This is a genomic window from Caballeronia sp. LZ035, from assembly GCF_031451175.1.
Lineage (GTDB): Bacteria > Pseudomonadota > Gammaproteobacteria > Burkholderiales > Burkholderiaceae > Caballeronia.
The window spans coordinates 1-56164 of record NZ_JARUXS010000003.1; the positions used below are offsets into that span (position 1 = coordinate 1).

General features: G+C 64.1%; 51 protein-coding genes and 1 pseudogene (1 of these 52 cut by a window edge). 24 read left to right on the forward strand and 28 right to left on the reverse strand.

The features are described 5' to 3' along the window. Positions 1-1026: 1026 nt before the first annotated feature. From QCE88_RS23020 to QCE88_RS23035, 4 genes are all read right to left on the reverse strand, one after another. The gene (locus tag QCE88_RS23020) at positions 1027-3360 is read right to left on the reverse strand and encodes a cytochrome P450/oxidoreductase (protein ID WP_309906604.1); all 2334 of its coding nucleotides are present in this window, start codon (positions 3358-3360) and stop codon (positions 1027-1029) included. Between the two features lie 45 nt (positions 3361-3405). Continuing rightward, positions 3406-6174, reverse strand: a complete 2769-nt coding sequence (locus QCE88_RS23025) for an autotransporter outer membrane beta-barrel domain-containing protein (RefSeq protein WP_309906606.1) — start codon at positions 6172-6174, stop codon at positions 3406-3408. A gap of 144 nt (positions 6175-6318) precedes the next feature. After that, positions 6319-7482 carry a dienelactone hydrolase family protein gene (locus tag QCE88_RS23030; protein WP_309906608.1) on the reverse strand — a complete coding sequence of 388 codons (1164 nt, stop codon included), beginning with the start codon at positions 7480-7482 and terminating at the stop codon, positions 6319-6321. Between the two features lie 31 nt (positions 7483-7513). Beyond that, positions 7514-8857, reverse strand: coding sequence for an Nramp family divalent metal transporter (locus QCE88_RS23035; protein ID WP_309906610.1), 1344 nt, complete (start codon positions 8855-8857; stop codon positions 7514-7516). Positions 8858-9055: 198 nt separating this feature from the next. Between QCE88_RS23035 and QCE88_RS23040 the strand changes: the two genes are divergently transcribed. From QCE88_RS23040 to rpoD, 5 genes are all read left to right on the forward strand, one after another. Beyond that, positions 9056-10993: a phage integrase family protein gene (locus tag QCE88_RS23040; protein ID WP_309906612.1), complete on the forward strand. Its 1938-nt coding sequence runs from the start codon at positions 9056-9058 to the stop codon at positions 10991-10993. A gap of 191 nt (positions 10994-11184) precedes the next feature. Further along, complete coding sequence (locus QCE88_RS23045; RefSeq protein ID WP_309908743.1) at positions 11185-12363, forward strand: AAA family ATPase; 1179 nt, start codon at positions 11185-11187, stop codon at positions 12361-12363. Further along, positions 12364-13338 (forward strand): ParB/RepB/Spo0J family partition protein, encoded by a 975-nt coding sequence (locus QCE88_RS23050; protein ID WP_309906614.1) that lies wholly within the window; start codon positions 12364-12366, stop codon positions 13336-13338. A gap of 299 nt (positions 13339-13637) precedes the next feature. Beyond that, positions 13638-14999, forward strand: coding sequence for a replication protein O (locus tag QCE88_RS23055; protein WP_309906616.1), 1362 nt, complete (start codon positions 13638-13640; stop codon positions 14997-14999). Positions 15000-15276: 277 nt separating this feature from the next. Further along, complete coding sequence (rpoD, locus tag QCE88_RS23060; protein ID WP_309906618.1) at positions 15277-17280, forward strand: RNA polymerase sigma factor RpoD; 2004 nt, start codon at positions 15277-15279, stop codon at positions 17278-17280. A 109-nt stretch (positions 17281-17389) separates the two neighbouring features. Here rpoD and QCE88_RS23065 read toward each other — a convergent pair whose 3' ends face one another. Both QCE88_RS23065 and QCE88_RS23070 read right to left on the reverse strand, forming a co-directional pair. After that, positions 17390-17749, reverse strand: a complete 360-nt coding sequence (locus tag QCE88_RS23065; protein WP_309906620.1) for a hypothetical protein — start codon at positions 17747-17749, stop codon at positions 17390-17392. A gap of 226 nt (positions 17750-17975) precedes the next feature. After that, complete coding sequence (locus QCE88_RS23070; RefSeq protein ID WP_309906622.1) at positions 17976-18680, reverse strand: glutathione S-transferase N-terminal domain-containing protein; 705 nt, start codon at positions 18678-18680, stop codon at positions 17976-17978. 380 nt (positions 18681-19060) lie between these two features. Here QCE88_RS23070 and QCE88_RS23075 point away from each other — a divergent pair, with 380 nt between their 5' ends. Together QCE88_RS23075 and QCE88_RS23080 are read left to right on the forward strand one after the other, a co-directional pair. Beyond that, the gene (locus QCE88_RS23075; protein ID WP_409018246.1) at positions 19061-19564 is read left to right on the forward strand and encodes a hypothetical protein; all 504 of its coding nucleotides are present in this window, start codon (positions 19061-19063) and stop codon (positions 19562-19564) included. A gap of 97 nt (positions 19565-19661) precedes the next feature. Further along, positions 19662-20429, forward strand: coding sequence for an SDR family oxidoreductase (locus tag QCE88_RS23080; protein WP_309906627.1), 768 nt, complete (start codon positions 19662-19664; stop codon positions 20427-20429). A gap of 8 nt (positions 20430-20437) precedes the next feature. On the opposite strand, the gene QCE88_RS23085 is transcribed toward QCE88_RS23080, so the two are convergent. Beyond that, positions 20438-20668 carry a hypothetical protein gene (locus QCE88_RS23085; protein WP_309906630.1) on the reverse strand — a complete coding sequence of 77 codons (231 nt, stop codon included), beginning with the start codon at positions 20666-20668 and terminating at the stop codon, positions 20438-20440. Between the two features lie 223 nt (positions 20669-20891). On the opposite strand from QCE88_RS23085, the gene QCE88_RS23090 reads away from it, so the two are divergent. From QCE88_RS23090 to QCE88_RS23120, 7 genes are all read left to right on the forward strand, one after another. Further along, complete coding sequence (locus QCE88_RS23090; protein ID WP_309906631.1) at positions 20892-22877, forward strand: sigma-54-dependent Fis family transcriptional regulator; 1986 nt, start codon at positions 20892-20894, stop codon at positions 22875-22877. 183 nt (positions 22878-23060) lie between these two features. Then, positions 23061-24116: an NAD(+)/NADH kinase gene (locus tag QCE88_RS23095; RefSeq protein ID WP_309906634.1), complete on the forward strand. Its 1056-nt coding sequence runs from the start codon at positions 23061-23063 to the stop codon at positions 24114-24116. Positions 24117-24137: 21 nt separating this feature from the next. Continuing rightward, positions 24138-25133: a thiamine pyrophosphate-dependent dehydrogenase E1 component subunit alpha gene (locus QCE88_RS23100; protein WP_309835537.1), complete on the forward strand. Its 996-nt coding sequence runs from the start codon at positions 24138-24140 to the stop codon at positions 25131-25133. 18 nt (positions 25134-25151) lie between these two features. Beyond that, positions 25152-26168 (forward strand): alpha-ketoacid dehydrogenase subunit beta, encoded by a 1017-nt coding sequence (locus tag QCE88_RS23105; RefSeq protein ID WP_309818131.1) that lies wholly within the window; start codon positions 25152-25154, stop codon positions 26166-26168. Beyond that, the gene (locus QCE88_RS23110) at positions 26168-27292 is read left to right on the forward strand and encodes an acetoin dehydrogenase dihydrolipoyllysine-residue acetyltransferase subunit (RefSeq protein WP_309906636.1); all 1125 of its coding nucleotides are present in this window, start codon (positions 26168-26170) and stop codon (positions 27290-27292) included. Before QCE88_RS23105 ends, QCE88_RS23110 begins: the two co-directional genes overlap by 1 nt. Before the next feature lie 109 nt (positions 27293-27401). Next, positions 27402-28151, forward strand: a complete 750-nt coding sequence (locus QCE88_RS23115; RefSeq protein ID WP_309906639.1) for a lipoyl protein ligase domain-containing protein — start codon at positions 27402-27404, stop codon at positions 28149-28151. Between the two features lie 17 nt (positions 28152-28168). Then, positions 28169-28999 carry a hypothetical protein gene (locus tag QCE88_RS23120; protein WP_309906641.1) on the forward strand — a complete coding sequence of 277 codons (831 nt, stop codon included), beginning with the start codon at positions 28169-28171 and terminating at the stop codon, positions 28997-28999. An 18-nt stretch (positions 29000-29017) separates the two neighbouring features. Here the strand turns inward: QCE88_RS23120 and QCE88_RS23125 are convergent, their stop codons facing one another. The 3 genes from QCE88_RS23125 to QCE88_RS23135 all read right to left on the reverse strand — a co-directional run bounded on the left by QCE88_RS23125 (position 29018) and on the right by QCE88_RS23135 (position 30890). Beyond that, the gene (locus QCE88_RS23125; protein WP_309906643.1) at positions 29018-29542 is read right to left on the reverse strand and encodes a YMGG-like glycine zipper-containing protein; all 525 of its coding nucleotides are present in this window, start codon (positions 29540-29542) and stop codon (positions 29018-29020) included. Between the two features lie 46 nt (positions 29543-29588). Continuing rightward, the gene (locus QCE88_RS23130; protein WP_309906645.1) at positions 29589-29948 is read right to left on the reverse strand and encodes a hypothetical protein; all 360 of its coding nucleotides are present in this window, start codon (positions 29946-29948) and stop codon (positions 29589-29591) included. A 186-nt stretch (positions 29949-30134) separates the two neighbouring features. Continuing rightward, the gene (locus QCE88_RS23135) at positions 30135-30890 is read right to left on the reverse strand and encodes a DeoR/GlpR family DNA-binding transcription regulator (RefSeq protein WP_309906647.1); all 756 of its coding nucleotides are present in this window, start codon (positions 30888-30890) and stop codon (positions 30135-30137) included. 89 nt (positions 30891-30979) lie between these two features. On the opposite strand from QCE88_RS23135, the gene QCE88_RS23140 reads away from it, so the two are divergent. Then, on the forward strand, positions 30980-31567 hold the full coding sequence (locus QCE88_RS23140; protein ID WP_309906650.1) for an NUDIX domain-containing protein: 588 nt from the start codon (positions 30980-30982) through the stop codon (positions 31565-31567). Here QCE88_RS23140 and modC read toward each other — a convergent pair. The 3 genes from modC to modA are packed head-to-tail and all read right to left on the reverse strand — an operon-like array spanning position 31556 to position 34126. Further along, positions 31556-32677: a molybdenum ABC transporter ATP-binding protein gene (gene modC / locus QCE88_RS23145; protein ID WP_309906652.1), complete on the reverse strand. Its 1122-nt coding sequence runs from the start codon at positions 32675-32677 to the stop codon at positions 31556-31558. The genes QCE88_RS23140 and modC overlap by 12 nt on opposite strands. Further along, positions 32670-33350, reverse strand: a complete 681-nt coding sequence (gene modB / locus QCE88_RS23150; protein WP_309906654.1) for a molybdate ABC transporter permease subunit — start codon at positions 33348-33350, stop codon at positions 32670-32672. Before modB ends, modC begins: the two co-directional genes overlap by 8 nt. Before the next feature lie 8 nt (positions 33351-33358). Then, positions 33359-34126 (reverse strand): molybdate ABC transporter substrate-binding protein, encoded by a 768-nt coding sequence (gene modA, locus QCE88_RS23155; protein WP_404990157.1) that lies wholly within the window; start codon positions 34124-34126, stop codon positions 33359-33361. Between the two features lie 319 nt (positions 34127-34445). On the opposite strand from modA, the gene QCE88_RS23160 reads away from it, so the two are divergent. The 3 genes from QCE88_RS23160 (at position 34446) to QCE88_RS23170 (ending at position 36235) form a co-directional block, all read left to right on the forward strand. Further along, positions 34446-35243: an enoyl-CoA hydratase/isomerase family protein gene (locus tag QCE88_RS23160; protein WP_309906657.1), complete on the forward strand. Its 798-nt coding sequence runs from the start codon at positions 34446-34448 to the stop codon at positions 35241-35243. A gap of 21 nt (positions 35244-35264) precedes the next feature. After that, entirely contained in the window at positions 35265-35933 is a 669-nt protein-coding gene (locus QCE88_RS23165) for a glutathione S-transferase family protein (protein ID WP_309906659.1), read from the forward strand. A gap of 119 nt (positions 35934-36052) precedes the next feature. Next, positions 36053-36235 (forward strand): hypothetical protein, encoded by a 183-nt coding sequence (locus QCE88_RS23170; RefSeq protein WP_309906661.1) that lies wholly within the window; start codon positions 36053-36055, stop codon positions 36233-36235. Positions 36236-36537: 302 nt separating this feature from the next. Here QCE88_RS23170 and QCE88_RS23175 read toward each other — a convergent pair whose 3' ends face one another. The 5 genes from QCE88_RS23175 to QCE88_RS23195 form a co-directional block, all read right to left on the reverse strand. Further along, positions 36538-36810: a hypothetical protein gene (locus QCE88_RS23175; RefSeq protein WP_309906663.1), complete on the reverse strand. Its 273-nt coding sequence runs from the start codon at positions 36808-36810 to the stop codon at positions 36538-36540. A 67-nt stretch (positions 36811-36877) separates the two neighbouring features. Then, positions 36878-38794, reverse strand: coding sequence for a hypothetical protein (locus tag QCE88_RS23180; protein WP_309906664.1), 1917 nt, complete (start codon positions 38792-38794; stop codon positions 36878-36880). 515 nt (positions 38795-39309) lie between these two features. After that, positions 39310-39627 (reverse strand): cytochrome c, encoded by a 318-nt coding sequence (locus QCE88_RS23185; RefSeq protein ID WP_309906666.1) that lies wholly within the window; start codon positions 39625-39627, stop codon positions 39310-39312. Beyond that, the gene (locus QCE88_RS23190; protein ID WP_309906668.1) at positions 39624-40892 is read right to left on the reverse strand and encodes a PQQ-dependent sugar dehydrogenase; all 1269 of its coding nucleotides are present in this window, start codon (positions 40890-40892) and stop codon (positions 39624-39626) included. Before QCE88_RS23190 ends, QCE88_RS23185 begins: the two co-directional genes overlap by 4 nt. A gap of 222 nt (positions 40893-41114) precedes the next feature. Next, positions 41115-41885: a hypothetical protein gene (locus tag QCE88_RS23195; protein WP_309906670.1), complete on the reverse strand. Its 771-nt coding sequence runs from the start codon at positions 41883-41885 to the stop codon at positions 41115-41117. Positions 41886-42064: 179 nt separating this feature from the next. Here QCE88_RS23195 and QCE88_RS23200 point away from each other — a divergent pair, with 179 nt between their 5' ends. Together QCE88_RS23200 and QCE88_RS23205 are read left to right on the forward strand one after the other, a co-directional pair. Further along, positions 42065-42541 carry a glycine zipper 2TM domain-containing protein gene (locus QCE88_RS23200; protein ID WP_309906672.1) on the forward strand — a complete coding sequence of 159 codons (477 nt, stop codon included), beginning with the start codon at positions 42065-42067 and terminating at the stop codon, positions 42539-42541. Beyond that, positions 42538-42759 (forward strand): annotated as a pseudogene (locus tag QCE88_RS23205) (alpha/beta hydrolase-fold protein); the annotation flags it as partial. The gene QCE88_RS23200 and the pseudogene QCE88_RS23205, both read left to right, overlap by 4 nt. Before the next feature lie 263 nt (positions 42760-43022). Here the strand turns inward: QCE88_RS23205 and QCE88_RS23210 are convergent. Then, positions 43023-43190, reverse strand: a complete 168-nt coding sequence (locus QCE88_RS23210) for a hypothetical protein (RefSeq protein ID WP_309906674.1) — start codon at positions 43188-43190, stop codon at positions 43023-43025. A gap of 97 nt (positions 43191-43287) precedes the next feature. On the opposite strand from QCE88_RS23210, the gene QCE88_RS23215 reads away from it, so the two are divergent. Next, the gene (locus tag QCE88_RS23215) at positions 43288-44478 is read left to right on the forward strand and encodes a polysaccharide pyruvyl transferase family protein (RefSeq protein ID WP_309906676.1); all 1191 of its coding nucleotides are present in this window, start codon (positions 43288-43290) and stop codon (positions 44476-44478) included. A 9-nt stretch (positions 44479-44487) separates the two neighbouring features. Here the strand turns inward: QCE88_RS23215 and QCE88_RS23220 are convergent, their stop codons facing one another. Beyond that, entirely contained in the window at positions 44488-45360 is an 873-nt protein-coding gene (locus QCE88_RS23220) for a LysR family transcriptional regulator (RefSeq protein WP_409018199.1), read from the reverse strand. A gap of 103 nt (positions 45361-45463) precedes the next feature. On the opposite strand from QCE88_RS23220, the gene QCE88_RS23225 reads away from it, so the two are divergent. From QCE88_RS23225 to QCE88_RS23235, 3 genes are all read left to right on the forward strand, one after another. Next, entirely contained in the window at positions 45464-47026 is a 1563-nt protein-coding gene (locus QCE88_RS23225) for an MFS transporter (protein WP_309906679.1), read from the forward strand. 78 nt (positions 47027-47104) lie between these two features. Further along, the gene (locus tag QCE88_RS23230) at positions 47105-47482 is read left to right on the forward strand and encodes a potassium channel family protein (protein ID WP_309906681.1); all 378 of its coding nucleotides are present in this window, start codon (positions 47105-47107) and stop codon (positions 47480-47482) included. 33 nt (positions 47483-47515) lie between these two features. Continuing rightward, on the forward strand, positions 47516-48217 hold the full coding sequence (locus tag QCE88_RS23235; protein WP_309906683.1) for an SDR family NAD(P)-dependent oxidoreductase: 702 nt from the start codon (positions 47516-47518) through the stop codon (positions 48215-48217). A 12-nt stretch (positions 48218-48229) separates the two neighbouring features. Here QCE88_RS23235 and QCE88_RS23240 read toward each other — a convergent pair whose 3' ends face one another. The 8 genes from QCE88_RS23240 to QCE88_RS23275 all read right to left on the reverse strand — a co-directional run. Then, on the reverse strand, positions 48230-49273 hold the full coding sequence (locus tag QCE88_RS23240) for a sensor domain-containing diguanylate cyclase (protein ID WP_309908747.1): 1044 nt from the start codon (positions 49271-49273) through the stop codon (positions 48230-48232). Between the two features lie 233 nt (positions 49274-49506). Beyond that, positions 49507-50718, reverse strand: a complete 1212-nt coding sequence (locus QCE88_RS23245) for a cyclopropane-fatty-acyl-phospholipid synthase family protein (RefSeq protein WP_309906685.1) — start codon at positions 50716-50718, stop codon at positions 49507-49509. After that, positions 50715-51503 (reverse strand): DUF1365 domain-containing protein, encoded by a 789-nt coding sequence (locus QCE88_RS23250; RefSeq protein WP_309906687.1) that lies wholly within the window; start codon positions 51501-51503, stop codon positions 50715-50717. The genes QCE88_RS23245 and QCE88_RS23250 overlap by 4 nt, the downstream gene beginning before the upstream one ends. Continuing rightward, positions 51500-52801, reverse strand: coding sequence for an FAD-dependent oxidoreductase (locus QCE88_RS23255; protein ID WP_309906689.1), 1302 nt, complete (start codon positions 52799-52801; stop codon positions 51500-51502). Before QCE88_RS23255 ends, QCE88_RS23250 begins: the two co-directional genes overlap by 4 nt. A 72-nt stretch (positions 52802-52873) precedes the next feature. Beyond that, positions 52874-53470 carry a lipocalin family protein gene (locus tag QCE88_RS23260; protein ID WP_309906691.1) on the reverse strand — a complete coding sequence of 199 codons (597 nt, stop codon included), beginning with the start codon at positions 53468-53470 and terminating at the stop codon, positions 52874-52876. Next, the gene (locus tag QCE88_RS23265; protein ID WP_309906692.1) at positions 53467-54588 is read right to left on the reverse strand and encodes a cyclopropane-fatty-acyl-phospholipid synthase family protein; all 1122 of its coding nucleotides are present in this window, start codon (positions 54586-54588) and stop codon (positions 53467-53469) included. The genes QCE88_RS23260 and QCE88_RS23265 overlap by 4 nt, the downstream gene beginning before the upstream one ends. A gap of 39 nt (positions 54589-54627) precedes the next feature. Next, a complete protein-coding gene (locus QCE88_RS23270) occupies positions 54628-55407 on the reverse strand; it encodes a DUF1295 domain-containing protein (RefSeq protein ID WP_309906694.1) in 780 nt (259 codons plus the stop codon). Positions 55408-55581: 174 nt separating this feature from the next. After that, positions 55582-56164, reverse strand: partial view of an anti-sigma factor domain-containing protein gene (locus QCE88_RS23275; protein WP_309906696.1) — the 3' portion only. 158 nt of this gene lie beyond the right edge of the window; the window shows 583 of its 741 coding nt (coding positions 159-741); its start codon lies beyond the right edge, outside the window; the stop codon is at positions 55582-55584.

Genomic DNA, 56164 nt, shown 5'->3' on the forward strand with positions numbered 1-56164 from the left:
CCGTTGCGCCCAGTTCCGGCGCCGCGATCTTCGCGAGCGAGCCGCCGAATTTGCCTACCGCCGTACGCGCGGCCGATACGATCACTACGTCAGTCATTTTTTATCCTCGTCAAACAGTAAAAGCGTGGGTGCGTTCCTGGCCCGTGATGAAACGGGCGGATTACAGCGCTACGTGTCCGAGCCGGATAAACGAAGCGGGTTCGGTCCGGACTCGTCGGGGTGATGTGCCGTGTTCAGTGCGAAACAATCATCCGACGCTTCGTCGAATGACTACGCGCCTGACATGCACTGCGCCGATCAGACGAAACGATTCGGCTTATGACTCGATGCCGGCAAGGGAACTGTTGCAACCGTTGCCAGTTTCGAAAGACAGACAGGTGGCGAGATGCGTCGATCTCGAAGTGTGCAGCATGGTCCATTTATATGGGCCTATTGGATAATCTCTCAGGTTCAGCAACGACCTTCTCTACAGCCCACATCGTGAAAACACGCATGCGTGTTTTCATCCGCGCGGGACTCGCGCGGCGGACATCAGGGCTTGTGGAAGTTATTCGATCAGGCACGCCTTGTGCGTCGCACCAATTAGGACTGATTCTAAACGCAAAACATGCGTAAAAAATCTCATATTAGTAGGTAATAACCCTGATTTTGGTAAAAATAGTGCTATTGAAGATGCAAGAAAGCGCAGCTTTGCTCGAACGGACGTTCAATAATCATCCCATATGACGACGAAAATTGCGCGTTCAGCCTGATGAAAGGCGCATCGGAAACACTTGCATGCCGCCTGGAAGCTGTAATTCGTCCGATTGACATAAGCAGGCTCACGAAAATCTGGCCATGCAGCTTGTGATCACAGATGACAAAAAAAGCTTTCTCAATATATTAAAAGTAACCACCGGGTATAACCAATCAATATTTGAGAAATAATCTTTTTGATATTCTCAAAAGATGACGCCGTGATGAACGGATGGTGATATAAAACGACGCCGGTAATCCGCGGCAAAATGCCACCGGCGTCTGAAGCGTTCAAAGCGCCAATACCAGTTTCCCGCGTCGGGCGCGCGAACAGCACGCCATCATTCGCTGATTCGACTGGCGCTCGCCTTTCGTCAGCACCACGTCGCGATGGTCGATCTCGCCTTCCAGCACGCGCACTTCGCACGAACCGCACAGACCTTCCTCGCAGTCGCTCTGCACGTCGATGTTCGCGCGCCGCAGGGTCGTGAGCAGTGTCTGGTCGGCGGGCACGTCGAGCACCAGTCCCGAATCCTTCAGTTCCACCTGGAACGCGCGTTCCTTCGAGGGATCGAGCGTGCCGAGTTTGGACGTGAAGTGCTCGATCCGCAGCGCATCCTCGGGCCATGACGCGCTCGCCTCTCCCAGCGCATCGAGCAGGCGCGCGGGACCGCAGGCATACACCTGAGTGCCTTCGTCGACCACGAGCTTTGCCGGATCGACGCGCGTGTTCTCTTGCGACACATACACCCGCAATCGTCCGCCGTGCAGCGCCTGCATCTCGTCGAGCAGCGCCATGGAAGCACGCGAACGGCCGCTGTAATGGACCTCGTAGTCGAGACCGAGCGCGTGTGCGCGCCGCGCCATCGCGCTGATCGGCGTCACGCCGATGCCGCCCGCGATCAACACGAGCCGTCGCGCGGTTTCGTCGAGACGGAAGTGATTGCGCGGACCGCGAATGCGCCACTGCGCGCCGCGCCTGACGTTCTCGTGGACCCACGCCGAGCCGCCGCGGCCCGCGCTTTCACGCAGCACCGCAATCTCGAACGTGCGCGCATCGGCGGGGTCGCCGCACAGGGAATACTGGCGCGAAAGGCCGGTGTCGCCGCAGAGCACGTCGATATGCGAACCCGCCGTCCAGCGCGGCAGATCGCGTCCGTCCGCCGATGCCAGCCGCACGCGCACGATGCCGTCGGCGCAAGCATCAGCCGATTGGACGATCACCGTACGGCTGACCGCATGCGACGAGGGCTCGCCGATGCGCACCGTCGCGCGCGCCTCGCGCACGGCAGGATTCGTGCGTTCGGGGTTGAGCGCCGGCTCCCATTCGACATGCAGATGCTCCGGCCCGCGAAACGACGTGTTCGGCACGTAGGTAAAGCGCTGCTCGGTCAGACGCATGTGCGGCAGGCGGCGCGTGAGTTCGTCGAGGAAAATCTGCATCTCCATGCGCGCGAGATTCTTGCCCATGCATTGATGCGCGCCGTAGCCAAACGTGAGTTGATCGCTGGCGTTTTCGCGACGGATGTCGAAGAGATCGGCGTCGGCGAATTGATGCTGATCGTGATTCGCCGACGACGTGACGATCAACAGCTTCGATCCCGCCGCAATCGCGACGCCGCCGATCGTCACGCCTTTCGTCGCGAGACGCCGCCATGCCGCGACCGAACCGTTGTGACGCAAGCACTCTTCGACGGCATTCGGGATCAGCGTAGGATCCTCGCAGATGTCGCGCCATGCATCCGGATGTTGCAGCAGCAGCTTGAGCGCGTTCGCGGCGGCGTTGGCGGTGGTCTCGTGCGCGGCGACGATGCCGGCCATCATCATCGAATGGAGGTACGAGTCGGTGACGACATCCGGCAGCTCCTTCTGCTTGCGGATGCCGTACTGCATCCAGCCGGGACCCGACGGATCCTCGCGCATCTTGTCCAGCACCTTGCCGGCGAACTGCCAGAACTTGCCGACTGCATGCGCCACTTCGACCTGCTCTTCGGGCTTCGGCCGTCCCCATGTATTCACGGTGTGCGCAATCGAATAGCGGCGCAGCGTGTCCATGTCTTCCTCGGGCACGCCGAGGAAATGGAGCGCCACCGTGAGCGGCACTTCCCAGAGCATCCGGTCGACGAGATCGGCCCGGCCAGCGTCGATGAAACGGTCCACGTACTCGCGCACGAGCGCGCGCACCATCGGTTCGTGATGCGCGAGCGCCTCGGGCGTGAACGGGTCCATCAACGCGCGACGGCGCGGCATGTGCGCCGGCTCGTCCTCGTTCACGAGCGTGCGGTTCAGCGCGAAGCCATACGAAGCGAGCACCGCGTTGGCTTCGGGACCGGTCGGCGTGATCTTCTCCAGCGCAATGGACGGACTGAAGGTCCGGTTGTCGCGGAAGATGGCCTTGATGTCGTCATAGCGCGTGACGATCCAGTAGCCGAGGCGCGGACTCCAGAACACCGGTTCCTGCTCGCGAGCCCAGCGCACGTATTCCGGCGGGTCCTGGTTGTAGCCGTCGCCGAAGGGATCGAACTCGGCGGCTTGCGGGCTCACCGGACAGCCATTCGGCGCGCGGGCATCGTCGTGCGCTTTGTCGTGATAGGGGCAGCGGTCCGCGCCGGCCACGTCGGTCATGCCTGTCTCCTGGATTTCTTATGTGTGTCCGTAGTATGCAACGGCTCACCACTTCCAGCGCATCCCCGCTCCGCCCTCGATGGCACTGCGATGCCCGCCTCCCACGTTCATCGAATAGGCGACGTTCGCGAACAGGCTGCCGCGTGCGCTGACCTTGGCCGTGATGCCCGCGCCGAACTGCGCGAGGGTCGCGGAGACTTCGGTCGGGATCACGGTCGTGCCGGCGAAGGTCGCGGTGTCGGTTGCGCCGAAATAGCGCCAGAGATTGGCGCGCAGATACGGTTCGAACGCGGTGCCGGCGGCATCGAAGCTGCCGTAGAAGCGCACGCCGAGACGGCCGGTCAGCCCGCCGGCCTCGCTGAAGGAGACGGTCGAGATGCCGTCGTCGAGGTCGTTCAGGTTGACGTGCTGCCAGATGAGCTGCGCCTGCGGCTCGATGCCCAGTCCGGCGGGCAGCGGAATCGGCAAGCCCGCTTCGAACGAGGCAGCGAACGCGTTGCCGTGCGTCGTCGCGCCGACACCGCGGTTCGACTGTGGATCGACGGTGAGCGCGCTGCCGAGCAGAACAGTGTCCGTGTACCAGCCGCCCGGACCGATGTGCGTCCAGTAAAGGCCCGCGCTGTAGGCGTCCATCGACAGGTGCCCGGCATCCGCGTTGGGAAAGCCGAGCGCGAGCCCGCTGATGTCGCCGCTCGCGCGCGCGAAGCCCAGGAAAAAACCGTAGTGGTTGCGATGGCCGCTGGGGGTCGTGTCGGCGTAAAGATCATGGCCGATCTGCACGCCGCCGATGCCGCCGCTGAATTCGGGATCGGCGGCGCCGCTGTTGTGCAGCGTCGCATGGCCGCCCCACACACGCGCCCACGCCGCAGGCAGCGCGCCGTTCTCCGTCAGTAAGGCCTGATCGCCCTGGCGCTCGTGGAACGTGCCAACCTGCTGAATGGCGAGTTCGCGCGCGAGCGGCGGAACTTCCGCATAGACCGGCACTTCCATCCGGTACAGCGGCGTCGGCGCTGCGCCCGGCGGCGGCGCCGGCGGCAGCGCAGGCGTACCGGGCGCTGCTTGCGGGGCGGGAATGAGTGTGGCGGGTGGCGTTGGAGTGCCGGGACTTTCCGGCGTGGTAGGTGTCGTGGGCGTGCCCGGCGTCCCCGGCGTGGCGGGAATCGACGGCACCGCCGCGACACTCGAGCGCAGATACCAGTTTTCCGACGTTCCCGCGCTCGCTCCGCCCTTGAACAGATAGTAAGTGAACGCCCCCGCCTCCAGCGGACGCGCCAGGCTGAACGCACCCGCCGACGTCGTTCCGCCGCTGGTCGCCTGCACGACGAGAATGCCGTCGTTGACCGTCGAGCCGCCCTTCCCGCCGACATTTGTCACGCCGATCGACGTCGCGCCGCTTCCCGCACCCTGCGCGATCACGAGTTTGTCGCTGGGCGCGCCGTCCGCGCCGAGTACGGTCTGCACGAGCAAGCGCCCATTCGCGCCGAGGTAGTTGCCGTTCACGGTGAACGTGTCGCCGGTGCTTACGCCGCCGTTGGTCAGGTCGATCACGCCCGCGTTGTTCAACGTAACGAGTTGCCCGGCGACCGCCGGCTTCAGCGCCGTGCCGCCGATGCCGCCCGCGAACAACGTGCTCGTTGCGTCGAGATCGAGGGTCCCCGTACCCGTCACGCCGTCGCCGAGCGTGAGGCCGTTCGCATCGAAGGTCAGTTGTGTGCCGTTGCGCGCGTCGATGGTCTCCCAGCCGGTGAAGCGTGAAAGTCCGCTTGCCTGGACGTTGTCAAATGTGAGTGCATCGGTTCCCGGACCGCCGTCGAAACGCGTGAGCGCGCCGAGCGTGGTGTCGTTCAGGTTGCGGATGATCGCGGCATCCGCGCCGTCGCCGAGCGATACCGGTCCCGAAATCGTTCCGCCGCTCCATGTGAGCGTATCCGGGCCGAAGGTCGTCGTGACGCCCATGCCGATGCTTCCGCCTGTGATGTTCAGCACATTCGTGCCGCTGCCGAGATCGACCCGGCCGCCGATCGTTCCGCCTGACAGCGTGAAGGTGTCGTTGTTCTGCGCAGCGGTGACGTTGCCATCGACTTGTCCGCCCGACATGTCGAAGACGTTGTTGCCGACATTCAGGTCCACGGTGCCGATGCGCCCGCCTGTCATCCGCGCGATGTCGCCGTTCACGAAGACGCCGACAATCCGTCCGCCGGTCATCGTGAAATCGTCGCGCGTGTCGCCCTGGTCGAGCGAGTCGACCTGGCCCGCCGTCATCGTGAAGGTGTCGAAGCCGTTGCCCTGACGGATCTGTCCCGACACGACGCCGCCGTTCATGACGAAGGTATCGTTGCCGGTGTCGGTGCTCACCGCGACGCCAGCGCCGCCCGCAATCGCGCCTGTGTTAATGATCGATACGTTGATCCGGCCGTTCGCGACGATGCCCGCGCCGCTCGTTCCGCGAATCGTTCCGCTGTTGTCGATCGTGGCCGCGCCGCCTGCGATGGAGACGCCGGTCGCACCCTGGATCGTGCCGGCGTTGTTGATGGTGCTCGTGTTGCGCACGGTGACGGCGCTGCCTGAAGCGTTGAGCGCCGCGCCGGGCAGCACGTTGATCGTCACATTGGCGCTGGCGGGCGCTGTGGCAATGGGCTGTGTCGACGGATTCGGAGCGCGCGTGTCGCACGTCGCGGTCTGACCCGCGAGCGGAGCGGTGTTGTCACACGCCCCGTACGCCGACGCGGCCCGCAGCACGCACGACGCACCGAACGCAAGACACAGCGCACGCTCGATCGATGTCGAGCGCACTGATGGCGACGCACGAGGCATACGTCCTCCGGTCGTGCGGATCGCGCCATTGTTTCATTTGGCACCACGATGCATGGACTTCGGTGCGCGGACCGCAACATTCCACTCAGAGTAGGTCACGTCGCGCGCATGTGCAACGCCTGCTGAAGACTTTGCGTCGAGCGTTCAGACCGGCTTGCCTTCGCTCGTTGCCCAGTTGGGCATGAGCGCATTGCTCGTCAAGGTTTCGTCGATGAGCTTCCTCGCCGTCTGCCGCCCCGCCACCGGCAAGCCCTCCGGATCCAGCACGCCGATCTGCACCAGCACCGACGCCTGATCCCAGTAGATGTGTTCGTTATAGAGCTTGTCGCCGCGAAAGCGGATCACGGCGAGCATCGGGACTTCGAAATATTTTCCGGTGGGCGCGAGGCCCGGCAGCAGCCAGTCGATCTCGCGATCGTGCGTCGCGCAGAACACGAATTCATCGACGACACGATCCGAGCCAATCGTGCGCGACACCGGAATCAGCTTGGTGTCAGCGGGATTCGAGTGCACGAAGTGATGCGTGTAGAAGCGCTTCAGCTCGTCGTGACCGACGCCGCCCGTCATGGTCGGAACATGATTGACATAGGGTTCGGCGACCATCGTCGTCATGACGGACTCGACGTCGCGCGTTGCGAACTCGAAGTAACAATGCTGTTCCCACAGCTGGTTCAGGTCGAATACCGGACCGAGCACCTTGCGCAGCATCGAGAGCGTGCGCGAATAGGCCATCAGGGCAGCGGGCTTGTCGTAATCCGGACTGCCGGTATCGACGAAACCCGGCGCGCAGCCCGGATACACATAGCGCTCGACGGACGGCTTGCCCGTCAGCGCCGCCTCGCTCTCGCGCAGGTCGTACGCGGCCCGCTCGGGAAAATGGAAAACGATGGGACAGCGGATCGTCGGGATTTCGGCCAGGCAGGCCGCGAGGTCGTCCGGGTAGTAGCAGGCGGCGCAATCCACGTCGGCTTGCGCGGCAATGCGCGTCGCGAACCGGCCGCCCCGTCCAAAGCCGATGACCGCCACCTTGCCCGCATGCTGCGGCAACGCGCGCAGGTTCTCGACAAAGGTTGCGACGTTTTCCGCCGCCACGCCGCCCGGCAGCGGCTCGTGCGCGGGAAGGCGCGGAGCGAGCACGACGTAGCCTTCCTCGGCGTAGAGATCCGCGGTGCGGCGGATGAAATCGTCCACGCCGGAAGCATCGTGCAGCAGAACGATGCCTGGCCCGGATCCCGTGGCGGGATGCGTGAGGTAGGCGGGCAAGGAAGACCCGTTGCGAAGCGTGATGTCGATGAACGTGCCGCTCATGATCTGCGTTTTCCCTCTATATGGAATTGGTTCAGCGCAGGATCGTATCGGCGAGAAGCTTCACATTCAGCACGATGATCACGCCCGCGACGATCCACGCCAGCGCCCTGGTCCAGCGCGAAATGACGAAGACGCCCATTTTGCGGCGGTCGGAGACGAAACGCACGAGCGGAATGACCGCGAACGGCAGTTGCATCGACAGGATCACCTGGCTCAGCACCAGCAACTGGCCAGTGCCCTTCTCTCCATAGAGGGCCGTCACGACGATCACCGGCACGATGGCGATGGCCCGCGTAATCAGGCGTCGCGCCCAGTTCGGAATGCGCAGACGCAGGAAGCCTTCCATCACGATCTGTCCGGCGAGCGTCGCGGTCACGGTCGAATTCAGGCCGGAGGCAAGCAGCGCGACGGCGAATAGCGTCGATGCAATGCCCAGGCCGAGCAGCGGCGACAGCAAGCGGAACGCGTCGCCGATTTCCGCGACGTCCTCGTGACCGTTCGCGTGAAAGACGGCGGCGGCCACGATCAGGATCGCCGCGTTGATGAACAGGGCGAGGGTCAGGGCGATCGTGCTGTCGATGGTCGCCCAGCGAATCGCCTCGCGCCGCGCTTTCACCGATTTGCCGTACGCGCGGGTCTGGACGATCGAGGAATGGAGATAGAGGTTGTGCGGCATCACCGTCGCGCCGAGGATGCCGATCGCCACGTACAGCATCTCGCGGTCGGCCACGATGCGCGGCGTCGGCACGAAACCGCGCAGCACGTCGCTGAACGGCGGCGCGGCGGCGGCGATCTGCAACGCAAAGCACCCGGCGATCACCACCAGCAACGCGATCACGAATGCTTCGAGTAGGCGGAAACCACGGTTGATCAGCAGGAGCAGCAGGAAGGCATCGAGTGCGGTGAGCAGCGCGCCTGCAATCAGCGGAATGCCGAACAGCAATTGCAGCGCGATCGCGGTGCCGATCACCTCGGCCAGATCGCAGGCGATGATCGCGGCCTCGCACGCAATCCACAACGCGATGTTCACGGGCTTCGGATAGTGTTCGCGGCACGCCTGCGCGAGATCGCGTCCGGTCGCAACGCCCAGGCGGACGGCGAGCGCCTGCAGCAGGATCGCCATCAGGTTCGACAGCAGGATCACGGCGAGCAGGGTGTAACCGAAGCGCGATCCGCCGGCGAGATCCGTGGCCCAGTTGCCCGGATCCATGTAGCCGACCGAAATCATGTAGCCGGGACCGGCGAAGGCAAGGAAGCGGCGAATCCATCGGCCGCCGGTGGGTACGTGCACGGATGCGTACACTTCGGGCAAGCTGGGCCGCGCGTCGATATCCTGCTCCGATGGCTTCGGCGTGTGGCGGACGGGATCAAGCATCGGCTTGCTTCCTCCAGGCATGACGGGTTGGACCTGCTCGAATATGCGCCGAGGCTCGGGGGGCTGGCAAGCGAGGGGCTTTTTCGGACGGTGGGTATCAATACGCTGATAATTACACTTATCAGATGTAGCGATTTTTCTTGTCAAATTCGAAGCTGCTTGATAACCTCGCCGCAAATCACTGAAAAGAAAGGCTAAATGTCTAGCGACACGCCCTCCTCCGGGCATGCATCGACACCCGCTACCCCCCAACCCGGGCGGCTTCACGGACCCAGTCGGCTGACGCGCCAGCATTTCGCGCTGTATCGCGGTTATCTCGACGGCGTCGCCGAGGCGCAACTCCATGCGTCCTATGGCGACGCAGGAACCGATGTACGCGTCACACGGCGCCTCATCGACGCGCTGCGTGACACGCTCTCCGTCCTGGCGCGCCGGGCGCGGGACATCGAGGCAGCTCACCTTCTGCGGCTGCGTCCAGGCAGCATCCCGCTGTTCGAAACGCCGGCCGAGTCAGCAGCGCCTTCGCTCGACGAATTCCGCGAGCGGATCGATCCGGATGGCGTGTACGGCGAGTCCGAATTGCTCGCGTTGTTCGAGGAGGCCTATCCGCCCGGCAGTTCGCCCGCGCTCGATCGTCGCGCGGCGCGGAACGCCCGGCTGCGGCGGCGTCAGGCGGAAGCGCTCGCGCGCATGGAAGCGAGCCTGGTTCAGGAGCCGCGGCCCGATCATCCCGTCGACGGCTGGTTCGAGCCGGCGGTGAGCGCCCGGCTCGCGGCGGCCGGGTTGATGACCGTCGCGGATGTCATCGAGCGCGTCGAGCAGCGCGGGCATCGGTGGTATGCGTCCGTGCCGCGGCTTGGGCCGAAGGGCGCGCAGCGGGTCGTCGACTGGCTGCGGCTTCACGAGCAGGCGCTTCAGTATTCGGTTTCCCCGCGAGCGCTATTGCCGCGCCGGCAGTGGCAGTCCGCGCCGGCGGATCCAGGAGAACACGCCCCGCTCACGGTCGCGCCGCTTGAGGCGCTGCGGCTGCCGGCGACGCTCGACGGATCCAGTGGGACAAATCGGGCCCCACCAAGCGCGCGTTTCAACACGGATATCCGGGCCATTTTCGCCTGGCTCGACGCCCGGTCCGCCAGCGAACACACGCGCCGCGCCTACCGGCGCGAGGCCGAGCGGCTGCTGCTTTGGGCCGTATTGGAGCAGGAAAAAGCGCTCTCTTCACTCGATGCGCCAGCGTGCGCGGACTATATCGACCGCTTTCTTGCGGACCCGCAGCCGGCGGAGCGCTGGATTGCCACGCGGCGCGGCGAGCGCGGGCTGTCGGACTGGCGCCCGTTCGCCGGGCCGCTCTCCGAACGGAGCCGGGAAACCGCGCGCTCCATTCTCACCGCGATGGGCGAATGGCTTGTCGGCGAGCGTTATCTGACCATCAATCCCTTTGCTGGCGTGGCGCGCGTCGCGACGCCGGCCGCCTTCGACGCCTCGCAGCGCACGCTCGATCAGGCTCAGTGGCGCGGGCTGCTCGAGTCCGTCACGCGGACGGAATACAGCTTTCAGGAACATCGGGATCGCCTGGCCCTGCTGCTGGCATACGCAACCGGCCTGCGGCGGACCGAATTAGCCGATGCCCGCACCGGCGCGCTGAGCGTCGGGAGTCTCGACGGCGTGGACGGACCCGTGTGGCGGCTCGCTGTCCAGTCGGGGCGCGGAGCGCTTCGGAGCGTGCTGCTTCCGGGGATCGTCGTCGAGGCGCTGCGGGAGAATCTCGCGCTCCGCGGTTTGCCCGAGCCGCTCGGCTGCACGGCTGAAACGCCGTTGCTCGCCCAGGCGCGCGACGGTCGGCCAATCACGCCGGACGGGATCGGCAAACTGTTCAAGGGAATCTTCTCCCGAGCCGCCGCTCAGGCCGAAGCCCGCGCGCCCGGTAGCGGCCGCGCCTTGCAACGCGCGAGCACGCACTGGCTTCGCCACACTCATTCGATACACGCGCTCAACCATGGCGTTCACCTGCATGAAGTAAGCGTCGGACTGGGCCATGCGAGCCGTTCAACCACGGCGCTCTATCTGGAAAACGACGATCCTCGTCAGTTTTTAGGCCTCGAAACGCTGATCCGCAGCCTATCCGGCGGACGGTAAACCCTACCGGCGGCGGGCTTTCGTGTTTACTTGGGCAACGGACGTTGTAAAAATGTCCGCTACGGGCACTCAAGTACCTCAGAGTTTACTTGAGGTTTACCGGTTCGACGTTTATTCTTCGGTTTGCAGCTTGTTTTCCACAAACCGAAGAATTATTTGCTTACCCAGGCCCGCCAGTGACTGCGAATTCCATGCTAAGCGCTCGGCTTCCCGAAGTCGATCAATCCGTTTCGATCGAAACGCTCTTGGGAGTGGCCGCCCAAGCCACTGACATTCTCAATCAGATCCGCGATGCAATGTTGGAGCCGTATCCGCGCAAGAGCGCGCCGACATTCACCAGCTCGCAGGTTGCGACGCTGTGCGGTGTCGACAAGCAGCGCTTCCAGTATTTGACGACCAAGGGCGACCTGCCCGCCGGTACGTCGAAGGGCGCCGGACGAAGCAAGGAGTTCACGCTCGAAGAGGCGCTCACCTGGATTCGTTCCACCAAGGAGCGCGTCCGGCGGCCTGAAGGGAAGCGTGGGCGCATCGTTACGGTGGCGAATTTCAAGGGCGGCGTCGCCAAGACCACGACCGCGGTATCGGCAGCGCAGGCGCTGACGTTACTCGGGCGCAAGGTGCTGGTCATCGATTGCGATCCGCAGGGTACCACCACGCAGTTGTGCGGCTGGGCGCCCGATGCCGAAATTTCCGATGACCAGACGCTGCTGCCGCTCATCTATGGCGACCAGCAGACGCTGCACTACGCGGTGCAGGAGACGTACTGGCACAACCTGGATCTGATCCCGGCGTCGTCATCGTTATTCGACGCCGAGTTCGAGATTCCGGCAAAGGTGCTGAACGACAGTACGTTCGAATTCTGGGAGATCGTACGCAAGGGCCTGATGCCACTGACCGAGGAGTATGACGCGGTCATCATCGACACGCCGCCTGCTCTCAGCTACCTGACGATCAACGCGCTGCTCGCGTCGGACGCAATCCTGCTGCCCTGCCCGCCCGAGGCACTCGACTTCGCAAGCTCGACCCAGTTCTGGCATCTCTTCGCGGACATCGCGAAAAAGCTGCCGGGCGTGCTCGAGCAAAAGCGCTTCGACTTCGTGAATGTGATCCTGACCAAGGCAAAGTCGGACGACGTCTCGCGCGTCGTACGTGGCTGGCTGCAAAAAGCTTACGGCGATCGCGTGCTGCCGTTCGAGATTCCGGAGTCGACCGTACCGAAGGGCGCATCGGCTCAATTGTCCACGGTGTATGACCTTTCGAAACCGGATGGCAGCACGGCTGCCTACAACCGGTTCAAAGAGCCGCTCGACAGACTGGCGGAACACCTCGACGCGCAATTCGTTCGCGCCTGGAATCAGACGGAGGTTTAAATGGGTATCGGGGACAGACTCCTCGCGAAGACCGCGAATATCGGCAACAAGCCGGCGGAGACCTCACAACAGCAGCGGCCAGTCAACTCGGAGGCGCGCACTTCGCCCGGCCGATTGATGGATGCGCAGAATCGAATCAATTCGGCACAGGCACGAATCAAGGAACTCGAAGCACAACTCGAGGAACGGGCTGCGCTGGAAGTGCCGCTTGAGTCGCTGGTGGAGATCGACGGAAGACGACGCAAGCTGACGGCAGAGCAATTTCAGGAACTGAAAAGCAACCTGGCGCAGCATGCGCTTGCCACACCTATTCTGGTGCGCGCGCTGCCGGATGCGCGTTACGAGATCGTTGCTGGACACAATCGGGTTGCTGCTTATCGCGAGTTAGGCCGCGCGACGATCCGGGCAAATGTGGCGTCAATTGAAGAGAGCGAGATCGAATTCGCGGCATTCTTTTCGAATTTGCTCTCACCGTCGCTCACCGACTTCGAGAAGTATTGGAACTTCAAGCGACTGCAGGAATTGAGCGGCTTGACGCGCACCGAGATTTCGGAAAGTGCAGGACTGAGCAAGAGCCATGTCACCCGGATCTTTTCTTTCGACGCCCTTCCCGATGCAGCCAAGAGGGCGCTCGCAGAGCGGCCTGAGCGACTGGGAAGCAATGCCGCTCAGAAGCTGGCGGCGCTGACTGAAGCAGGCAAGGCGGAAAAAGTTATTGAGGCAGTGCGTCGCCTGGTGGATGACGAAGCGTTCACGCAAGACAAAGCCGTTTCGTTCGCCGCCGAAAAACCACGCGTTGCGGCACCCAGCGCGACTGTTGTTCGCGCCGGAAGAAGGAAGGTATGCGAGGTGTCGGCGCGCAATGGCGTAGTAGGCGTCCGCTTCTTCGAGAAGGATGCGACGGAGGCGGAGCAGTGGGGGCAGCGGATTGCCGAATTTATAAACCAGACGCTTCGCGAATCAGAGCAAGAGTAGCTCTAGTAGGTTTTCTTTTGAAATCAACTAGTTAGCCGATTCACAGAGATTCGAAGTCTTGACTCTAGTAGAAACTCGTTAGAAATCAACGACTTGGCAATTCAGCAATCAGAGGTCGCTATGTAAATAGCAAACGCTAGAAAGACAAAAGCCTTCGGCGCCAACCGAAGGCTTTTGAATATTGGGCTTTACTGCAAGTCGCCCTGTCCGCTTCCCGACGCCAATCGGGTCACGAGTACGCACCTCGAAGTTTAGCGGAACGCGATAGGCAGTCAAGCGTTTGTCTTCCATTTTTCGAAATGGACGTACTTGATATGCGTATCGCGCAACATTCCGTTGCAGGCGAGGTGGTTGTTCGCCCGCAGAAATCCGACTTGCCCTCCGTTGGGCAAGATCAACAAGCACTCGACGAGTACGCTTGCGATCGCTCCAACCTTCCATGGGTGATTTTCCGTGCAGCACATCGGGCGACACATACCTCAGCGCTCCCCGCTCGTGCACGCGCCCTGCTCGCTGCGCTTGCTCGCACAGTCGACGCAAGCAAGCCGTTTGCGGCAATCTTCGCCCGACGCGAGCTGTTGACCGGACGCGCGATGCAATCGATGCGGACGTTCTACCGTAGTCTCGACGATCTTGAATCCGCAGGTTTCATTAGCCGGCCACCACAGATGCGCTACGGTTCCGCCGGACTCTTCGGAAGGGCTTATCTACACCTGACGTCCAGAGCGGCGGCTTTGCTCGGCTTGGTGGAGTCCGATGTCAGCTCCGAATCCTCGTCGACGGCTCCTCGGATCCAGTCGGTTGTCGTCGGTCCTGAGCTTTCTTTGGCGCCGCCGTGTGCCACGCTGGCAGACGGCGCTATATATAAGGATCTAAACCCTACTCATCAAAAGAGACAACCAGGAGGCATTCCCGCTGACCTTCAACGTCTGCTGCCGCTGGGATTTCGTGAATTCCTGATCTTTAAACTCATGGGCGAAGCGAAACGCTCCGGTAAGTTGCTCTCCGATGTCGTCGAGGCCAGCTGGCAACACCTGCGCCGAGCGACGCACCCGATCAGTTACCTCCGTACCTTGCTGCGGGCACCAGTCGATTTCGCGTACCGGCTGCGCACCCAACGCGTTGCAGCCGAAGCCGACCAACAACGGCAGGACCGCACGACGCACGTCGAGCGCACGGTCGTTCACCTCGCCGGGCACGCCTTCGCAAGCCGCGACGGATTGCGTACGTATCATGTTTCGACGGACGCCACCTCTGTCACGATCCATCATCGCGATGAAGCTCGCCCGCGTGTTCACGCAGGCAACTGGGCCCAGGATTTCGTCGCCGCGATGGAAGCAGGGCAGATCGTCGGACTGGAGATTGCTCGGTCATTCAATGACACAACGCGCTCCTGTGCCATTCCAGAAGCCAAATCCGCTTCGTCTGAATCAGAACAGCGCATGCGCGATCTCAGACAATTCCTTCGCTTGAAGCAAGCCGGAATTGCCCCAACTAAGACGGCGAGGGCAGGCAACGCACATGCTGTGCCGCCAGCCTCGCTCGAAGGTGCACGCAGGCCGTTAGGTGAGCTTCTGCGACAGCTATCCGGAGTCGCAGCGCTTCGGCCCGATCCAACCCCATTTCAAACGCCCGTGGGGTTGACTCCTGCTGATCTTTAGCCGATTTCCTTTCGAAATGATGCGAAGAGATAAGCCAAACGTCACCGACAAAAGTTTTCAGAATACCTGCTGCGACGCAGCAGAAGCTGATACACTCTAAGGTTGCGTCTGAGGGCGTTTGAAAAGCGCGACTGCATGTGAATGCGGTCGGCGTGTTTTGCTCGATGCGATTTTCAGCAAGCCGTCCGTGGTCGAAGCTGTCATCGAAATCATCGCGAGCCGTTACGCTCGCTCCCGGGGATCTGTCGTCGCCGAGCAAACCTGTCGAGGAGAAAGTATGGCAAGTTTTGATCGGGAAGATTCGGAGCTGGACATCGTCGCGCCGGCGCGCAAGTCGCCGGGACGACGGGCGAACAAAGGCAAGGGCCAGGCCGGCACGACGCAGCCCGATGTCGCAATGACCGCAGAGCAGAATGAAGAGCGTCAGCGCCAGATGCGCGCGCTCATTCAGTTGGGCAAGGAACGCGGTTATCTCACGCACGCTGAAATCAGCGACCACCTGCCGGACAACTTCGCTGAAACCGCAGCGATGGAAACCATCGTCAGCACGTTCAATGACATGGGCGTCGCCGTCTACGAGCAGGCTCCGGACGCTGAAACGCTGCTGCTGAACGACACCGCGCCGAGCGTTGTCACCGACGAGCAATCGGACGAGGAAGCGGAAAACGCTCTCTCCACCGTCGATTCCGAATTCGGCCGCACCACTGACCCCGTCCGCATGTATATGCGCGAAATGGGCGCCACCGAGCTGCTCACGCGCGCGGGCGAAATCGCCATCGCGAAGCGCATTGAAGACGGTCTGCATGAAATGATTCAGGCCATCGCGGCGTGTCCGTCGACGGTTGCAAGCATTCTCGCGGATGCGGCGCAAGTCGAGGCCGGTGAGCTGAAGATCGACGACCTCGTCGACGGCTTGAAGGAAGAAGATGCGGAAGACGCAGAAATGTCCGCTTCCGACTCCGCCGAGTCGACCGAAATCGATACGGATACCGATGAATCCGACGAAGATTCGGATGACGAAGATGATCTCGACGGCGACGATGCCGGTGCATCGAACGAAGCACGCCTGAAGCAATTGAAGGCCGATTGCCTCGCCATCTTCGCACGCGTCGGCGAGCTTGCCGAGCAGGCACGCCATCCGAAGGGCTCGGGCGTGGTCGCGTCGAAGGGTGTGGAAAAGGCGCGCGCCGAAATCCAGCGCGAGCTCGGTTCCATCCGCTTCACGGCCAAGACCATCGACCGCCTGTGCGCCGACGTGCATCAGCAAGTCGCGCAGGTGCGTGAGATCGAGCGTCGTGTGCTGGCTATCGCGGTCGACCGGTGCGGCATGCCGCGCGAGAAATTCGTCGAGTCGTTCCCGGGCCACGAGACGGATCTCGAATGGACCACGCGTACGGCGGCGGCGTCGAAGCACTATGGCGCGTCGCTCGAACGCAGCTTGCCGGCGATTCAGGCTGAGCAGCAGAAGCTCATCGACATCGAAGACGTCGTGCAAATGCCGCTCAAGCAACTGAAGCAGATCAACCGTCAGATGACGGCTGCCGAGCTGAAGATGCGTCAGGCCAAGCGCGAGATGATCGAAGCCAACCTGCGTCTCGTGATCTCGATTGCCAAGAAGTACGTCAATCGCGGCATGCAGTTCCTGGATCTGATCCAGGAAGGCAACATCGGTCTGATGAAGGCGGTGGACAAGTTCGAATATCGTCGTGGCTGGAAGTTCTCGACCTACGCAACGTGGTGGGTGCGTCAGGCCGTGACGCGTTCGCTGGCCGATCAGGCGCGCACGATCCGCGTGCCGGTTCACATGATCGAAACGATCAACAAGCTGAACCGTATCTCGCGCGAGATCCTGCAGCAGACCGGTCAGGAAGCGCATCCGTCGGTGCTGGCCGAGCGCATGGAAATGCCCGAGGAAAAGATTCGCGGCATTCTCAAGATCGCAAAGCAGCCGGTGTCGCTGGAAACGCCGGTCGGTGAAGATGCCGATGCAACCCTGGGCGACATGATCGAAGATCAGGGCGCAACGTCGCCGGCAGAGGCTGCCGTGCATGCGAACATGCGCGCCGCCATCGACGACGCGTTGAACGCACTCTCGCCGCGTGAAGCGAAGGTGCTGCGCATGCGTTTTGGTATCGATACGGCGTCGGACTACACGCTCGAAGAGCTGGGCAAGCAGTTCGATGTCACGCGCGAGCGTATTCGCCAGATCGAGAGCAAGGCCATGCGCAAGCTCATGCATCCGAGCCGCGCTGACAAGCTGCGTCCTTTCCTGGACCGCTAAGCGCTCGAAGCGCCCGGACTTCGGTCCGGGCAGGCCGAGACAGAACGCGTGCCGCCTCAACGGGCGGCACGCGTTTTTTTACGCGCGCAAATTCGTCAACCGCGCGTCGTCAGCCGTGCGCCGAACCCTTCGCGCCGCCCGGCGGCGAGCAGGTTTCGAGGGCGACGATCGCCTTGTGCGCGAGGGTCAGCGTCTCCTCGCAGGCGTGCGGGTCGCGGAATCTGGAACAGCCGCCGCCCGCATCGACTTTGGCCACCGCATCGCGCAGCCGGCCCAGCGCGGATTGCGGCGAGCCGGCGTCCCTGATCATCGACGCGAGATCGAAGGCACTGCCGGAATCCGTTTCGACGTAGCCCGGACATGGCGCCTGCGCGTGCGCAGCGATACCAACAAATCCGATGGCCGACAGGATCACGAATCGGCGCAAACGAACTAGCGGCGAGGACGTAGAGCGGAAGAGGGCGTTCATGAATGTGTCCACCTCGACTTCGGAAACGGATCAACGGCATTGCGCCAGGCGAGAAGGCTTATCCACAGATTCGCTGGGTAAGCATGTGGATATCCTGGGCATCCGTTGCGCAAGACGTTGACGCGCAAGACTATTCTTGCGACGTTTGAATTTCGCGCGACAGACCTCTGCCGATTGTGAACCGATTGTCCAAACCGTGTCATCCGCTCGAAAAACCGAAAACGACCTACCCCCGCTTCGGAATGTCGAGCCCGCGTATCACGGCCGGCCGCTGCACGAATGCGTCAAGTGCACGCTCGACATTCTTGAACTCGTGAAAATCAACGAGCTCGCGCGCCTCGTAGAACCCGACCAGATTGCGCACCCACGGGAAGATGGAAATATCGGCAATCGTGTATTCGTCGCCGATGATCCACTCGCGTTCTTCAAGTTGCCGATCGAGCACGGTGAGCAGGCGCTTCGACTCCGCGACATACCGTGCGCGCGGCCGCTTGTCTTCGTATTCCTTGCCGGCGAATTTATGGAAGAAGCCGACCTGTCCGAACATCGGCCCGATACCGCCCATCTGGAACATCAGCCATTGCAGCGTTTCGTAGCGTTTCGCGATGTCCTCGGGCATCAACTTCCCGCTCTTGGCCGCCAGATAAACCAGGATCGCGCCGGATTCGAACAGCGGAAGCGGCGCGCCATTCGGTCCGTTCGGATCGATGATCGCGGGAATCTTGTTGTTCGGATTCAGCGACACGAATTCCGGCGACAACTGATCGTTCGCGTCGAAACGCACCAGATGAGGTTCGTAAGGCAGGCCGGTTTCCTCGAGCATGATGGAAACCTTGACGCCGTTCGGTGTCGGCAACGAGTAGAGCTGAATGCGCTCCGGATGCTGAGCGGGCCATTTTTGGGTGATCGGGAAGTCGGTGAGCGCGGTCATTAAAAGTCCTCTGAGGGTCGAATCGCAGAATATAACCAAGTCGCTGCATTTCCGTTTCGCACCACTGTCGCGCGCAGGGTCATCGAATCGACACCTCGCCGCGCAAAAATTGAGGGATCTCGAACAGACTCGGCGTGTCGAAACGCCGATTCTGTCCAGACCTCGACTACAAAAACGATTGTAGGATTCACACCAAGAGTACGAGGATAGAGCGAAGCGCCCCGATAAAGAAATCAACCGATCAACAAGAAGTCATGCCCCTTGCGGGAAGCATGCAGCGCTGCGCAACGTGCGAGCCGATTCGCTGGCTCGCTTATTGCATCGATGCGGATGCCCGTGCATCCGTGTTGGCCTACGAACCGATAGGTTTTATCGCTGCCATGAAAACCGCTCCTCTCGCATTGCTCACCGCATTCGCTGCCGTGGTCGGGGGACTGCTGCCCAGCCTGTGCGAAGCCACCCCGCTCGACAGTCAGCTCGACTGCAAATCCAGCGCGCACCGCTTTATCGCGCCGCTGGTCGCCGACAAATCCATCGACGCGCGTCCGATGCGTGTCGAATCCAACTCCGTCAACGCTTTCAAGCCGATGCAAGGCAGCCAGCTCACGGCTTACGGTTTCCGCGTCTACGCCGTGCTGGGCTATCAGCAGGACGACGATATGTTCAAGCGCGGCAGCGGCCAGCCGGTCAGCGATTCTTCATACGGCGTCGTGGTCCTCGGCGCTGCGGAAACGGTGGAGGCGAAGGTCCGGGAATCCGGCAGCACAGCCGTGGTGAAGCAAATCGTGCCGATGCTGATGACTGCGGTCTTCTGCGATGGACGCGATGCGCACAACACGACGACGGCCGGCCCCGTCACGACGGAAGCTTCCCGTAATCGTTGAATTCGCTGAATCCGCAGGAACCACGCGAACACGGCGATAATGTTCTCCCAAATTCCGTGCGCAGCTGTTGCGCGCCCAACAACAGGAGAACGCCAATATGTCCGACGCAGCCAACCAGTCTCAACGAATCGCCATCGTCACCGGAGCGGGTAGCGGCATTGGCCGGGCGGCGGCGTTGGCGCTTCTCGGCGACGGCTGGTCGGTCGTACTGGCCGGACGTCGCCCGGCGCCGCTGCAAGCGGTGATCGACGAAGCCGGTGCAGCCGGTCGCGCGCTCGCCGTGCCGACGGACGTCTCGGATCCACAGTCGGTGGAACAGTGCTTCAAGACGGCGGTGCAGCATTTCGGCCGCGTCGACCTGCTGTTCAACAACGCCGGCGTGACCAACCCGCCCGGCCCGTTCGAGGACTGGACGCCCGAGCAATGGCGCAATGTCGTCGACATCAATCTGAACGGCATGTTCTATTGCCTCCAGCAAGCGTTCCGCACGATGAAGGCGCAAACGCCGATGGGCGGCCGCATCATCAATAACGGCTCGATCTCCGCCAGCGCGCCGCGCCCGAACTCGGCGGCCTACACCGCGACGAAACACGCGGTTCAGGGCCTGACAAAAACCGCCTCGCTCGATGGCCGCAAGTACGACATCGCGGTGGGTCAGATCGACGTGGGCAATGCGATGACGGAGCTTTCGGAGCGCATGTCGAAAGGCGTGCCGCAGGCGAACGGCGAGATCGCGGTGGAAGCGATGATGGACGTGAAGATCGTCGGGCAGTCGGTGCTTTACATGGCGAACCTGCCGCTCGAAGCCAACGTCCTGTTTCACACCGTGATGGCGACGAAGATGCCGTTTGTCGGCCGCGGCTGACCGAGCCTTTACGCGATCCGATACCAGACGCGAATACCGGAATACCAGTGGCTCACGCTGGTATCGTCGCCGGCGCCGAACGTCGAGAGACTCTCGACGTTCAGCACATCCGCGCCATGCTCCGCAATCCACTGATTGGCCCGCTCGACGAGCGCCGCCCCGTTCTCGTAGACGTTGCCCTTGATGAGGTGATGCTGCACGACCTGTCGCTCGAAATCTTCGTAGGCGATTTTCGTCATCCTGAGTCTCCGTAGTGATCCGATGGCATGTTGCGGCGCAGCGCTCCTGCCGCATGACGCGTCCTGCCGATTCGAGCATCATATGGCCTGAGACACGCCCGTGCGAATCGGTGAAATCCGCGTACGGACGGCCCGGCACACCACGTTTTGCCCGAGGCGATCAAACCAAAGCGCGCTGCCTGCGCCCATAAAGCCCGACGCTGGAGACACCAGGAGAGCACGCATGGACATGCGGCAACGCGAGCACATCGAGGCAGTCGTCGCGGCAACCACGCAGGCACAGACGCTTGCTCCGCAGCGCTTGCACGACAGCATCATCGAATCGTCCTGGCGGCGTTGTGTGCATCAATATGGATTGGACCCGTCGCGCATGCAGGAGGCGCGCATCCTGCCGCAGACGCGGCTGCGCGAGCATCAGCAGCGTATCGACGACTTCGCCCGCATCGCCCGTCACGGTCTCGAGACGCTGTACGAGCAAGTCGCCGGCATGGGCTACGTCGTCTTGCTGACAGACGCGCTGGGTGTGACCGTCGACTATATCGGCGATGCCAACACCGATGCCGCGCTCCGCCGCGCGGGCCTTTATCTCGGCGCGGAGTGGAGCGAAGCCGGTGCGGGCACGTGCGCAGTGGGCACCGCGCTGACCACGGGCCAGGCGCTGACCGTCCATCAGCTCGATCATTTCGATGCCACGCACATCCCGCTCACCTGCACGGCCGCGCCGCTCTTCGATTCGCGCGGCGCGCTTTCGGCCATCCTCGACATCTCCGCGCTCGTATCGCCGCAAGCGCGCGACAGCCAGAACCTCGCGCTGCAACTGGTGCGCATCTACGCGGGGCATATCGAAAACGCCAACTTCCTGCGCACGCATCGGCAGGACTGGATCCTGAAGCTGAACGCGTCGCCGGAATTCGTCGACGTCGATCCTGAATACCTGATTGCGCTCGATGCGGGCGGACGCATCGTCGGCCATAACCGGCGCGCGCATACAATGCTGGCGGCGGAAATCGGCCGGCCGGTCGCGCCGGGTGAACCGGCGGCGTCGCTTATCGGCGTGCCGTTCGACACGCTCTTCGACGCGCGTCTCGAAGAACTCGGCCGCTTCGTGTATTCGCGGCCGAGCGAACTGCGCGCGGTGCCGCTCGCGAAATCCGGCGCGTTCCTTTACCTGAGCGTAATGCCGCCGGCGCCGTGCATCGCGCCGACGACGAATGCGAACCGGCCGCGCGCGGTGGACGTGCCCGCGCCGCTTGCCGCGCTATGCGGCGGCGATGCTGCCTTGTCGCGCCAGCTGGAACGCGCAGCCAAGCTCGCCGATGCGCCGATCAACCTGCTCGTCAACGGCGAGACGGGCAGCGGCAAGGAGTTCTTCGCGAAGGCGCTGCATCGTGCGAGCGCGCGCCGCGCCGGTCCGTTCGTCGCGGTGAATTGCGCGGCGATTCCGGAGACGCTGATCGAAAGCGAGCTGTTCGGCCATCTGCCGAACAGCTTTTCGGGAGCCGGCGCGAAGGCGAAGCGCGGACTGATCCAGGAGGCCGATGGCGGCACGCTGTTCCTCGATGAAATCGGCGACATGCCGCGCGAACTGCAATCGCGGCTGTTGCGCGTGCTGGCGGAGGGCGAAGTGCTGGCGATCGGCGCATCGCGGCCTGTGTCGGTCGATGTGCGCGTGATCTCGGCGACGCATCAATCGCTCGATGCGCTCATGCAGGACGGGCGTTTCCGCGAAGACCTGTACTACCGGCTGAACGGCGCGCGCTTCACGTTGCCGCCGCTGCGCGAGCGCACCGATCTCGACTGGCTGATCCGCAAGTTTCTCGAAGAAGGCGACGACAGAGCGCGCGCAACTGCGACGCTTTCACCTGGCGCGCGTGAGCGGCTGCATCGGCATGACTGGCCGGGGAATCTGCGCGAATTGTGCAATGCGCTGCGCTATGCGCGCGCGGTGTGCTCGAACGGCGTGATCGAGATCGACGATCTGCCGGAAGGCCTGAGCCATGTCGCGAGTCCGGACGATGCGCCGCGCGCCGTCGAGGCTTTCGATCCGCATCGCCTGCCGCCCGAAGGCATGTTGCTGATGCAGTACCTGCGCGCCGCGAGCTGGAATTTGAGCGCGGTGGCGCGGCAGATCGGCGTGAGCCGCATGACGCTGTACCGGCGCATGGCGCGCTATGGCATCCAGTCTCCCAATCAGCGCGACGGCCACTGAACGCGCGCCGATACGCCTGTCCACCGTGATACACCTGCCGCTGTGACACCTGTCACGGCGGCGCCCGTTACACCCTCGATTTCCGCGGGTATTCCCGCGCTTTTTCCCCGCTGAACCCCCTCGTTCGATTGGCATAGCGCTTGCCTTTATCCGCCGCACAAAACACACAACGGAGACACAGGCATGCGTGCCAGCGCAACGCCGCTTGTCGGCATCATCGCCAATCCGGTTTCGGCGCGGGACATCCGGCGCGTCATCGCCAACGCCAATAGTCTGCAACTCGCCGACCGCGTGAACATCGTATTGCGGCTGCTGTCCTCGCTGGCCGCGAGCGGCGTGCCGCGCGTGCTGATGATGCCCGACCGCGAAGGCCTCAAGGTCATGCTCGAACGGCATCTCGCGCGCAAGCGGGGTCCGGATGCCGGGCTCGCCGCCGTCGAGTTCCTCGATATGCCCGTCACCGCGCGTGTCGACGACACCTTCCGCGCCGCGCGCATGATGCGTGAAGCCGGCGTCGATGCGCTGCTCGTGCTGGGCGGCGACGGCACGCACCGCGCTGTCGTGCGGGAATGCGGTCAGGTGCCGCTTGCCGGCTTGTCCACCGGCACGAACAACGCGTATCCGGAAATGCGCGAGCCGACCATCTCCGGTCTGGCAACCGGCCTCTATGCCACCGCGCGCGTGCCGGCCAGCGAAGCGCTGGCATCGAACAAGCGGCTCGACATCGTGATTCGCGCTCGCGATGGCGGCGTGCGTCACGACATCGCGCTGGTGGATGCCGTCATCTCGCACGAGCACTTCATCGGCGCGCGGGCGCTGTGGAAGATCGAGACGCTCGCCGCCGTCTATGTGTCCTATGCCGATCCGCAGGCGATCGGCATGTCGGCCATCGCGGGCCTGCTCGAACCGCTCGGTCGTCACGATCGCGGCGGACTCGCGGTGCAGCTCGCCGCGCCCGGCGAAGGCGAATTCGATCTGTGCGCGCCGATCGCGCCCGGGCTGATGGAGTCCGTGCCGATCGCAAGCTGGGCGCATCTCGCCGATGGCGTGCCGCATCGCGTGCGACAGCGCACGGGCATCGTCGCGCTCGACGGTGAACGCGAACTGGCCTTCGGTCCTGATGACGAAGTGACCGTCACGTTGAGGGAGAACGCTTTTCGCAGTATCGACGTGGCCGCGTGCATGCGCTACGCGGCGGCGTCCGGGCTGATGCGCCAGCCCATGCGTCATACCCGCTGAACCCACCCCAAGGAGACAGAGATGACAGCAACGCAGCATGCGGGCGGCTTGCCGCTTTCGAAGGACGAACTGTTGAGCGTCTATCGCAAGATGCGCACGATCCGCGATTTCGAGGAGCGTCTGCACGTCGATTTCGGCCGCGGCGACATTCCCGGCTTCGTGCATCTGTATGCGGGCGAGGAAGCCGCGGGCGTCGGCATCATGAGCCATCTGAACGATGGCGACCGCATCGCCAGCACGCATCGCGGACACGGGCACTGCATTGCCAAAGGCGTGGACCCGGTCGCGATGATGAAGGAGATCTACGGCAAGAAAGGCGGTTCGTGCAACGGCAAGGGCGGCTCGATGCACATCGCGGATCTGTCGAAAGGAATGATGGGCGCGAACGGCATTCTCGGCGCGGGCGCGCCGCTGATCTGCGGCGCGGCACTCGCGGCGAAGTTCCGCGGCAAGGGCGAGGTCGGCATCACCTTCGCGGGCGATGGCGCGTCGAACCAGGGCACCTTCCTCGAAAGCCTGAATCTCGCGGCCGTGTGGAATCTGCCGGTGATCTTCGTGATCGAGAACAACGGCTATGCGGAATCGACGGCACGCGATTACGGCACGGCCGTGGACAGCTATGTGGATCGTGCGGCGGGCTTCGGCATTCCCGGCGTGACGGTGGACGGCACCGATTTCTTCGCGGTCCATGAAGCGGCGGGCGAAGTGATCCGGCGCGCGCGCGAAGGCGGCGGACCGGCGTTGCTCGAATGCAAGATGATCCGCTTCTATGGCCATTTCGAAGGCGATGCGCAGACCTATCGCGCGCCGGGCGAGCTCGACGAGATCCGCTCGAACCGCGATTGCCTGAAGAAGTTCGCGCAGGCCGTGACGCAGGCGGACGTGATCGCCCCGGCGGAACTTGACGCGATCGACAAGGAAGTCGCCGCGCTGATCGACCGCGCGGTGCAGGAAGCGAAGGACGCGCCGCTGCCGACCGCCGCCGATCTGCTCACCGATGTCTACGTCAAATATTGATTCCTGGAGACGACAATCATGGCCCGCAAACTGAGCATGAAGATGGCGATCAACGAAGCGCTCGATCAGGAAATGCAGCGCGATCCGAGTGTGATCGTGCTGGGTGAGGATATCGTCGGCGGCGCCGGCGCAGACGGCGAGAAGGACGCGTGGGGCGGCGTGCTCGGCGTGACCAAGGGACTCTATGCAAAGCACGGCGACCGTCTGCTCGACACGCCGCTGTCCGAGTCCGCGTATGTAGGCGCGGCGATCGGCGCGGCGGCGTGCGGCATGCGTCCGGTCGCCGAGCTGATGTTCATCGACTTCATGGGCGTGTGCTTCGACCAGATCTTCAATCAGGCCGCCAAGTTCCGCTACATGTTCGGCGGCAAGGCGGAAACGCCTGTCGTGATCCGCGCGATGGTCGGCGCGGGGTTCCGTGCGGCGGCACAGCACAGCCAGATGCTGACCTCGCTGTTCACGCATATTCCGGGGCTGAAGGTCGTGTGCCCGTCGACGCCTTATGACACCAAAGGCCTGCTGATCCAGGCCATCCGCGACAACGATCCCGTTATCTTCTGCGAGCACAAGAATCTTTACGGCTTCGAAGGCGAAGTGCCCGAGAACTCGTACGCGATTCCGTTCGGCGAAGCGAACGTGGTGCGCGACGGCAAGGACGTGTCCATCGTCACCTATGGACTGATGGTGCATCGCGCGCTCGAAGCCGCCGCGACGCTCGCGAAGGAAGGCATCGAAGCGGAGGTGGTCGATCTGCGCACGCTGTCGCCGCTCGATATCGACACCGTGCTCGAAACCGTGGAGAACACCGGGCGGCTGGTCGTCGTCGATGAAGCGAATCCGCGCTGCAACATCGCCACGGACATTTCCGCGCAGGTCGCGCAGCAGGCGTTCGGCGCATTGAAGGCGGGCATCGAGATGGTCTGCGCGCCGCATACGCCGGTGCCGTTCTCGCCGACGCTCGAGGATCTCTACATCCCGAACGCCGCGCAGATCGCCGACGCCGCCCGAAAAACCATGAAGGGAGGAAAGCACTGATGGCCGCAATCACACCGATCGTCATGCCCAAGTGGGGCCTGTCGATGAAGGAAGGCACGGTCAACGAGTGGCTCGTGGAGGAGGGCACGGAGATCACCGTCGGCATGCCGATTCTCGATGTCGAAACCGACAAGATCGCCAACGCGGTCGAAGCCCCGGACGCCGGCTTGCTGCGGCGGCGGGTGGCGTCGGCGGGCGATACGCTGCCGGTGAAGGCGCTGCTCGGCGTGCTCGCGCCCGCTGACGTCAGCGACGCCGATATCGACGCGTATGTGTCGTCTTACGTGACGCCCGCCGACGACGAGGAAGAGGGCGAGGAAGTGTCGGCCTATCATTTCGTCGATGTCGACGGCATCCGCGTGCGCTATGCATCGCGCGGCGGCGACGATGCGAGCCGGCCGGCGGTGCTGTTCATCCACGGCTTCGGCGGCGATCTCGACAACTGGCTCTTCAATCTCGATGCGCTCGCGGACAAGCATCGCGTGTTCGCGCTCGATTTGCCGGGCCACGGGCAATCGACGCCGAAAGTGCCGGGCACGACGCTCGCGGAGCTTGCGGGCTTCGTCGGCAAGTTCATGGACGCAGTGCAGCTCGACCGCGCGCATCTCGTCGGCCATTCGATGGGCGGCGGCATCGCGGCGCAGATGGCGGTGGATCAGCCGGAGCGGGTGGAATCGGTGGCGCTGATTTCGTCGTCCGGTTTCGGCGATGAAATCAACAACGCCTACACCGAAGGCTTCGTCACGGCCGAGTCGCGGCGCGACCTGAAACCGGTGATCGAATTGCTGTTCGCGAATCCGGAACTGGTGAGCCGCCAGATGCTCGACGACCTGCTGAAGTACAAGCGGCTCGACGGCGTCAGCGAAGCACTCACGTCGCTCAATGCCGGTTTGTTCGCGAACGGCAGGCAGGCGGCGCAGCCCGGCGGCAAGCTGGCATCGACGGCCAAGCCGGTGCTCGTGATCTGGGGCGCGCAGGACCGGATCATTCCCGCCGCGCACGCGAAGAATGCACCGGAAGGCGCGACCGTCCGCGTGTTCGAGGACGCCGGGCATATGAGCCAGATGGAAAAGGCCAACGAAGTGAATGCGTTGTTGAAGGAGCATGTCAGCCAGCGCAGCTGATGCGCGCGCCCCGCTGGAGAAGGCTGCCGGCGGGGCGGCGCCGTATCGCGCAGATATTGGCTACCATGCCGGGATGGCGTCGCTTGCGGCGCATTCCGAGATCGATTCCATGTCCTTCGAACTGATCGATTCCACCGCGGTGTCCCCTTCCGGCGATCCGCTGCATGCGGAGGAAGCCTTGCTCGCGCGTGCCGCTGCGGGCGAGGCCGTCGCGCAGGTGTGGGAAGCGCCGGTCTCGCTGGTCGTGCCGCGCAGTTATCAGCGCTATCCGGCGCTCGCCGATGCGCGCGAGGCGTTTGCCCGACGCGGTTGTCCGGTGTGGCTGCGGTTGTCGGGCGGCGGACTGGTGCCGCAGGGACCGGGCATTCTCAACCTGAGCCTCGCGTATCCGGTGCGCGCGCCGATGGGTGCGCTGTCCGAAGGCATTTACGAACACCTGTGCCGACTGCTCGCCGACGCGCTCACGCCGCTCGGCGTGCTGACGCACTGGCAGCCTGTGGAAGGTTCGTTTTGCGACGGCCGCTTCAACCTCGCCTGGGGCCCCGGCGGCGAGGCGCGCAAGATTGCCGGCACCGCGCAATACTGGCGCCGTGTGCCGCACGGTAGCAACGACACGCCGCTCTATGCCGTGCTGGCTCACGCGGTCCTGCTGGTGGACGCCGATCCGATCGAGATCAACGCGCGCGCCAACGCGTTCGAGGCGATGATCGAGAGCCGGCGGCATTACGAGGACATGAAGATTGTGACCGTGGCGCAGGCGCTCGCTTACGAATGTTTTTCGATTCCCGTGGATTTGCGCCAGCGTGTGCGCGCCGCGTTGATCCAGTGCGTGAAGGACGCTTCCCTGCCAGCGCAGTAAGACGCATCGAGGTGGCCATGCCGCTCAGACGTGCATCGAACGGGTTCTTCTTCGCGCTGTGGGTCGCCGTCTGCGCCGCCGCGCCCGAATTCCTGTGGCAAGGGCTGTTCTCGCTCTTCGGCCATTTTTCCCTGACCGATGCTGCCGCCGCGCTGCTGATCGGCGCGATCCTGGCCTTTTTCGTCGAGCCCGTGCTGGAACGGCTGCGCAGTCTGGGCGACGCGCCGGAGCACGCGGAAAAGTCACCCGCGTTTGCCGCGTGCGAGGCGCTCGGCTTCGCGGTCGTCGCGGTGTGTGTGCACGAGGCGATCACCGTCTATGTCGCGGCAAGTCACGGCAACGCGCAGGCGGGCGAGAATCTGGCCAAGGCCGTCGCGCAAGCCGTGCAATGGGCGATCACGCCGTTTCTCATCACCGTTGCGTGGCTGGTCGCGCGCAGTCCGTCATGGCTCGCGTGGCCGGTCGCGGGAAGCGCGGTGATCGTCAGCGGGATCGTCGGCGTGATCAGCGGATGGAATACCAACGTGCTCGTGACTAGCCTCATCCCGGCGATCTTCGTGCTGATTGCAGGGTGCGTCATCGTGCGGGAGCAATGGGACGCGGGCACCTTCCGGCGCTGCGCGCGGGCTACCGGCGTGATCGCGCTCACCTGGCTCGTGTTGAGCGGTGCGCTGCAACTCGTGCTGTGGCTTGCGCACGTGCAGGCCTTCCGGGTCTACGAACAGTCGGAGTTCTGGAGCGACGCGCGGTTCTACGTCGGCTGGGTGACGGGTCTGCTGGTCGCGCCCGCATTCGTGCCCGACGCGCCGCTCAGTGCCGGCGGCAAAGGCTGGCGCTGGCGGCGGTGAGATGTGCTGGCCGGAAGGCTAGTACGAACCCGGCGGCGGCTGCCAGCCCGGCGGGGGCGGTGGAGGCGGCGGCGTGGTGTAAGCCGCGCCCGCAGGCTGCTGCTGGATCGTGCGCACCGCCCCGCGCACGGGAACCCTGTCGCCGGCGGCATACATGCATTGCAGATAGGAATAGTCGTAGCGTTGCTGCACGTTATAGCCGGACGTTTGCGACGCCCCCAGCCCGAACGCACTGCCCGCGAGCAGACCTGCACCCGCGCCGATCGCCGCGCCCGAGCCGCCGCCGAACGCCGCGCCCGCCGCCGCGCCGAGCGCCGTGCCGACGACGGCGCTGCCCACCGCGCTGTTGGTTGCCGCCTGATTGGCGTCGACGCCGCCTGTTTGCTGGAGCGCGAACTGACGGCACGAGGCGTCATCGGCGCGGAACTGGTCGAAGGTTTTATTGCTGCCGGGCAGCGCCATCACGCTGGGACCGGTGGGCATCACGGTGCAGGCCGAAAGGCCGAGTGCCGCGGAGAGCAGGGCGAGCCTGGTGATGTTCATGGATGCTTGCACGTTCTTGAGTTTGACGATGTCGGCACGCGCCGCATCAGTTCGGCGACGGCGGCGTGGCCGGAACCGGATGCCACGGTGCGGCGCACTGCTTGACGTAGGGGTAATACGCCTTCGCCGGGTCGCAGTAGTACCACATGCCGGGCTGCTGGGCGGGCGCGCCCGGATCGGCGGCGGGCTGGCCCTGTTCGACATACTGCACCGGTGCGGGGGGCGCGGCCGGCGCCACGTAGACGGGCGGCGGCGGGTAGTAGTAATACGGCGCGGGCGCCACCGGATACGGGTAATACGCGGGACCGCCGATCCACACGCCGACGCGGCCCCAGGCGTGAGCATTGGCGGTAACGCCGGCGCTCGCCACGAGCGACAACGCGATAAAAGCCTTGAGGCGATTCACGACCTTCTCCAGGAAAAATGTTCGCTGATTTGACAGGTACAACGGACATCGACGCTTGGCTGTTGACCGCGTGCAGCGCATCTTTCTACGCTATTCCCTTTATCGCGAAAACTCAATTACACGACCTTGAGGGTATTTTTCGGCGCGTTACGCTGTAACGTTGCCGATGAAAAACGCCTTGCGATATCAGGCGCGCAGCACGGTGACGCCGGCCTGCTCGATGGGTTCCGTCAGCTTCGCTTCGGCCGTGCTTTCCACGATGAGGGTCTGCGCAAGCTCGATGCCGCCTATCCGGTAAGCCGACGCCGCATTGAGTTTCGCCGCCGACGCCAGCACGACCGTTTCCGCCGCCCGCGCCGCAAGTGCGCGCTTGATGTGGGCTTCCTCGAAGTCGCCGGTGGTGAGGCCGGCCGTGGGATGGACGCCGGTGACGCCCATGAAGTAGAGGTCGGCGTGAATATGCGACATGGCTTCGACGGCCGCCGCGCCGACGGTCACGATGGAATGCTTGTAAAGCCTGCCGCCGATCAGCACGACTTCCACCGACGGATGCTCGGCGAGCGCCACCGCGACACTCGGACTATGCGTGACGATGGTCGCGTCGAGCGTGTTCGGAAGCTGGCGTACGAGCAGCGCCGAAGTCGTGCCGCCGTCGATGATGACGACCTGTCCCGGCGCGATCATCTCCGCGGCCCGGCGCGCGATGCGCCGCTTGGCGTCGGACTCCATGTTTTCGCGCCGTGCGAACGGCGCGACCGCCGGCGACGCCGGCAGCGCCCCGCCGTGTACGCGCTGCAGCAGTCCTTCCGCCGCGAGTTCGCGCAAGTCGCGCCGCACGGTGTCTTCGGAGACGCCGAAGCTCGCGCTCAGCTCGGTGGCGAGCACCTGACCGTCTCGTTTGAGCGCGTCGAGGATGGCTTTCTTGCGTTGGCTGGTCAACATCGGATGCGTGAATTTTCTTGATATTGCACGAAACTGCACGATACCATGCGCTGACTTGAACGTCGAATGGGGGAGGCCGAATGCAAACAATGGATACGAAAGACCGCGTCCGCATCGTGAACACCGCTGTCCTGTCGGACGATTGGTACGTGCTCAGGAAAGTCACGTTCGATTTCCTCCGCCGCGACGGCACGTGGCAGCGCCAGAACCGCGAAACCTACGATCGCGGCAACGGCGCAACCATTCTTCTGCACGACCGCCAGACCGGCAACGTGCTGCTGACGCGCCAGTTCCGCATGCCCGCGTTCGTCAACGGACACGACGGCATGCTGATCGAGACGCCCGGCGGGCTGCTCGACGATGCATCGCCGGAAGAGCGTATTCGCGCCGAAGTGGAGGAGGAAACGGGCTATCGTGTGCGGCACGTCGAGAAGGTCTTCGAGGCGTTCATGAGCCCGGGATCGGTGACCGAAAAGCTGTACTTCTATCTCGGGGACTACGATAGTTCGATGCGCGTGTCGGCGGGTGGCGGGGTCGAGGAAGAGGGCGAGGAAATCGAGACGATCGAGGTGCCGCTGGCGAAGGCGCTGGAGATGATCGCGAGCGGCGCAATCATGGACGGCAAGACCATCATGTTGTTGCAGCACGCGGCGCTCAACGCGCGTTCAGGCAAGTAGCGACACCGCCTTCACCTGCGCCCACACGCGCATGCCCGTGACGATACCCAGCCGGTCCAGCGAATAGCGCGTCACGCGCGCGAGCAGCGGCGTGCCGTCCACATCGAGACGCACGACGGCCTGCGAAGGATGCGCATCGTCCGCGATGCCGACGACCGTCGCCGGCAGCACGTTCAGCACGCTGCTGCGCGCCTCGTCGTGCGGGCCGGTGACGAGGCTCACGTCGCGCGCCTTCACGGTGATGCGCATCGGCTTGCCATCGGGCAGCGGTGCGTGTACCACGGTCAGCTTCGCGAGCGAAGCAGGCAGCGCAATCGTCAACAGGCCGTACGCGCTGTCATGACCGGCGACGATCCCTTCGAGCACGACCGATGCGTCATCGGCGAGCGCGAGCGGCAGGTCCAGGCGTGCAAGCGTCTCCGCGATCGGTCCGCTCGCCACCGCGCGCCCCGCGTCCAGCAAGACGAGATGATCGGCGAGCCGCGCCACTTCCTCCGGCGCGTGACTGACATAGAGCATCGGGATATCGAGCTCGTCGTGCAGGCGTTCGAGATACGGCAGGATTTCGAGCTTGCGCTTCTGGTCGAGTGACGCAAGCGGCTCGTCGAGCAGCAGCAGGCGCGGACTCGTCAGCAACGCGCGCGCGATGCCCACGCGCTGGCGCTCGCCGCCCGACAGCCCCGACGGCATGCGTTCCAGCAAATGCCCGATGCCCAGCAGTTCGGCTGCCTGCGCGAGATCGACGCGCCGTTCGGCCGGCTTCACGCGCTCGAGCCCGTAGCGCAGATTTTTCGTCACGCTCAGATGCGGGAAGAGGCTCGCTTCCTGGAACACGTAGCCAAGCGGACGCTTGTGAGTGGGCAGGAAGACATGGCGCTCGGTATCGAGCCAGACTTCGCCGTTGACGACCAGCTTGCCCGTGCGCGGACGCGCAAGGCCCGCGAGGCAGCGTAGCAGCGTGGTCTTGCCGGAGCCGGAATGGCCGAAGATCGCGGTGACGCCGCGGCCGGGCAACGCGAGATCGAGGTCGAGCGTGAAGCCGCTTTGCTCGACGAGAAAGCGCGCCTCGATAGCGGAGCCTGCGCGTGAGGAGGAAGTGAGTTCAGACATGCGCCGAGAAGGACCGTCGGCCGAAATAGAGCAGCAGAAGAACGACGAACGAGAATATCACCATGCCGCCCGCGAGCCAGTTCGCCTGGGCGTATTCGAGCGCTTCGACGTGGTCGAAGATCTGCACGGACACCACGCGCGTATGGCCCGGAATATTGCCGCCGATCATCAGCACGACGCCGAACTCGCCGACCGTATGCGCGAAGCCGAGAATCGTCGCCGTGACGATGCCCGGACGCGCGAGCGGCAACGCCACCGTGAAGAAGCTGTCCCACGGGCCGGCGCGCAGGGTCGCCGCGGCTTCGAGCGGACGGCGGCCCATGGCTTCGAACGCGTTCTGCAGCGGCTGCACGACGAAGGGCAGCGAATAGATCACCGAGCCGACCACCAGCCCCGCGAACGTGAACGGCAGCAAGCCGATGCCGAGCGCCTGCGTCAGCTTGCCAACCGAGCCGTTCGGGCCCATCACCAGCAGCAGATAGAAGCCGATGACCGTCGGCGGCAGCACCAGCGGCAGCGCCACGACTGCGCCGACGATGCCCTTCAGCCGCGAGCGCGTCCGTGTGAGCCACCACGCGATCGGCGTGCCGACGACGAGCAGCAGCGCCGTCGTCAGCGCCGCCAGTTCGAGCGTCAGCGTGATGGCCTGGAGGTCGCTGCTGTCGAGGGGCATCGGCGGGATTACAGCTGGTAGCCGTAGGACTTGATCACTTCAGCGGCCTTCGGTCCCTTCAGATACTCGATGAACTGCTTCGCGACCGGATTGTCCTTGCCCTTCTCGAGGATCACGGCGTCCTGCTTGATCGGCTCATGCAGGTTCGCGGGCACGATCCACGCCGAGCCGCCCGTGATCTTGCCGTTCTTGTAGATCTGCGACAGCGCAACGAAGCCCAGTTCCGCGTTGCCGCTCGCGACGAACTGCTGCGTCTGCGAAATGTTCTGACCTTCGACGACCTTCGGCTTGAGTTCGGCGGTCAGGCCGAGCTTGTCGAGTGTCTGATAGGCAGCGAGACCGTAGGGCGCGGCCTTCGGATTGGCAATCGCGATGTGGGTGAAGGCATTCTTCTTCAGCACGTCGCCCTTGTCGTCCACGTAGCCGTCTTTCGCGGACCACAGCGCAAGCGCGCCCGTCGCATACGTGAAACGGCTGCCGGGCACGGTTGCGCCTTCGGTTTCGAGCTTGGCGGGCGTGGAGTCGTCAGCGGCGAGGAACACTTCGAAGGGCGCGCCGTTCTTGATTTGCGCGTAGAACTGACCCGTCGCGCCAAATGAAGCCACCACCTTGTTGCCCGTATCCTTTTCGAAGTCCGCGGCGATGGCCTGCACCGGCGCCGTGAAGTTGGCCGCGACCGCGACCTTCACTTCACCCGCCAGCGCCGACGAAGCAGCGATACCGGCGGCGAGCGGAACGAGCGCACCCATGAGGGCGCGGAGAATTCGAATCTTCACGTGAGACTCCTTGAATCGAGTGGACATTCTGGTTATGGATCGATTGCGGATGGCGCTTGCAAGGCAGCGAAGCGCTTGCGCCGTGTGGTTCGGCGAGCACCGTAATATATACGACTATATTGCGTGGGCGCATGTTGGCTTCATGACATGACGCGCATGTGTGCCGGCGAATGTTCGATGTCGCGCCGGTTTGTGAGTGTCGCTCAAAGATATGAGTTGACCGTTTGGACGCTTTTGGCCGACACTGATTTATCTCGAACAGAAGTCATCCGGTAAAAATTGAGCAAAGCTCAATTCAAGCGAAGCAGGGAGACCAGATATGACCGATGCAGCGAATCTTCAGCGTCTGAAGCTTGGAATCGAAGGACATGTTGCGCGCGTGACGCTGGATCGCCCGGACGTGCGCAATGCCTTCGATGACGCGACCATCGTCGAACTGACGGCGGCCTTCCGCGCGCTCGGCGACGATCAGAACGTGCGCGTCATCGTGCTCGCCGCGAATGGTCCGGCCTTCTGCGCGGGCGCCGATCTCAACTGGATGAAGCGCATGGCGGGCTATTCGGAAGCGGAGAATCGCGCCGATGCACTGGGCCTCGCCACCATGCTGAACACGGTCTACGCGTGCCCGAAGCCAGTCATTGCGCGCGTTCAGGGCGATGCCTACGCCGGCGGCATGGGACTCGTCGCGGTGTGCGATATCGCGGTGGCGGCAAACACGGCGCAGTTCTGCCTGTCGGAAGCGAGGCTCGGCCTGATGCCCGCGACCATTGCGCCGTATGTGATTCGCGCGATGGGCGCGCGCGCGGCGCATCGCTACTTCGTGACGGCCGAGCGCTTCGACGCCGCCGAAGCACTGCGGCTCGGATTCGTGCATGAAGCTGTGGAAGCCGAGCAACTCGATGCGCGCGTCGAGGCCATCGCTTCAGCCATCGTCGCGAACAGCCCGAACGCCGTGCGCGAGTGCAAGCAACTCGTCGCGGATTTTGCGGGCAAAGAGATTGGCGAGGCGTTGATCGGCGAGACGGCCGAACGCATTGCGCGCATCCGCGCGTCCGACGAAGGGCGCGAAGGCGTGCGCAGTTTCCTGGAGAAACGCAAGCCGTCGTGGCTTGGTTGAGCAGATGGAGAGGGAGCGCACATGATTACGCTGCATCATTGCGTGAGCGCGCGGTCGTTCCGGCCGCTGTGGGCGCTGGAAGAAATCGGCGTGCCCTACGAACTGAAGATGTTGCCGTTCCCGCCGCGCGTGCTGGCGCGCGCCTATATGGAAGTGAATCCGCTCGGCACGATTCCGGCGCTCGAAGACGAGGGCGTTTTCATGACCGAGTCGGCGGCGATCTGCCAGTATCTGGCCGCGCGTCATTCGCCCGGCGTGCTGGATGTCGCTCCGAACGAGCGCGACTTCGGCCGCTATCTCAACTTCCTGCACTTCGGTGAAGCCACGCTGACCTTCCCGCAGACGCTCGTCTTGCGCTACACGCATCTGGAGCCGCCCGAGCGCAGGCAGCCGCAGATCGTCGAGGATTATGCGCGCTGGTTCCACGCGCGCCTGCGCACGCTGGCACCGTTACTGGAGAAGCAGCCCTGGCTGTGCGCCGGACGTTTCACGGCGGCCGATATCTCCGTCGGTTATGCGCTGATGCTGGCCGAACTCATCGGCTTGAGCGAGCGCTTTGCGCCGTCCATCGCGGACTACTGGAAGCGTCTGAGCGAACGTGAAGGCTATCTTCGCGCGATGCGTGCGCAGGAAGCGGCCGCGCTGGCTCAGGACATCTCGACGGTCGCTTCGCCGAAGCTTCGCCCGTAAGCCCTCCTTCAAGTCCCCTCGTCCGTGGGGTCGTGCGCTGCGCCGCGCGACCTTACTCTTCACATCACGCGCTGACCTGCAAGCGCGGATTCGGAGAGACTCACCTGACGAGGTTCGCAATGGCCGCTTTCTACTGGTTACTGTCGATGATCGTTGCGCTTGTCGCGACGGCCACCATCGCGACGGCATTGCCGCGCTCCGCCTCCGACGAATTGAATGCCTTTACGCCGCAGTCGCTGTTCAGCATGGAAGCCAAGCGGATCGACGCGATGCTCGCGTCATGTCTTCCTGCCGCTGACTGAGGCCGGCGTGCGCGCGGGGGCGCGTTTGCCGGGCGTCGACTGCAAGGTGTTTGGAATCAACGGGTTGAGAAAGTAATAACAACGATATCCAACGAGTTGTCCACGCGATCTGTGGATAACCGCGACCGGGGCCAGTCGCGGTGGAAGTACCCCAAAACCGCCGTGAAGGACGCGCTGGGGAGACCAACCATCAAGAAATCGAGGCCGAAGAGCCTGGGAATCCAGCGGTGCTTCTTTCTACGCTGGCACATGTCAAGCCGCCTCGGCAGCCTGTAGGGTGCCGAGGCCGGCGCTTTGTGCGTTCAGTGCTGAAGCACGGAACTGCCGTACCTTGCCACCAAGGCGCTTTTGAAATCGGCGGCAGCCTGTTCTGCGAGTTTGGTCTTTGTCTCCTCGGCGTCTGCTCCCGCGGTCGGGTTCGGGTTGGCGGCTTCCGTGATCTGGCCCGCCGAGGCTTGCGGCTGGATCGAGACCGGCGAAGAGGCAGGCTCTGATCTATGAGCGTTCGAAATCAGATATGCGGCCATCGCCAGTAGACAGGCGAGTGAAGCGAATGCGAAAAGTCTGTAGCGCATCGAAGACCTTCTTTGAAAAGATGGCCTCCACAACGGAGATTGATGGAGGCCACGGATTTCGTCGGAATCAGTTTGCGGAATAGAACGCGTCGAGTTGTGCCTTCAACGCGGTTCCAACGGAAGGCGTCGAATAGAGCATGTGCCCTGACCCAAAATCCTTGAACGTGACCCGTTGCAGAAGGGCCTGACCTTGCGTATCGGAGAAGGTTTGCGCATAAGTCAGGGCCGTGCCGTAATAGGGCGTGACCGAATCAAAATAGCCATTTCCCTGATACACGCGAAGGTTCGGCCTGATTGTCATCGCGGAACGGAGATCATTGATGGCAGCGGTAGTCTCCTCGGAATAGGTGGTCTGATTATCAGGCTGCACATGCGTCCAGTCCCAGAGAGCAAAGAGGGCTTCGTTTGTGAGGCTGGTGGTATTTAGCGCATTCGGATTGTATCCGCCCAGCGTATTGAGATTTGACCAGGCCCAATTGACGATTGGGTCGATCATCAATATGGTCGGGTCGTCGCTGCCAAACTTGTTCGCGTCAGGCGGCGTTGTCGAAGTAACGCGCCCATCGTATTCGCCAAGATAAAGCGTCTGACCGAGACTGTTGTGGAATGCGTTGCCCGCCTGATTACTTCTGGCGAACACTGCCGATGTAATCATGGACGAGTTCAGTCCCGTATATGCCGCAACGCGAGACTTGATGGTATCGGGATACACCATATTGGGCAGAAATGACTGGGCAATGTTGATTTGGGCGACCAGATTCTGGTAGTCCGACGTGGCGCCAGCGACATTGGTCGGTGCTTGCTTTTGCAATGCGACGATCTGATTCGCAAGTTCGAGCGTATTGAGAACGCCGTTCGTCGAAAAAGCGCCAGACGTGATGTTGTTCAACAAGGTTTGCTGGGCGTAGGTAAGGTATGAGCTGTTGTTTTCACCCAGATCGACACCCGTCAGAGAGTAATAGTAAGAGAGAACTTGAGGGAGGTGGGTCAGCGTCTCGAAGGGCAGGATTGTCGAAGTGGCGTAGGACTCAACCTGAGCAAGATAATCTTCGAGCGATGGAGGAGACGCGGGATTGATACCCAGTGCCGACCAGTTGACCTGCTTATTCGCATAAGCGTTGGCCGCGAGGGTCGGAAGCGTGCCCGCCAGGGAGGTGAGGGCATTCGTTCCGCTCAGGACGGCACTGAGAAGTACCACTCCTTTCAGGTTGATCTGAGCGTATTGATTCGCGAGAATATTTGCAGTGATTGCGGAACGAGCGGTCCCGTATGATTCACCCAACAAATAAACCGGCGAATTCGATCTGCCCGTGGCGTTCAGATAAGAGCTGATGAACGCCGCGACGGAGCGGCCGTCGACATCGCTGTTCCAGAAATCCTGATTTTTCGCGGGCGCGATAGCCGTGGAATAGGTGGTTCCGACAGGATCGATGAACACGAGATCCGTATCGTTGATGATGCTGTTCGGATTGTTGTCGTACCAGTTATTTGCGACCGAGAATGGACCGGTACTCTGAGTCGGCAAGTTCAGAACCGGGGCTTTTGGCGCAAACCCTGCCTGAAGATAGGCATAGGCACTTCCGGGGCCGCCGTTATAAAGAAATGTCACCGGACGATTGGCAGCGATATTGGACCCGGACTGCGTGTAGGCGCGATATGCCATGGCCGCGGAAATGGTGTTATTGGACTTGCCTGCCACCGTCACGATCTGATGACCGGTCGTCATCGCATAACTGACTTTCTTCGAGTTGTCCGCCGACGTCCACGTATAATTATTTGTGACAGCGGGTACACCACTATAAGCAGACAGATTATCGAATGCGCCGCCACCGTAATACCAGGGATCGTTTTCTACATTAGGCACGGTTACGCTGCCGCTGGCGGTCAGATTGAGTGTAATCAAACCCATTAGCGAAGCAGCTTTTATAAGAGCGTTCTTCATTGTCGTTAATAACTCCAGAGCGATGCCGAGAGTGAGTTTCATTGCCGTGATGACTGATGGTCATCGTCATTCAAGACTTGTGCGGCAGGATGCGTCGTGCGAAAGAAAATCTCTGTCACACGACATGGCAAGCATAAGGAGGGAGTTATTTTTCGCAAGCGAAGTTTCAGCTTGCGCGAGGCAGCATCTGCGGAAATGTGGAGATTGGTCTGAAAATGCGAAACGCGAGTTTTAAAATGCCGAACGGTGGATATCACTGCTATTGACCACCCAGCTTATATTGAGTGCATCAATTCGTGACGTGCGCCGTCATTGCAAAAAGCCGAACCGTTCGATTTTGCAGAATGAGAGTTTCGCGGGACGTATCACATGAAAATGCATGCCGGCGGCGTGACGACGTACCAGCCGCGCCCAACGCGCAGGCGAAAAAAAAGCCCGCTTCAGTGAGCGGGCTTGAATCCACATCGGTTGAGACATGGAGGAGACAGGGATAAGTATAAACCCTTAAGTATTGACGTCAACCCCCGAGGCGAAAAAAAATTCAGCGAAGGCCGCCGTCAGGGCTTTCCAAGGCTGTGGTAATAGGCCGCGAGGTTGGCCACGTCCGCGTCTGACAAAGGCTTGGCCACCATCGTCATCATCTCGTTCTTGCGCTCGCCCGACCGGAAGTCGTTGAGCGCCTTCACAAGATATTCCTCGGTCTGGCCCGCGAGATTGGGCGCCTCGGGCAGCTTCGACATGCCGTCGATACCATGGCACGCCGCGCATTGCGCCGCCTTCGCGCGTCCCGCCTTGATGTCGCCGGCGGCGAACGACGGGTGCGACACCGCCGCCAGCACGCCTGCCAGCAATGCGGCCCTCAGCGCCCCGTTCACTTCGCACCCATGTAGGAGATGCGATAAATCGCGCCCGCGTAGTCGTCGGACACGAGCAGCGAGCCGTCCTGCAAGGTCTGCACATCGACCGGACGGCCCATGTATTCGCCGTTCGGCGTCAGCCAGCCTTCCGCGAAGACTTCCGCCTCGCCTGCCGTGCCGTCGTCCTTGATGGGAATGAACATGAGGCGCGCGCCGATCGGCTTGGTGCGGTTCCACGAGCCGTGCTCGGCATCGAAGATGCCGCCCTGATACTTCTGCGGGAACATCTTGCCGTTGTAGAACGACATGCCGAGGTCGGCGGCATGCGCCGCGAACTCGACCTGCGGAAACACCACGCCCGCCGGCGGATTCTGATCCTTGTAATCCACCGTGCGCACCTTGCCGCCGCCATACCACGGGAAGCCGAAGTTTTCGCCCGCCTTGGTCGCGTGATTCAGTTCGCCGGGCGGAATGTCGTCGCCCATGCCGTCGACCTGGTTGTCCGTGAACCAGAGCGTCTTGTCCTTCGGGTTGAAGTCGAGTCCGACCGAATTCCGCACGCCATGCGCATAGGTTTCGCGGTTCTTGCCGTCCTGATCCACGCGGATGATGCCGGCCAGACCGTTGCGGTCGAGATCGGCGAGCTTGTCTTTCGGCGGGACGTTCCACGGCTGGCCAAGCGCGATGTACAGCTTCTTGTCCGGGCCCACGCGGCAATAACGGGCGCCGTGATTGAAGCTTTCGAACTGCGTCGGAATCAGCTTGCCTTGCGGGAAGACCACGGCTGCCGCGACGTCCGGGCCGCCTTCGCCGAAGAACTGTGCCGCGGGAAAGGCGAGCACCCGGTTCTGCTCGACCACGTAAAGCACGCCGTCCGGCGAGAAACACACGCCGTTGGGCACCTTGAACGTGACCGATGACGCGAACTGGGCGACATCGCTCGCCACGCGCTGATGCGTCCGGTCGGTGACCTGCCACACGCGGTTCTTGCGCGTGCCGACGAACACGACGCCCGTGGACGGCTCGATCGCCATTGCGCGCGCTTCCGGCACCACCGCGTACAGCTCGATCTTGAAGCCGGGCGGCAGCTTGATCTGTTCGAGGTTCTTGCGCAGCGCGTCCGCGGTGGCGCCGGACTGGGGAATCGTTTCCGCCGGCGCCGAGTTGCCGGTCTGACGGAAGTTGGACAGCGCATTGACGTTGTCCTGCGCCGCGTGCGCGAGCGGCAGGCAGGTGAACAGGGCGGCGACGGCGGACGGCACGAGCTTGAACGTTGCGTTCATCGGGTTGTCTCCTGGATGTTGTCGACCGGCTTCGGCGTCTCGCGCCTTCGGCCGGATCCATGCAAAGCAAAAACAGCGTTTGGATGGTGCCTTGAACAGCACGACTACTTTCGCCGAAGCGCGCAACCTGGAAGCAAAGGACGCGAACGCCACGACGCTGCCTGCGGTGAAACTCACTTCTGAAAACTCGCTTGCCCGAACGGTGAGCGACGCGTGCGGCCGCTATTTCCGGCCGTCGAAGAGGAACACGTCCGAGCGGTCCGGGCTCGGCAACGCGACCAGCAGCCGCGCGCCGTCGAGAATGGCGTTGCCGGTTACCGTGGCGTCCGGCAACGGGCAGGGCGCGGGGCCGAAGGTCACCGAGACGTCGTAGGCATTCGCGCCTTCATGGGGCGCGGTCGTGCCTCTGAAAATGCAGCCGCTGGTCGTCGTGCCGGCGAGATAGCCGTCGCCGGCGACGGTGATGCGGGTCTGCGTCGCCCCGCCGAGCGACATGCCGCGCCCGCTGTAGAGGCCGCCCGCGTTGGCGCGGGTCGGGGCGACATCGAGGATCGGCATGGCGCGCGCCGCGTAGGCGAGGCTCGCGCTGCCGTTCCGATTCACTACGCTACCGTCGACCGACGGCGCATGCGCGAAATTCGCGTTGAAGGTGACGGGCGACGCCGCTTGCGTGCCCAGCCGATAGTCGAACGCGGACGAACTCGTGAAACGTCCGTCGCTGGTCTGGGTGCCGTGCGCGGCCACCGCGACGCCGGCGAGACCCGTGCCGCCGGCGCCGCCGTAGAAGAGATACGCGGTGCCGTCGAAGAGCATCAGGAGCGTGGCCTCGGCGGTACTGCCCTGGAGCGAGCCCTTGTAGACGCCGCCGGAGGAGAAAGTGGTCGTGACCGTGCCGGGCGGCGGCGCGGCGCCGGAGGCCGGATTGCCGCCGTCGGTGGAGCAGGCGGCGAGCGCGGCGGCGCAAAGCACGAGGGGAATCGCGGTTCTTTTCATTAAAGACTCCGGTCGCGGGCGATGAGTGTCCTGTATAAGCGCTTCAATCAAGCAGGTCAAGCGCGGCGCGCGGCCTCATTTCCAACTCATTCAGCATCCTTAGGATATCTTCCATGGCACCGGGGCTTGCACGACACGGGCCGATCCCAACAAGACATTGCCTGAGTGAGGAGTGAGAAATGAACAAGTCGACTGTCGCAGTGTGTGCAATGGCGCTGGTCTGCACCGTGGGCATGAGCGGTTGCGCCTCGATGGGCAGTTCCGCCGATATCTACGACAGCATGCAGACGCAGCGCGAACAGACCGTGCGGATGGCGACCGTGGAAAGCGTGCGCGGCGTGACGATCGACGATAACAATGGCCAACCGTCCGTGCTCGGCGCGCTCGGCGGCGGCGTGCTCGGCGCGGTGGCGGGCAGCGCGATCGGGGAGGGACACGGCTCGCTGCTGGCGGGCGTGATTGGCGGTATCGCGGGCGCGGTGGCGGGCGACAAGGTGCAGAACCGCATGGAACAGCAGAAGGGGCTGGAAATCACCGTGCGTCTGGATAACGGCGATCTGCGCGCGATCACGCAGGCCGCGGATGGCCAGATGTTCTATGCCGGCGAACGGGTCCGGCTGCTGTCGAGCGGCGGGATCACCCGCGTGACGAGCTGACGCGAAGCATCGGCCTGCCGATGCGTTTCCCGGTCTTTCTGCCGAAAGAGGCCGCGTGGGGCAAGGTGCCGGCGCTGTTCTGCCACGCTGGCCTGACCTGCACGGAAGGAACCTTTTCGATCGAGGCGGGCGCGCAGCGTTACGCCGCGAAACATGGCATTGAGCCGATCGCGCCGGATACGTCGCCGCGCGGCGCCGAGATTCGCGGCGCGGGCGACTGACGCCTTCCGGAGGCGGGCGAACGAAAAGCCAGGCGGGGCATCGATGAGACGCTCCGCCTGGCTTTCTGCGTTAGTTATTCGACGGTTGCGCCGGGCGGCTGGAGCGCAGACAGGGTTGTGAAGCGACGTTTGTGTGCCAGCGAGGGCTGCGTCGCTGAGCAGTGAGACTGCACGCGTGACAGGCTTGCCGGCGTCGCGCGCCGCAGCGTTCGCAGCCCGTCCGGACGTCCGTGTGATGAAGTTCGCGAAGGACGCCGTCGTCAGTACGCACCGGCCATCGGCAGGAGCAGGTAGGGCAGCAAGTCTTCGTAGCGCATCGCATCCGTTGGAGGGGACGTGTCGCGTGCGGTTTCATCGAGCTGAACTTCGCGATTCAACGGTTCAGCGAGCAAGGCTCCCGCGGCGACGGCTGTCGGTTCGATCTTCATGATTCCCCCTGTCACGCAATGTGTGAGGGAAGTGTGCGTGTCGAGAGTTAGGCGTACGTGAGCGCCTGGCATCCCGGATGCTGCCATCGACAGGACCATGAAACGAGTCATTCTGTTCGGCGCCTTCGACCGGCACAACACCGGCGACATGCTGTTTGCACACGTCGTCGCGCGGCTGCTGACGCAGCGCGTGCCCGCGATCGAGCTCGTGTTCGCCGGACTCGCGCAGCGCGATCTGCGTGGTTGCGGCGGTCATAGAGTGGCGGCGCTCGCCGAGGTGGCTGCGCGTTGGCGCGACGAACCCGTGACCGTGATTCACGCCGGCGGCGAATTGCTTACCTGCGATGCCTGGCAGGCCGCCGTCATGCTGACGCAGCCGGGCGAAACGCAGCGCTGCATTGCGCGCCATGGCGTGCGGGAATCGGAGCGTCGCGCTTGGGCGCAATCGATGCTCGGCATCGACGCTTCCGCACCCTACGTGATTGGACGCGAGGCGTTTCCGCACGCCGCGTCGATCGTCTGCAATGCGGTCGGCGGCGTGAAGCTCGAGTCGCTCGCTTCCGCCATGCGCGCCGAAGTGCTCGACAAGCTCCGAAGCACCGACGCGCTCACTGTGCGCGACGCGCAGACCCAAACCGCCCTGCGGCTGGCGGGCATCGAGGCGCGCCTGATGCCGGATCCGGTTTCCTCCATCGCGGCGCTGTTCGACGAGCGCATTCAGGCGCACGCGCAGCGCGGCGAGCTTGCCGCGATTCAAGGCGCGTTGCCGCAGGGTTTTCTCGCCGTGCAGTTCAGCGCGGATTTCGGCGACGACGCTACGCTGACCCGCATCGCCCGGCAGCTGGACCGGCTGGCCGAAACGAGCGGCAGAGGCATGGTGCTGTTCCGTGCGGGCGCCGCGCCGTGGCACGACGATCTCGCGGTTTATGAGCGGACCGTGCGCCGCATGAACTGCCGGACGGTGAGCATCTTTGCGTCGCTGAACGTGTGGGATATCTGCGCGCTGATCGCGAAGAGCGAAGGCTACGTGGGCAGCAGCCTGCACGGCCGGATCATCGCGATGGCGTATGGCTTGCCGCGCATGAATATCCGCCACGGAGACGCCGAAAAGCAGCGCGCGTACGCGTGCGCATGGGACGAAGCCACTGTAGGCGTCGAGCCTGTCGACAACCTGTGCGACGCCATGCTGGCAGCCCTGAAGGCCGACCGCGAGACCCTCGCGCAGCATGCGGCGGCGCTCGCACGAGCGTATCGGCAGGCGTTCGACGATCTCACGACACCGAGGTAACTCAAACCGCTACGGCTGAGCGATGAAGTCCAGATACGCCTTGACGGCCGGCGCCCGTTCAAAGCGCCGATACATCATCGCCACTTCGGAGGGCACCGGCTTGCCCGCGATTTCCCGATACTCGACCCCCGGCACCACCATGCACTGCGCGAGCGAGCGCGGCACGACCGCGACGTCGCCGCCGAGCGACACATGCGCGAGCACGGCGGCGAGCGTACCCGGCTGGGCGACGACGCGCGCCGTGAAGCGTCCGCGCCGCGCCACGTCGAGCGTGCCGGACTCCTGCTCCGGCACGACGAACGACTGATCCTTCAACTGCGCGGGCGAAATGGTGGAGAAGGCGGCGAGCGGCGAATCGCCGGGTAGGGCGACGAGGAAGGTATCGCGATGCACGGTGCGCAGTTCCACGCCTTCGGGCCAGGGCACGGGCGGCCGCACATAGGCGACGTCGATCCGTCCTTCGAGCAGCAGCGCCCCCGCTTCGCGCATGACGATCTCCTCGATGCCAATTTCCACGAGCGGAAAGCGCGCGCGAAATCCGCGCACGGCGGCGGGCAGCACGCCTGCATAGACGGCCGAGCCCACGTAGCCGACGACGATCCGCCCCAGTTCGCCCCGTTCCGCGAGCGCGGCCCGCTCCGCGCCGCGCGCGAGATGCTCGAGCGCGCTCTGTGCTTCGCCGAGATAAGCCTCGCCGGCGGCCGTCAGCGCGACGGAGCGCTTGGTACGGTGAAACAGCCGGGCGCCGAGCAGGCGCTCCGCTTCCTGGATCTGCTTGGTGAGCGCGGGCGGCGCGATGCCGAGTTCCTCGGCGGCACGCGAGAAGTGCAGGTGCCGGGCGACGCTCAGGAAACAGCGCACGTGACGCAATTCGACAGGCATGTTTCTATTCAGGAATTCGGTAATTAAGTTGAGATTCTATGTCAATGACAGGAAACACTGCCGCCTTTAGCATCGTCGGGAACCTGGCCTTCCTGCACCTTCCATGTCCGACACGATTCGCAACCCCCGTTTCGTCCTGCTGACCGCATCGGCGACCTGCGCGCTCATCACGCTCGATACCAACGTCGTCGCGGTGGCGCTGCCTTCCATTGCGCGCGATTTCCACGCCGGTTTCGCCGAGGTCGAATGGGTCGTGAGCGCCTATATGGTCGCGTTCGCCGCCTGCCTCCTGCCGGCCGGCGCGCTGGCCGACCGCGTCGGCCGAAAGACCCTGCTGATCGCCGGACTGGCCGTCTTCATGCTTGCGTCGCTCGGCTGCGGGTTCGCGCCATCGGCGGTGGCGTTGAATATCGCCCGCGCGGCGAAGGGCGTCGGCGCCGCGATGCTGCTGACCTCGGCGCTCGCGATCATCGCCAACACCTTTCACGAAGGCGCGGCGCGTGCCCGCGCGTGGGCCGTGTGGGGTACCTGCATGGGCGTGTCGACGACCATTGCGCCGCCCGGCGGCGGCGTCATTACGCAATGGGCGGGCTGGCGCTGGATTTTCCTGATGAACCTGCCGATCTGCGCGGTGCTGGCAGTCTGCGCGTGGCGCGGCATCCGCGAGTCGCGCAACCCGAACGCCGGGCCGCTCGATCTGGCGGGAAGCGCGCTGTTTGCCGCCGCGCTGGCGCTCGGCATCTGGGCGCTGATCGACGCGCAGGCAGACGGCTGGGCCGACTGGCGCACCGAATCGCGCCTCGCCGCCTGTGCCGTGTTGTTCGCGCTCTTCGTCCGCCTCCAGCGAACCCGCGCCCACGCGATGATCGACCTCACGCTGTTCCGCCAGCCGCGCTTCGTCGCCGCCGTGCTCGCGATGGCGGGTTACGCCGCCTGCGCGCAAGTGATGATGACCTTCCTGCCGCTCTATCTGCAAAACGCGTTCGGGCTGCCGGCGGTGCGCGCGGGCATCGGCATGCTGCCGTTCGCGATTGCCATGGTGATCGGGCCGCACATCGGCGCGGCGCTCGGCCGGCGCGTGCCCTCGATGACGCTGCTGTCCGTAGGCCTTGCGACCATCGGCGCGGGCAACCTGCTGACGGCGCTGTTCGCCGGCATGTCGAGCTACGGGCTGATCGCCGTGGGCATGATCGTGACCGGCCTGGGCGCGGGCGTGCTCAACGGCGATACCCAGAAGGCGATCATGGCGTGCGTGCCGCCGAACCGGACCGGCATGGCGTCGGGGATCAGCACGACGACGCGCTTTACCGCCATTGTCACTTCGGTGGGCGTGCTGGGCGCCGTGCTGGCGACGCGCACGCACGCGGCGCTCGACGCCCACGCGTTCGCGCTTGCCGATGCCCGCACCGTGCTCGACGACACATTCCTCTCACGCCTGCTGGCGGGCGATCTCGCCCACGCGGGCGCGAGCCTGGGCGGCGCGGCCGGGGCCGTGGTCGTGCGAATTGCGCGGGAGAGTTTCGCGAGCGGCTTCTCGGCGGCGCTCGGCGTGGCCGGGGCCTGCGCGCTGATGGTTGCGGCGGCGGTGTGGTTGCTTGCCGGCATGACGCGAAGCGACACGCCATTGAAAGCATCCGGAAAGCCTCAATCAGCCGTGTCTGAATAACCGGCCACGTATCTCGCGGACACACGCTGTCCACGAGTAGGATGGGAGCCTCGCGCGTCTATCGTGCAGGTCTTCCCCATGAACGGCATTACTAAACTTCTCAAGTCAGAGACGATCAATTCGCGTCGTGTGACGATCGAATTCATGCGTGCGCTCTGGCATCTGCGTTCGCTGTTCGCGACCTTCCTGCTGATTTTTGCCGTCCTGTGCGTGGCGATGCATTACCTGGGCGCACCTATCGACACCTTCACGCACCTGAAAACATCGTTTGGCGAGACGGTGTACTTCTGCGGCGTGACGGCGCTGACCATCGGCTATGGCGATGTAATCGCGACCACCGGTCTTGGACGCGCGCTGGCCGTGCTGATCGGCATGTTCGGCGTGCTCGTCATGGGCGTAATCACGGCGGCGGCGGTATTCTCCATCCAGCGGGCGACGCAGCACGCCCGCCCGTGACGTTTGCATCACGTGTAACGGAGCGATATCGCCATGGACAGCCTCGAAGGAAAGACCGTCGCCATCACGGGCGGCTTCGGCAGCCTCGGACTCGCGACGGCGCGCCTGCTCGCCGGGCGCGGCGCGCGCATTGCGCTGATCGGCAAGCGTCCGAGCGCGCAGCCCTTGCCCGTTGAACTCGCCGACGCGTGCATCGTCACCGACATCGACCTGACGGATGCGCAGGCGGCACAGGGGGCTATCGAGCGCATCGTGCAGCAGACCGGCGGGCTGCATGCGCTCGTGAACGTGGCGGGCGCGTTTCGTTGGGAAACCATCGCGGACGGCAGCGTCGACACCTGGCAAGCCATGTTCGATGTCAACGTGAAGACGGCGCTGAACGCGTCGAAGGCGGCGCTCGATGCGTTGAGCGCGCAGGAGCACGGGCGCATCGTCAATATCGGCGCGCTCGCCGCGCTGAAGGCGGGCGCGGGCATGGGCGCGTATGCGGCGTCGAAGGCCGCGCTGATCCGCCTGACCGAAGCGCTCGCGGAAGAACTCAAGGATCGCGGCATCACGGTGAACGCGCTGTTGCCGTCGATCATCGATACCGCGCCCAATCGCCGCGACATGCCCGACGCCGACTTCACACGCTGGGTGAAGCCCGACGAACTCGGCGCGGTGATCGCATTCCTGCTGTCGCGCGATGCGCAATGCATCACGGGCGCGGCGATTCCTGTTGCCGGGCGCGTTTGAAGCCCGGTTGACTCAGCGCGATTGCGCCTTGAAGCCTTCGCCCTGCATGCCGGCGCGATCCACCGCCGCAATGCGGTTGCGGCCGTTGTCCTTGGCCTGATACAGCTGCGCGTCGGTCAGATTGATGAACGTGGTCACGTCGATACGCTCGCCCGGCACCACTGTGCCGACGCCGAAGCTCGCCGTCACCTGCTGGTTGTGCGGCGAGCGCACGTGCGGGATGGCTGCGTCGGCGATCATCGCGCGGCAGCGCTCGGCGATGCGCATCGCGGCTTCGGCATCGGTCTCCGCGAGAATCAGCGCGAACTCCTCGCCGCCGAAGCGTCCGAGAAAATGCTGCGGACCCGCCGCTTCGCCGAGCACGCGCGCGATGCGTTGCAGACACGCGTCGCCTTGCAGGTGGCCGTAATAATCGTTGTAAGACTTGAAGAAGTCGATGTCGATCATCACCAGCGACAGCGGCTTGCCCGACGCCCCGGCGGTTTCCCATTCGCGCGCCATCACGTCGTCGAAGCGGCGGCGGTTGCCGACGCCCGTCAGACTATCGCTGAACGAGAGACGCTCCAGTTCCGCCTGCATCTGCGCGAGCTTCTCCTCGGTGCGCTTGCGTTCGCTGATGTCGAACATGAAGCCGATCAGCGCCTCGACGTCGCCATTCTCCTTGCGCACGACATGCACGACGTCGCGCAGCCAGACATAGCCGCCGTCGCGAGTGAGCGCGCGGTAGTCGGCTTCGTGATCCGTACCCGCCTGGGATTGCGCGACGCAAAAATTGACCACCGCTTCCCGGTCGTCCGGATGCATGCGCTCGGCCCAGTCGGTCACTGTCTTCCACGTCGAGGGCGCCCAGCCGAGCAGCGTCTCGATCTGCGGGCCGATGTACGTGAACGCCATCGTCGCCCAGTCGATCTTCCAGGGAATCGCCTTGGTCGACTCCAGCAGCGTGCGATACACCGCGTGGTCGTCTTCGCCGAGCGCGTGCCCGGACGGCGCGAGGGAATCTTCGTGACGCAGGAAAGCGGCATGGAGCGGGCCGTTGGAGGAATCGGAGATCATCGTGTCGGTCGGCGTGAAGCCGGTTATTTTTGTTCTGTGTCTTATCGGCACGGGCGGCGGCGTTCTGAAGTTTCCGGCATCGGCGGTCCCGCTTTCGGAATTTGCCAATGGGCACTTGGCGCAGGTCTGCTTATGCTCCTTCCGTAGCTCACGCTACACAAAGGTGGTCTCGAGTTTGGGCCCCTGCTCACGCGGGGCCCGTTTTTTTCTCCCGAACACTTCGCTTTCGCGTGTCACGCGTTGTGCGACACCACGAAGTGCATGACATCCGTGCGTGCTTCTTCGAAGCCCGCTTCGCAATAAGCAAGATAGAGGCGCCATGTGCGCATGAAGGCTTCGTCGAAGCCCAGCGCGCGTACGGCGTCCGCACGCGCGTCGAACGCGCGTCGCCAGTGCCGCAACGTGCGCGCGTAATCCGCGCCGAAGGAAAGCGTCGTGTGTGCGTCGAGTCTCGCGCGCTGTGCCGCGCGAACGAAGCGTTCCGGGCTGGGCAGCATGCCGCCGGGGAAGATGCTCTCGCGGATGAAATCGCTGGAAGCACGGTATGCGGGAAAGTGCGCATCGCGAATGGTGATGGACTGCACCAGCGCCTGCGCGCCCGGCTTCAGGCAGCGCCGCAGCATACGGAAGTAAGCCGGCCAGTACGCTTCGCCCACGGCCTCGAACATTTCGATGGAAACAATCGCGTCATACCGGCCGTGCAGGTCGCGGTAGTCGCGCAGTTCGAACTCGACGAGACCGGTCAGGCCTTCGCGCTGGGTCTGTTCGAGCGCCCAGGCATGTTGCGCGGGCGAAATCGTCACGCCATGCACGTGAATGCCCTGGCGCGCCGCGTGGCGCGCGAAGCCGCCCCAGCCGCAACCGGTTTCGAGCACCTGCATGCCGGGGCGCAAGCCGAGCGTCTCGATAATGCGCTGGTACTTGCGCTCCTGCGCCGCCACGAGGGAGCCATGCGCGTCGCCTTCGAAGCAGGCGCTCGAATAGGTCATCGTCGGGTCGAGCCAGAGCGCGTAGAAGTCGTTGCCGAGATCGTAATGCGCGTGGATGTTGCGGCGGCTGCCGGCGCGCGTGTTCAGCCGCAGCCGGTGCCGCAGCGTGTTCCACCCTTGCGCCAGCGCGCCGCCCACCACCGTGCGTTGCAGCGCCGCCTCGTTGCGGAGCGCGAGGCGCAGCACGGCGCACGGGTCCGGCGTGTCGACCCAGCCGTCGCGATACGCTTGCGCAAAGCCGATGTCGCCCGCGCGCAGGATCGCCCGGCAGGCGCGCCAGTCATGAATGTAGAGTCGCGCGGCGGGCTGCATCAACGGGTCGCCAAAGACGCAACGGTCGCCGTCCGGCGTCACGAGCACCAGATGACCGACGCGAATGCGCCGCAGCAGAGCGAGGAAGCACCGCGCGGCGAACGGCATGGCCGTTTGCGCGGAAAATGACCGCAGCAGATTCATGATCGGACCTTGTTGTTGGATTCGTTCGTATGGTTTGGATCGGCTTGACTCGGCGGATGCCGGCCATGAAAGGGCACGCGCTTGAGCCAGAGCCTGAGCGCCTGCCAGTGAATCCGCACGATGACCCCGGCGGCGAGCAAGGGCTGACGCAGCAGCGTGCGCCCTGCCAGCGCGGCGGTGAGCGGCCGCGCGTCGAGAGCCAAGGCCGTGCGGATCAGCAGGCCGTCCGGGTCGCAATAGTCGATGGCCAGCGAAAGATGCGCGCCACGTTGGCGCACCCGGAACGTGTAGTCGCCGGCGACGTCGCAGAAGGGTGAAACGTGCAGGGTCTTGCGGCACGTCAGCTCAGTGCCCGCCGTGATGACGGCATGATCCGGCGCGCTCAGCAGATAACCGCGATGCTCGCCGAAGGTATTGCGCACGTCGGCATAAAGCGCGCGCAACGCACCAGCCTGGTCATGGCAGAACCAGAAGCTCACCGGATTGAAACCATGGCCGAACACGCGCGGAATGGTCAGCAGCCGGATGACGCCATCGGCGGGAATGGCGGCCTCGGCCAGACGCGCGCGCATCCAGTGTTCGAGGTTGCTGCCGTCGCGCGGACCGTGGTCGCGCGTGAACAGCGAAAAGAGCCGCGTCCGGTCGATGCCGAACCAGCCGCTTTGCAGCGCGTCGAGCCCGGCGACGTCGCATTCCACGTAACACGCCGGATAGTCGAAACGATGGTGCGTGGGGCGCAGCCGTTCGTGCATCACGCGGCCTGTCAGCAGGCGGGCCGTCGTCATGGCTGCGCCCATGCCGGCGTCACGCCGAAATCGCGCGCCACGCGCAGCGCCGACTTCAGCCCGTCTTCATGGAAGCCGTAGCCGGTCCACGCGCCCGCATACCACGTGCGGCGCGTGCCTTGCAGAGCGGGCAGATGCGCCTGCGCGTCGATGGCCGCGAGGTCGAGCAGCGGGTGTTCATAGTCGTAGCAGCCGAGCATCGTGCCGGGCGCGGGTTCATCGACGGGATTGAGCGTGACGACCAGCGGCGTCGTGAAGGGCAGCGGCTGCAGCTGATTGAGCAAATAGCTGACGCAGACCGGCGCGGCGTGTTCGTCGGTGTCTCGTGCGCGCGCGCCGCCAAGATAGTTCCACGCCGACCACACCCGGCGGCGGCGCGGCAGCAACGCCGGATCCGTATGCAGCATCGCGACATTGCGCCGGTAGCGCACCGCCCCGAGCAGCGCGCGTTCGGCGTCGGAGGCGTCGTCGAGCAAGCGCTGGCTGGTTGGCGCGTGCGTGGCGAGCACGACGGCATCGAAACGCTCCGGACCGCCTTCATCGGTCATCACCACGACGCCCTCGTCGTCACGACGCACGCCGCGCACCGGCGTGTTCGTCCGCACGTCGTCGAGCGTGGCCGCGATGCGCCGCACATAGTCGCGCGCGCCGCCCGCCACGGTCTTCCATGGCGGCCGGTCGTTCACCTGCAACAGCGCGTGATTAAGACAAAACCGCAAGAAAGTGGCAGCGGGGAAGCGCAGGACATCGCCGGCGGCGCTCGACCAGATGGCCGCGGCCATCGGCAACAGATAGCGGCGCTGGAACGGCGCGCCGTAACCGTGCTCGGCGAGCAGTTCGCCGACCGAGCAGCGGTTCGCGCTCGCGTGCTCCAGATGCCGGGGCGCGGACGCGTTGAAGCGCAGGATGTCGCGCAACATGCCGATGAACGACGGCGAGAACAGATTGCGCCGCTGCGCGAACACGGTGTTCAGGTTCGTGCCGGCCCATTCGAAGCGCCCGCCGTCGAGCGACACGGAAAACGACATCTCGGTGCGGTGCGCGGCGACCCCCAGTTCGTCGAACAGCGCGATGAGATTCGGATAAGTGCGGTCGTTGAACACCAGGAAGCCCGTATCGACGGGATGCCGCTCGCCGTCCAGCGTCACGTCCACGGTATGGGAATGGCCGCCGAGATAATCGGCGGATTCAAAGAGCGTCACACGATGCGCACGCGCCAGCAGGTACGCGCTCGCGAGACCGGCGATCCCCGCGCCGATCACCGCGATACGCTGTCCTGCTTCTGTCGATGGCTTCATGCAGCGGGTCTCCTCGCGCGCAATGCTCTTGCCACAGATACGCAGCAGCTTCGTTTCCGGATGCATCCAGGTTCAGTCGCGCTGGCCGGGGCTCTGGAAGCCCGGTTGCCCGATCTGCTCGGGCGATTGCGGCACGCGCCGGAAGCGCGCGGTGTCGTAGCCCATCGCGTCGAGGCGTGCGAGCAGCGAACGGTAAACGTCGTCGCTCATGGTCGGCTCGCGGGAGAAGATCCAGCCGAGCTTCTTGTTCGGGTAGCCGAGAATCGTGTAGCGATAGTCCGGGTCCACGTACAGCGTCATCTGCGTCACGTGCACGGGCCAGAACGGCTGCACGCTCCATTCGCCGCCGTTGCTGCCGGGCTTCACCGTGTCGACGAAATGATGCGTCGTCTCCTCCTTCTCGAAGCCATTCTTGCGGCCGTGAAAGATGTCGTCGATCTTGCCGTCCGGCCGCAGCGACCATTCCACGTGCGTGCCCACGTAATCGCGCTCGGCGAAGTAGGGAATGTTCGCGATGACATACCAGCGCCCCATGTAGCGCGGCAGCTCGACAGGCACGGTCCGGAGCGGCTGATCTGCGCGCGGATTCGGGTTCGGCGGGCTGGAGCAGGCCGCGACGGCCGCGACCACGCCCACTCCGATCAACGCGACAATGAGCGCACGCTTCATGATGTGGCCTCCGCGACAGGTTTTTCGAGCAGATAATGCGCGACGCCCCATTCGTCGCCGCGCGCGTAGCCGAAGAGTTCCGCGACCGCCATATAGAACATGCGCCAGCGCTGGAACCAGACGGCGGCGGCGTCGCTGTAGGCGTCGTGCAGGATCGGCATGACGCGGGGGCGGGCGGCGTCGAGGGCGGCGAGCCATTGGTTGGCGGTGCGCCGATAGTGCGTGCCGTCCAGCCACCATTGCTGCGTGACGCGCAGATCGTCGTTGAAATGCCGCAGCAGGGACGCCGACGGCATCGTGCCGCCGGTGAAGAAATAGCGTGACATCCAGTCGCTGCCATCGCGCGACGTGAAGTGATAGGCGAGCGTCCGGTGCGCGAACAGATGGACGAACAGCAGGCCGTCGTCGGCGAGCCAGCGTGAGATCTTGGCGAGCAGACGCCCGTAGTTCTTCATGTGCTCGAACATCTCGACGGAGAGGATGCGGTCGAACGGTGCATCGGCGTCGCTCGCGAAGTCGAATTCGAAGTCGACGATATTGCCCGTCACCACGCGCAGATTGCGGATGCCGCGCTCGCGCGCCCGCGCTTCGATGAACGCGCGCTGGCCATGCGAATTCGAGAGCGCCACGATGTCCGCGCGCGGATAGCGTTCCGCGATCCACAGCGCCAGCGCGCCCCAGCCGCAGCCGAGATCGAGAATGCGCTGGCCATCGGCGAGACGGGCGCGCTCCGCGTAGAGTTCGAGCATCGCCTGTTCGGCCTGCGGCAGCGTTTCATCGCCGCGCGGATAGTAGCCGCATGAGTACTTCAGGCGCGCGCCGAGATGCGCCTCGAAGAACGCGTCCGGCAACTCGTAATGTTGTGCATTGGCAGCCTGCGTTTCGATGGCGATAGGACTCGCGCGCAACTCGCTCACGAAGCGCTCGAAGGCTTGCGCGCGCAGGGTGGGGTCGTCGGCGTGTTCGTCGGCGAGACGGCGGCGCATCAGCGCGCGCATGCCGGCGCGCATCAGCACATCGGGAACCCAGCCGCGCTCGCACGCCCGGAGCATCCAGTTTTCATCGAGCGCCGGCATGGCGTTAGCCAGCGTGTGCGGTTCCGGAGCGGTGGAGGTCATCGTGTCGGGGTCTCCCTGTCAGGCCTGTCAGGTGCGCTGTCAGGCGCGTTTCGGCGGCCACGGCACCAGCACGCTCGTGGTGCGCATGTAGTCGCGATAGCCATCGCGTGTCACGGCGAGGCGTGCTTCGAGAATCGGAATGCCCGATACCTTCAGCAGCAGCCACGCCATCAGCACGGGCGGAGCGAGCGTGACCCACGCCCACGGCAGACCGATCGACAGCGCCGTGTACGCGAGCCAGTGAACGCATTCAAAAAAGTAGTTCGGATGACGCGAGTAACGCCATAAACCTTCCTGACACACCTTGCCGCGATGAGCCGGATTAGCGGCGAAGCGTTTCAGCTGCCGGTCGGCCACTGCTTCGCCCGTGACCGCGACGATCCAGATCGCGATGGCCGCGACGATGTTCCCGGCACCCGCCGGTTCGACGGCATAGGCGGGCACGAAGAACGCGGCCGCAAGCAGCATCGAGATGACGGCCTGCAACTGGAAGAACCAGAACATGTTGCGTGCGGCGCGCTTGCCCCAGCGCTCGCGAAACGCGTGATAACGCGGATCTTCAGGCTTGCCATGATTGCGGCGCCACAGGTGCAGCGCAAGCCGCCCGCCCCACAGCAGGCCGCCCGCCGCGACGCACACGCGATTGAGCGGCGCCCCCGTTGCGCTCGCGGCGACGAACAACGCAACGATGCCGAGCGTGGCGGCCCAGACGGGATCGACCATGCCGGCGTTTTCGGTGCGCAGTTGCTGGAGCCACGCGGCCGCAAAGACCAGCACGAGTCCAGCGACTACGATGGCAAGGGTGACGATGAAGGGCATGGGCGAGTCCGTATCGATGCTCGTGTTGAGCAATACGGATGCCGGGCGCGGCTGGATGCGGCTCACCGCGGGCGAACGAAAACTCGACGTGTCCCGTGCAAGCGGCTCTGAAAGTGACGCCTTGACGCGTGGCGGAGCGCGGCTGCGCTCACGCCTGCCCTGCAATAACGCGCGTCAGGTTGTATGCATGGCGCCCGTGCCGAGCACCGGTCCGGTCGGCGCACCCGTGGGCGATCCGCCCGACGGTTCGTCGGACACCGCGAGCACGGCCTGCGCATTCAACTGCGCCATGATTTCGGGCGGCAGGGACATGGTCGCGGGCTGATCGGACGTGAACACGCCGAGCGGGATCGGCTTGGCGTTCGGCGGGATCAGCCAGAGTTCCGTAGTGCGGCCCGCCGGCATGGCGACGCGCGCGGCGGGTATCACGACCATGCGCGCACGCCGCACATCGACGGTCGCGGTCCAGTGCGCGACGCCGTCCTTGGGCGCGATCGACGCGACCATGTACTCGCTCGACGCGGCCGTGGTGGCCGGCGCCTGTGTCGCCTGGCGGGTCCAGTTGAGGTTCACGCCGAGCAGCACGAGCGCGGCAACACTGGCGCCGATGGTCAGCCAGCGCCACAGGCTCAGGCTGTCCCACCAGCGCTTGCCCGGCGCTTCGCCCGGTTCGGCTTGCGGCGACAGGAAGCCCAGGTCGCGGCGGATGCGGGTCCAGACGCGCGCGGGCGGCTCGATCGGGCCGATATCCTGCGCG

What these genes read in the sequence shown, in the direction of transcription:
- QCE88_RS23020 (WP_309906604.1), bottom strand. Translation starts at nt 3,360, where the DNA reads ATGACCGACGTGGCCGGCGCGGACCGCTGCCCCTATCACGACAAAGCG.
- QCE88_RS23025 (WP_309906606.1), bottom strand. Translation starts at nt 6,174, where the DNA reads ATGCCTCGTGCGTCGCCATCAGTGCGCTCGACATCGATCGAGCGTGCG.
- QCE88_RS23030 (WP_309906608.1), bottom strand. Translation starts at nt 7,482, where the DNA reads ATGAGCGGCACGTTCATCGACATCACGCTTCGCAACGGGTCTTCCTTG.
- QCE88_RS23035 (WP_309906610.1), bottom strand. Translation starts at nt 8,857, where the DNA reads ATGCTTGATCCCGTCCGCCACACGCCGAAGCCATCGGAGCAGGATATC.
- QCE88_RS23040 (WP_309906612.1), top strand. Translation starts at nt 9,056, where the DNA reads ATGTCTAGCGACACGCCCTCCTCCGGGCATGCATCGACACCCGCTACC.
- QCE88_RS23045 (WP_309908743.1), top strand. Translation starts at nt 11,185, where the DNA reads ATGCTAAGCGCTCGGCTTCCCGAAGTCGATCAATCCGTTTCGATCGAA.
- QCE88_RS23050 (WP_309906614.1), top strand. Translation starts at nt 12,364, where the DNA reads ATGGGTATCGGGGACAGACTCCTCGCGAAGACCGCGAATATCGGCAAC.
- QCE88_RS23055 (WP_309906616.1), top strand. Translation starts at nt 13,638, where the DNA reads ATGGACGTACTTGATATGCGTATCGCGCAACATTCCGTTGCAGGCGAG.
- rpoD (WP_309906618.1), top strand. Translation starts at nt 15,277, where the DNA reads ATGGCAAGTTTTGATCGGGAAGATTCGGAGCTGGACATCGTCGCGCCG.
- QCE88_RS23065 (WP_309906620.1), bottom strand. Translation starts at nt 17,749, where the DNA reads ATGAACGCCCTCTTCCGCTCTACGTCCTCGCCGCTAGTTCGTTTGCGC.
- QCE88_RS23070 (WP_309906622.1), bottom strand. Translation starts at nt 18,680, where the DNA reads ATGACCGCGCTCACCGACTTCCCGATCACCCAAAAATGGCCCGCTCAG.
- QCE88_RS23075 (WP_409018246.1), top strand. Translation starts at nt 19,061, where the DNA reads ATGAAAACCGCTCCTCTCGCATTGCTCACCGCATTCGCTGCCGTGGTC.
- QCE88_RS23080 (WP_309906627.1), top strand. Translation starts at nt 19,662, where the DNA reads ATGTCCGACGCAGCCAACCAGTCTCAACGAATCGCCATCGTCACCGGA.
- QCE88_RS23085 (WP_309906630.1), bottom strand. Translation starts at nt 20,668, where the DNA reads ATGACGAAAATCGCCTACGAAGATTTCGAGCGACAGGTCGTGCAGCAT.
- QCE88_RS23090 (WP_309906631.1), top strand. Translation starts at nt 20,892, where the DNA reads ATGGACATGCGGCAACGCGAGCACATCGAGGCAGTCGTCGCGGCAACC.
- QCE88_RS23095 (WP_309906634.1), top strand. Translation starts at nt 23,061, where the DNA reads ATGCGTGCCAGCGCAACGCCGCTTGTCGGCATCATCGCCAATCCGGTT.
- QCE88_RS23100 (WP_309835537.1), top strand. Translation starts at nt 24,138, where the DNA reads ATGACAGCAACGCAGCATGCGGGCGGCTTGCCGCTTTCGAAGGACGAA.
- QCE88_RS23105 (WP_309818131.1), top strand. Translation starts at nt 25,152, where the DNA reads ATGGCCCGCAAACTGAGCATGAAGATGGCGATCAACGAAGCGCTCGAT.
- QCE88_RS23110 (WP_309906636.1), top strand. Translation starts at nt 26,168, where the DNA reads ATGGCCGCAATCACACCGATCGTCATGCCCAAGTGGGGCCTGTCGATG.
- QCE88_RS23115 (WP_309906639.1), top strand. Translation starts at nt 27,402, where the DNA reads ATGTCCTTCGAACTGATCGATTCCACCGCGGTGTCCCCTTCCGGCGAT.
- QCE88_RS23120 (WP_309906641.1), top strand. Translation starts at nt 28,169, where the DNA reads ATGCCGCTCAGACGTGCATCGAACGGGTTCTTCTTCGCGCTGTGGGTC.
- QCE88_RS23125 (WP_309906643.1), bottom strand. Translation starts at nt 29,542, where the DNA reads ATGAACATCACCAGGCTCGCCCTGCTCTCCGCGGCACTCGGCCTTTCG.
- QCE88_RS23135 (WP_309906647.1), bottom strand. Translation starts at nt 30,890, where the DNA reads ATGTTGACCAGCCAACGCAAGAAAGCCATCCTCGACGCGCTCAAACGA.
- QCE88_RS23140 (WP_309906650.1), top strand. Translation starts at nt 30,980, where the DNA reads ATGGATACGAAAGACCGCGTCCGCATCGTGAACACCGCTGTCCTGTCG.
- modC (WP_309906652.1), bottom strand. Translation starts at nt 32,677, where the DNA reads ATGTCTGAACTCACTTCCTCCTCACGCGCAGGCTCCGCTATCGAGGCG.
- modB (WP_309906654.1), bottom strand. Translation starts at nt 33,350, where the DNA reads ATGCCCCTCGACAGCAGCGACCTCCAGGCCATCACGCTGACGCTCGAA.
- QCE88_RS23160 (WP_309906657.1), top strand. Translation starts at nt 34,446, where the DNA reads ATGACCGATGCAGCGAATCTTCAGCGTCTGAAGCTTGGAATCGAAGGA.
- QCE88_RS23165 (WP_309906659.1), top strand. Translation starts at nt 35,265, where the DNA reads ATGATTACGCTGCATCATTGCGTGAGCGCGCGGTCGTTCCGGCCGCTG.
- QCE88_RS23170 (WP_309906661.1), top strand. Translation starts at nt 36,053, where the DNA reads ATGGCCGCTTTCTACTGGTTACTGTCGATGATCGTTGCGCTTGTCGCG.
- QCE88_RS23175 (WP_309906663.1), bottom strand. Translation starts at nt 36,810, where the DNA reads ATGCGCTACAGACTTTTCGCATTCGCTTCACTCGCCTGTCTACTGGCG.
- QCE88_RS23180 (WP_309906664.1), bottom strand. Translation starts at nt 38,794, where the DNA reads ATGAAACTCACTCTCGGCATCGCTCTGGAGTTATTAACGACAATGAAG.
- QCE88_RS23190 (WP_309906668.1), bottom strand. Translation starts at nt 40,892, where the DNA reads ATGAACGCAACGTTCAAGCTCGTGCCGTCCGCCGTCGCCGCCCTGTTC.
- QCE88_RS23195 (WP_309906670.1), bottom strand. Translation starts at nt 41,885, where the DNA reads ATGAAAAGAACCGCGATTCCCCTCGTGCTTTGCGCCGCCGCGCTCGCC.
- QCE88_RS23200 (WP_309906672.1), top strand. Translation starts at nt 42,065, where the DNA reads ATGAACAAGTCGACTGTCGCAGTGTGTGCAATGGCGCTGGTCTGCACC.
- QCE88_RS23210 (WP_309906674.1), bottom strand. Translation starts at nt 43,190, where the DNA reads ATGAAGATCGAACCGACAGCCGTCGCCGCGGGAGCCTTGCTCGCTGAA.
- QCE88_RS23215 (WP_309906676.1), top strand. Translation starts at nt 43,288, where the DNA reads ATGAAACGAGTCATTCTGTTCGGCGCCTTCGACCGGCACAACACCGGC.
- QCE88_RS23220 (WP_409018199.1), bottom strand. Translation starts at nt 45,360, where the DNA reads ATGCCTGTCGAATTGCGTCACGTGCGCTGTTTCCTGAGCGTCGCCCGG.
- QCE88_RS23225 (WP_309906679.1), top strand. Translation starts at nt 45,464, where the DNA reads ATGTCCGACACGATTCGCAACCCCCGTTTCGTCCTGCTGACCGCATCG.
- QCE88_RS23230 (WP_309906681.1), top strand. Translation starts at nt 47,105, where the DNA reads ATGAACGGCATTACTAAACTTCTCAAGTCAGAGACGATCAATTCGCGT.
- QCE88_RS23235 (WP_309906683.1), top strand. Translation starts at nt 47,516, where the DNA reads ATGGACAGCCTCGAAGGAAAGACCGTCGCCATCACGGGCGGCTTCGGC.
- QCE88_RS23240 (WP_309908747.1), bottom strand. Translation starts at nt 49,273, where the DNA reads ATGATCTCCGATTCCTCCAACGGCCCGCTCCATGCCGCTTTCCTGCGT.
- QCE88_RS23245 (WP_309906685.1), bottom strand. Translation starts at nt 50,718, where the DNA reads ATGAATCTGCTGCGGTCATTTTCCGCGCAAACGGCCATGCCGTTCGCC.
- QCE88_RS23250 (WP_309906687.1), bottom strand. Translation starts at nt 51,503, where the DNA reads ATGACGACGGCCCGCCTGCTGACAGGCCGCGTGATGCACGAACGGCTG.
- QCE88_RS23255 (WP_309906689.1), bottom strand. Translation starts at nt 52,801, where the DNA reads ATGAAGCCATCGACAGAAGCAGGACAGCGTATCGCGGTGATCGGCGCG.
- QCE88_RS23260 (WP_309906691.1), bottom strand. Translation starts at nt 53,470, where the DNA reads ATGAAGCGTGCGCTCATTGTCGCGTTGATCGGAGTGGGCGTGGTCGCG.
- QCE88_RS23265 (WP_309906692.1), bottom strand. Translation starts at nt 54,588, where the DNA reads ATGACCTCCACCGCTCCGGAACCGCACACGCTGGCTAACGCCATGCCG.
- QCE88_RS23270 (WP_309906694.1), bottom strand. Translation starts at nt 55,407, where the DNA reads ATGCCCTTCATCGTCACCCTTGCCATCGTAGTCGCTGGACTCGTGCTG.